Source organism: Staphylococcus sp. EZ-P03, assembly GCF_003344575.1.
Taxonomy (GTDB): Bacteria; Bacillota; Bacilli; order Staphylococcales; family Staphylococcaceae; genus Staphylococcus; species Staphylococcus simulans_B.
In genome coordinates this window covers 173,014-230,684 of sequence record NZ_QPMO01000009.1, presented here as the reverse complement: position 1 = coordinate 230,684, position 57,671 = coordinate 173,014, and the positions used below count along the sequence as shown (strand labels likewise).

47 protein-coding genes, 1 pseudogene and 1 riboswitch (2 of these 49 only partly in view) are annotated in these 57,671 nt (G+C 37.0%); of the genes and pseudogenes, 38 read left to right on the top strand and 10 right to left on the bottom strand.

The genetic code is table 11. The features are described from left to right. Window positions 1-531 (bottom strand): annotated as a pseudogene (locus DVJ99_RS05285) (amino acid permease) (it extends 928 nt beyond the left edge of the window). Window positions 532-793: 262 nt separating this feature from the next. Further along, on the bottom strand, window positions 794-943 hold the full coding sequence (rpmG, locus tag DVJ99_RS05280; protein WP_001265708.1) for a 50S ribosomal protein L33: 150 nt from the start codon (window positions 941-943) through the stop codon (window positions 794-796). 258 nt (window positions 944-1,201) lie between these two features. Between rpmG and rpsN the strand changes: the two genes are divergently transcribed. The 9 genes from rpsN (at window position 1,202) to DVJ99_RS05235 (ending at window position 10,272) form a co-directional block, all read left to right on the top strand. Further along, a complete protein-coding gene (gene rpsN, locus DVJ99_RS05275) occupies window positions 1,202-1,471 on the top strand; it encodes a 30S ribosomal protein S14 (protein WP_105992886.1) in 270 nt (89 codons plus the stop codon). 174 nt (window positions 1,472-1,645) lie between these two features. Next, window positions 1,646-2,239 (top strand): immunodominant staphylococcal antigen IsaB family protein, encoded by a 594-nt coding sequence (gene isaB, locus DVJ99_RS05270; RefSeq protein ID WP_114603431.1) that lies wholly within the window; start codon window positions 1,646-1,648, stop codon window positions 2,237-2,239. A gap of 215 nt (window positions 2,240-2,454) precedes the next feature. Continuing rightward, complete coding sequence (gene guaC / locus DVJ99_RS05265; protein WP_114603430.1) at window positions 2,455-3,432, top strand: GMP reductase; 978 nt, start codon at window positions 2,455-2,457, stop codon at window positions 3,430-3,432. A 98-nt stretch (window positions 3,433-3,530) separates the two neighbouring features. Further along, a complete protein-coding gene (locus DVJ99_RS05260) occupies window positions 3,531-4,466 on the top strand; it encodes a CAP domain-containing protein (RefSeq protein ID WP_205527047.1) in 936 nt (311 codons plus the stop codon). 198 nt (window positions 4,467-4,664) lie between these two features. Continuing rightward, entirely contained in the window at window positions 4,665-5,645 is a 981-nt protein-coding gene (locus DVJ99_RS05255) for a LacI family DNA-binding transcriptional regulator (protein ID WP_114603428.1), read from the top strand. 71 nt (window positions 5,646-5,716) lie between these two features. Next, on the top strand, window positions 5,717-7,195 hold the full coding sequence (locus DVJ99_RS05250) for a sucrose-6-phosphate hydrolase (protein ID WP_114603427.1): 1,479 nt from the start codon (window positions 5,717-5,719) through the stop codon (window positions 7,193-7,195). Further along, window positions 7,192-8,151, top strand: coding sequence for a carbohydrate kinase family protein (locus DVJ99_RS05245; RefSeq protein WP_114603426.1), 960 nt, complete (start codon window positions 7,192-7,194; stop codon window positions 8,149-8,151). The genes DVJ99_RS05250 and DVJ99_RS05245 overlap by 4 nt, the downstream gene beginning before the upstream one ends. Beyond that, window positions 8,151-9,563, top strand: a complete 1,413-nt coding sequence (locus DVJ99_RS05240; RefSeq protein WP_114603425.1) for a sucrose-specific PTS transporter subunit IIBC — start codon at window positions 8,151-8,153, stop codon at window positions 9,561-9,563. Before DVJ99_RS05245 ends, DVJ99_RS05240 begins: the two co-directional genes overlap by 1 nt. 187 nt (window positions 9,564-9,750) lie before the next feature. Then, a complete protein-coding gene (locus DVJ99_RS05235; protein ID WP_162912138.1) occupies window positions 9,751-10,272 on the top strand; it encodes an NAD(P)H-dependent oxidoreductase in 522 nt (173 codons plus the stop codon). Window positions 10,273-10,320: 48 nt separating this feature from the next. Here DVJ99_RS05235 and DVJ99_RS05230 read toward each other — a convergent pair whose 3' ends face one another. Both DVJ99_RS05230 and lexA read right to left on the bottom strand, forming a co-directional pair. Further along, the gene (locus tag DVJ99_RS05230; protein ID WP_105992881.1) at window positions 10,321-11,004 is read right to left on the bottom strand and encodes a phosphoribosylaminoimidazolesuccinocarboxamide synthase; all 684 of its coding nucleotides are present in this window, start codon (window positions 11,002-11,004) and stop codon (window positions 10,321-10,323) included. A gap of 320 nt (window positions 11,005-11,324) precedes the next feature. Further along, a complete protein-coding gene (gene lexA, locus DVJ99_RS05225) occupies window positions 11,325-11,948 on the bottom strand; it encodes a transcriptional repressor LexA (protein ID WP_114603423.1) in 624 nt (207 codons plus the stop codon). Between the two features lie 143 nt (window positions 11,949-12,091). Between lexA and sosA the strand changes: the two genes are divergently transcribed. The 7 genes from sosA to sbcC all read left to right on the top strand — a co-directional run bounded on the left by sosA (window position 12,092) and on the right by sbcC (window position 20,378). Beyond that, complete coding sequence (sosA, locus tag DVJ99_RS05220) at window positions 12,092-12,325, top strand: DNA damage-induced cell division inhibitor SosA (RefSeq protein ID WP_105992879.1); 234 nt, start codon at window positions 12,092-12,094, stop codon at window positions 12,323-12,325. 153 nt (window positions 12,326-12,478) lie between these two features. Beyond that, a complete protein-coding gene (locus DVJ99_RS05215; RefSeq protein ID WP_105992878.1) occupies window positions 12,479-12,721 on the top strand; it encodes a DUF896 domain-containing protein in 243 nt (80 codons plus the stop codon). 197 nt (window positions 12,722-12,918) lie between these two features. Further along, entirely contained in the window at window positions 12,919-14,907 is a 1,989-nt protein-coding gene (tkt, locus tag DVJ99_RS05210) for a transketolase (RefSeq protein WP_114603422.1), read from the top strand. A 185-nt stretch (window positions 14,908-15,092) separates the two neighbouring features. Continuing rightward, window positions 15,093-15,323, top strand: coding sequence for a YneF family protein (locus DVJ99_RS05205; RefSeq protein ID WP_023015255.1), 231 nt, complete (start codon window positions 15,093-15,095; stop codon window positions 15,321-15,323). A 180-nt stretch (window positions 15,324-15,503) separates the two neighbouring features. Beyond that, window positions 15,504-15,971: a CcdC family protein gene (locus DVJ99_RS05200; protein WP_114603421.1), complete on the top strand. Its 468-nt coding sequence runs from the start codon at window positions 15,504-15,506 to the stop codon at window positions 15,969-15,971. 247 nt (window positions 15,972-16,218) lie between these two features. Beyond that, entirely contained in the window at window positions 16,219-17,346 is a 1,128-nt protein-coding gene (gene sbcD, locus DVJ99_RS05195; RefSeq protein ID WP_114603420.1) for an exonuclease subunit SbcD, read from the top strand. Then, window positions 17,343-20,378, top strand: coding sequence for an exonuclease subunit SbcC (gene sbcC / locus DVJ99_RS05190; RefSeq protein WP_114603419.1), 3,036 nt, complete (start codon window positions 17,343-17,345; stop codon window positions 20,376-20,378). The genes sbcD and sbcC overlap by 4 nt, the downstream gene beginning before the upstream one ends. Window positions 20,379-20,459: 81 nt before the next feature. Here the strand turns inward: sbcC and mscL are convergent, their stop codons facing one another. Further along, a complete protein-coding gene (gene mscL, locus DVJ99_RS05185) occupies window positions 20,460-20,831 on the bottom strand; it encodes a large conductance mechanosensitive channel protein MscL (protein ID WP_105992873.1) in 372 nt (123 codons plus the stop codon). Window positions 20,832-21,208: 377 nt separating this feature from the next. On the opposite strand from mscL, the gene DVJ99_RS05180 reads away from it, so the two are divergent. The 3 genes from DVJ99_RS05180 to menI all read left to right on the top strand — a co-directional run bounded on the left by DVJ99_RS05180 (window position 21,209) and on the right by menI (window position 26,391). Next, on the top strand, window positions 21,209-22,843 hold the full coding sequence (locus DVJ99_RS05180) for a BCCT family transporter (protein WP_114603418.1): 1,635 nt from the start codon (window positions 21,209-21,211) through the stop codon (window positions 22,841-22,843). 261 nt (window positions 22,844-23,104) lie between these two features. After that, window positions 23,105-25,810 (top strand): aconitate hydratase AcnA, encoded by a 2,706-nt coding sequence (gene acnA, locus DVJ99_RS05175; RefSeq protein WP_114603417.1) that lies wholly within the window; start codon window positions 23,105-23,107, stop codon window positions 25,808-25,810. Window positions 25,811-25,929: 119 nt separating this feature from the next. After that, window positions 25,930-26,391 (top strand): 1,4-dihydroxy-2-naphthoyl-CoA hydrolase MenI, encoded by a 462-nt coding sequence (gene menI / locus DVJ99_RS05170; protein ID WP_114603416.1) that lies wholly within the window; start codon window positions 25,930-25,932, stop codon window positions 26,389-26,391. 56 nt (window positions 26,392-26,447) lie between these two features. On the opposite strand, the gene DVJ99_RS05165 is transcribed toward menI, so the two are convergent. Further along, entirely contained in the window at window positions 26,448-26,759 is a 312-nt protein-coding gene (locus tag DVJ99_RS05165) for a HesB/YadR/YfhF family protein (RefSeq protein ID WP_114603415.1), read from the bottom strand. Window positions 26,760-26,965: 206 nt separating this feature from the next. Beyond that, window positions 26,966-27,574: a glycerol-3-phosphate 1-O-acyltransferase PlsY gene (gene plsY, locus DVJ99_RS05160; protein ID WP_105992868.1), complete on the bottom strand. Its 609-nt coding sequence runs from the start codon at window positions 27,572-27,574 to the stop codon at window positions 26,966-26,968. 291 nt (window positions 27,575-27,865) lie between these two features. Between plsY and parE the strand changes: the two genes are divergently transcribed. From parE to DVJ99_RS05110, 10 genes are all read left to right on the top strand, one after another. Then, complete coding sequence (gene parE / locus DVJ99_RS05155; RefSeq protein ID WP_105992867.1) at window positions 27,866-29,866, top strand: DNA topoisomerase IV subunit B; 2,001 nt, start codon at window positions 27,866-27,868, stop codon at window positions 29,864-29,866. Beyond that, window positions 29,863-32,286 (top strand): DNA topoisomerase IV subunit A, encoded by a 2,424-nt coding sequence (gene parC / locus DVJ99_RS05150; RefSeq protein ID WP_114603414.1) that lies wholly within the window; start codon window positions 29,863-29,865, stop codon window positions 32,284-32,286. Before parE ends, parC begins: the two co-directional genes overlap by 4 nt. A 286-nt stretch (window positions 32,287-32,572) precedes the next feature. Then, a complete protein-coding gene (gene alsT / locus DVJ99_RS05145) occupies window positions 32,573-34,036 on the top strand; it encodes a glutamine transporter AlsT (RefSeq protein ID WP_114603413.1) in 1,464 nt (487 codons plus the stop codon). A 210-nt stretch (window positions 34,037-34,246) separates the two neighbouring features. After that, entirely contained in the window at window positions 34,247-35,107 is an 861-nt protein-coding gene (gene glcT, locus DVJ99_RS05140) for a glucose PTS transporter transcription antiterminator GlcT (RefSeq protein ID WP_114603412.1), read from the top strand. Between the two features lie 131 nt (window positions 35,108-35,238). Further along, window positions 35,239-37,266 carry a glucose-specific PTS transporter subunit IIBC gene (ptsG, locus tag DVJ99_RS05135; protein WP_114603411.1) on the top strand — a complete coding sequence of 676 codons (2,028 nt, stop codon included), beginning with the start codon at window positions 35,239-35,241 and terminating at the stop codon, window positions 37,264-37,266. Between the two features lie 118 nt (window positions 37,267-37,384). Then, complete coding sequence (gene ptsG / locus DVJ99_RS05130; RefSeq protein ID WP_114603410.1) at window positions 37,385-39,463, top strand: glucose-specific PTS transporter subunit IIBC; 2,079 nt, start codon at window positions 37,385-37,387, stop codon at window positions 39,461-39,463. Between the two features lie 163 nt (window positions 39,464-39,626). Continuing rightward, window positions 39,627-40,853, top strand: a complete 1,227-nt coding sequence (locus DVJ99_RS05125; RefSeq protein ID WP_114603409.1) for an AI-2E family transporter — start codon at window positions 39,627-39,629, stop codon at window positions 40,851-40,853. A 146-nt stretch (window positions 40,854-40,999) separates the two neighbouring features. Further along, a complete protein-coding gene (gene mprF, locus DVJ99_RS05120) occupies window positions 41,000-43,525 on the top strand; it encodes a bifunctional lysylphosphatidylglycerol flippase/synthetase MprF (protein ID WP_114603408.1) in 2,526 nt (841 codons plus the stop codon). Window positions 43,526-43,695: 170 nt separating this feature from the next. Next, window positions 43,696-43,793, top strand: a riboswitch (SAM riboswitch). 59 nt (window positions 43,794-43,852) lie between these two features. Then, a complete protein-coding gene (locus DVJ99_RS05115) occupies window positions 43,853-45,133 on the top strand; it encodes an O-acetylhomoserine aminocarboxypropyltransferase/cysteine synthase family protein (protein ID WP_105992859.1) in 1,281 nt (426 codons plus the stop codon). 1 nt (window position 45,134) lies between these two features. Continuing rightward, window positions 45,135-46,037 carry a homoserine O-acetyltransferase/O-succinyltransferase family protein gene (locus DVJ99_RS05110; RefSeq protein WP_105992858.1) on the top strand — a complete coding sequence of 301 codons (903 nt, stop codon included), beginning with the start codon at window positions 45,135-45,137 and terminating at the stop codon, window positions 46,035-46,037. A gap of 95 nt (window positions 46,038-46,132) precedes the next feature. On the opposite strand, the gene msrA is transcribed toward DVJ99_RS05110, so the two are convergent. Further along, window positions 46,133-46,648: a peptide-methionine (S)-S-oxide reductase MsrA gene (gene msrA, locus DVJ99_RS05105; protein WP_114603407.1), complete on the bottom strand. Its 516-nt coding sequence runs from the start codon at window positions 46,646-46,648 to the stop codon at window positions 46,133-46,135. Window positions 46,649-46,789: 141 nt separating this feature from the next. Here msrA and DVJ99_RS05100 point away from each other — a divergent pair, with 141 nt between their 5' ends. Then, window positions 46,790-47,803, top strand: a complete 1,014-nt coding sequence (locus DVJ99_RS05100) for an LCP family protein (protein WP_114603406.1) — start codon at window positions 46,790-46,792, stop codon at window positions 47,801-47,803. Between the two features lie 132 nt (window positions 47,804-47,935). Here the strand turns inward: DVJ99_RS05100 and DVJ99_RS05095 are convergent, their stop codons facing one another. Beyond that, window positions 47,936-48,121 carry a 2-hydroxymuconate tautomerase gene (locus DVJ99_RS05095; RefSeq protein WP_105992851.1) on the bottom strand — a complete coding sequence of 62 codons (186 nt, stop codon included), beginning with the start codon at window positions 48,119-48,121 and terminating at the stop codon, window positions 47,936-47,938. 154 nt (window positions 48,122-48,275) lie between these two features. Between DVJ99_RS05095 and DVJ99_RS05090 the strand changes: the two genes are divergently transcribed. After that, entirely contained in the window at window positions 48,276-49,538 is a 1,263-nt protein-coding gene (locus tag DVJ99_RS05090; RefSeq protein ID WP_114603405.1) for a Y-family DNA polymerase, read from the top strand. 50 nt (window positions 49,539-49,588) lie between these two features. Here the strand turns inward: DVJ99_RS05090 and DVJ99_RS05085 are convergent, their stop codons facing one another. Beyond that, window positions 49,589-50,686, bottom strand: coding sequence for a prephenate dehydrogenase (locus DVJ99_RS05085; protein ID WP_114603404.1), 1,098 nt, complete (start codon window positions 50,684-50,686; stop codon window positions 49,589-49,591). Between the two features lie 139 nt (window positions 50,687-50,825). Between DVJ99_RS05085 and DVJ99_RS05080 the strand changes: the two genes are divergently transcribed. The 7 genes from DVJ99_RS05080 to trpB form a co-directional block, all read left to right on the top strand. Beyond that, a complete protein-coding gene (locus DVJ99_RS05080) occupies window positions 50,826-51,866 on the top strand; it encodes a M42 family metallopeptidase (protein WP_114603403.1) in 1,041 nt (346 codons plus the stop codon). A gap of 547 nt (window positions 51,867-52,413) precedes the next feature. Then, entirely contained in the window at window positions 52,414-53,823 is a 1,410-nt protein-coding gene (locus DVJ99_RS05075) for an anthranilate synthase component I (RefSeq protein WP_114603402.1), read from the top strand. Next, window positions 53,820-54,422, top strand: coding sequence for an anthranilate synthase component II (locus DVJ99_RS05070; RefSeq protein WP_114603401.1), 603 nt, complete (start codon window positions 53,820-53,822; stop codon window positions 54,420-54,422). The genes DVJ99_RS05075 and DVJ99_RS05070 overlap by 4 nt, the downstream gene beginning before the upstream one ends. Next, entirely contained in the window at window positions 54,388-55,404 is a 1,017-nt protein-coding gene (gene trpD / locus DVJ99_RS05065) for an anthranilate phosphoribosyltransferase (protein WP_114603400.1), read from the top strand. Before DVJ99_RS05070 ends, trpD begins: the two co-directional genes overlap by 35 nt. Further along, window positions 55,388-56,167 (top strand): indole-3-glycerol phosphate synthase TrpC, encoded by a 780-nt coding sequence (gene trpC / locus DVJ99_RS05060; protein ID WP_114603399.1) that lies wholly within the window; start codon window positions 55,388-55,390, stop codon window positions 56,165-56,167. The genes trpD and trpC overlap by 17 nt, the downstream gene beginning before the upstream one ends. 1 nt (window position 56,168) lies before the next feature. Next, a complete protein-coding gene (locus DVJ99_RS05055) occupies window positions 56,169-56,804 on the top strand; it encodes a phosphoribosylanthranilate isomerase (protein ID WP_114603398.1) in 636 nt (211 codons plus the stop codon). Next, a protein-coding gene (trpB, locus tag DVJ99_RS05050) for a tryptophan synthase subunit beta (RefSeq protein WP_114603397.1) crosses the window boundary here: on the top strand, window positions 56,794-57,671 show its 5' portion. It continues 352 nt past the right edge of the window; the window shows 878 of its 1,230 coding nt (coding positions 1-878); its start codon is at window positions 56,794-56,796; its stop codon lies beyond the right edge, outside the window. The genes DVJ99_RS05055 and trpB overlap by 11 nt, the downstream gene beginning before the upstream one ends.

Below are 57,671 nucleotides of genomic sequence, written 5' to 3'. Positions count from 1 at the left end.
AGAATACCGAAAATAGTTAATATACCTACAACGATGAAAACGATAATCGTAACGACTTTAATCGCTGCCAACCAGAATTCCGCTTCACCGAAGGCTCTTACCGTAAAGATATTCAATAATAGTAAGAATGTAATAAATATTAAACTCCAAGTAAGTGGAGAGAAGAACTTGAATGTGTCCCAATAGTATAATACGTTTGATGCGATAATGACATCTACGCTTGTAACAAGTGTCCACATGATCCAGTATAACCAACCGACTGTAAAGCCAAGGGAAGGGTCAACGAATCGTGTTGAATAGGAACTGAAGGAACCTGATACAGGGTAAAAGGTTGCCAAGTTCTCCGACTGATGACATTAAGAAATATAACATAACACCAATGATTAAATACGCTGCAATCGCACCGCCAGGTCCTGCTTGGGAAATGACGCCGCCCATTGCGATAAAGAGACCTGTACCGATTGCACCCCCGATTGCAATCATTGATATATGGCGAGAACTGAGTCCTCGATTCATTTTGTTTTCATCCATATGCGTTACCTCTAATCTTTAAATTAAAATATATGTACTCTATTCTAATAGTTTTCTGACAACTAATCAATGGAATTTAGCACTTTAAAGCGAATATTTTTAAAAAATTCAGAAAATATGCACTCATTATTAGAAATAGGGTAAATACTTAGCTTTTGTACCATAGACAAATATAAATGTGAGGTGTATATTGGAAACATTCAATAAAAAAAGTGAACGTTACCTTAAAAATAGGCAAGTTCACTATCGTAGTTTCAATACATTATTTAGTTTCGCGGTGTAATGTATATTTGTTCAATCTTGGGCAGTATTTTTTCATTTCGATACGTTCAGGATTGTTACGTTTGTTTTTAGTAGTAATATAATTACGATCGCCGCATTCTGTGCAAGCTAAAGTTACGTTTACGCGCAATGTAGACACCCTTTCTATTAAGTTATTAGCAATACTTACGCACTTAAATTTACCATAATCATGCATTTCGTGCAAGATTGTTTAAAAATAAGCAACATAAGCTCAATGTATTCTATTTTATAGAAAAACTTCCGATTAGTAAATAACTTTGCCTAAAAAATGAGCAAAAAGTATTGATAAAGCTCCAATTTGTGTTATGATATAAATCGTAATAATTACGATTATGAACTATTACTATAAAGAAAGGCAGGAACTTTAATGGCAAAAAAATCTAAAGTTGTTAAAGAACAAAAACGAGAAGAACTCGTTGCTAAATATTACGCTAAACGTCAAGAGTTAAAAGCTAAAGGTGACTACGAAGCATTAAGAAAATTACCAAGAGATTCATCACCAACTCGTTTAACTCGCAGATGTAAAGTTACTGGAAGACCACGTGGTGTAATGAGAAAATTCGAAATGTCACGTATTGCTTTCAGAGACCACGCACATAAAGGTCAAATTCCAGGCGTAAGAAAAGCAAGCTGGTAATTCGATAATTTAACGACGATAACATTTAAGGTACACATTTCTTCATTGAAATGTGTTCTTTTTTTTGCAATTTTTCAATGATATGTTTTGCGGAATTTTATAATTATGTATATACTAAAAGTGTACATTTACATTGTTTTTGGGACACGACTATATTATAAGGAGTGATGTATTATGCTTAGAACAAGTAAGTTAAGTATTGCAACGCTTGTTATATCGACACTTGTCTTAGGAACTTCGGCAACACATGTCACGACGAATAATACAGATGCAAAAGCAGCAGAGCAAACTCAAAAATGGGGACATGGTGAAGGCGGTTCGGGTACTTTAGATGCTAATCGTAAAGCTGATACGACTCAATTGAGCAGTGTGACACCTTGGTACAATTATAATGGCTATACAACTTATGATGCTTCATTTACGCAAGATTATAATTTTGTTCGTGCTTTAAAATACGACAATGTCACAATTGATGGTTACAAAGTAAACCCTAATGCTGTGAATAATTTTGCTTATTCTAAACGTGTATATGATACTTCAGTACAGCTTAATACGAATAATCAAGTGGTACAGCTCACATTTTTTACTAAACCCAACAGTGTAACCAAAGCAGTGTTTAAACAAGCACATCAATCCAATACGATTCTAAATGAAGGAAAATTAGGTAATGGCGATGGAACATATGTTAAATATGCGACACAAGCAGGGTCTTATACCGCATTCTTTGACCACAATGGTTATTTAAATGAAATTACAATCAGTAGTTAATTGCATGGTCGAAAATATACTTGGAAAACCATTAAACTAACGATATTTTATGAATAATTTTAAGGGGTGCCTTCATATATTATGAGGTGCCTCTTTTCTATATAATATTTACATTTTTATTTTACAATGTTCTTAATGGCAAATTTATTTGTGAAGTAGTATGATGTATGTTGGACTTTTGATAATAAGCAAACAATAAGGGCAAGGTGTTATATATGAAAATATTTGACTACGAAGACGTACAATTGATTCCTAATAAATGTATTGTAAAAAGCCGTTCAGAATGTGATACAAGCATACAATTCGGACCGCGTAAATTTAAAATGCCGGTTGTTCCAGCAAATATGCAGACAGTTATGAATGAAAAATTGGCTGAATGGTTTGCGGAGAATGATTACTTTTATATCATGCACCGTTTTGATGAAGCAGCACGTATTCCTTTTATTAAAAAGATGCAAGATCAAGGATTATTTGCTTCTATCTCTGTAGGTGTGAAAGATAATGAATATGAATTTGTAAAAGAAATTGCAAAAGAAGGTTTAAAACCTGAATATATTACAATTGACATTGCACATGGTCATTCCGATCAAGTCATAAAAATGATTAAGCACTTAAAATCATACTTACCTGAATCATTTGTCATTGCTGGTAATGTAGGCACACCTGAAGGTGTTAGAGAATTAGAAAATGCAGGTGCAGATGCGACTAAAGTGGGTATCGGACCTGGTCGTGTATGTATCACTAAAATCAAAACAGGATTTGGTACAGGCGGCTGGCAATTAGCTGCTATCAATCATTGCAGTAAGGCAGCACGCAAACCGATTATTGCTGACGGCGGTATCCGTACACACGGCGATATCGCTAAATCTATTCGTTTTGGTGCATCAATGGTTATGATTGGATCATTATTTGCAGCGCATGAAGAATCACCAGGTGAAACTGTTGAGCTTGACGGCAAGTTATATAAAGAATATTTCGGCAGTGCTTCAGAATATCAAAAAGGCGAACGCAAAAATGTTGAAGGCAAAAAGATGTTTGTAGAACATAAAGGAACATTAGCAGATACGTTGAAAGAAATGCAGCAAGACTTGCAAAGTTCTATTTCATACGCCGGAGGCAATGATTTAGGTTCATTAAGAAAAGTAGATTATGTTATTGTTAGAAATTCTATTTTTAACGGTGACAGAGACTAAGATATTGCCTGGAGGTGTAGGCGATTAAAAGAGTATTTGGTTTTTCATTTGTTTTCTTGCTTTTGGCATTATGTATTCCTATAAAAGAAACATCTTTTATGATAGATTTGCAAAATCAAACTAAAGCTAAGATTCAAGCATTAGCCGCAAGCGAAAGTATTTCTAAAGAGCCGTTGAAAGTTCCTGATAAGCAAGAATTTGCATTCAGGAACATACAAATGAATATGACACAATCAGAAGTTGAACAACAACTTGGAAAACCTGAACGTGTGACTTCAAATGAATATGGTTTGAAATGGTACGCTTACCACGATGATTATCAATCATTTGTCATGGTGAGTTATATCGACGGCAAAGTTAACGGTATCTACAGCAACCAGAATGTAATCTCTTCTAAGTCGAAGATTAAATACGGATCACCTAAAACTGCTGTCAGAAGCCGTTTAGGCGATCCGATTACATCTATGACCAAAGGTAATTATAAATATCAAATCGAAAGCGATGAGTACGATACGTTCGATAAAGATGGTATTTATACGACAGTCTTTTATGATAAGCATGAAAATAATCAAGTAACAGGTATTATGCAAATCAGCAAAGAAATGGAAAATCGACTCACTAAACAATATGGTGCGCCATCCACTTCTTTAACATACGGCTTTGAAATGCAAAACTTTGATTTAGTAAATGCAGAACGAGTTCAAAAAGGATTGTCAGTTCTGAAATACAGTGATGCTATTTCGAATACTGCGAGAAAACATAGTAAAGATATGGCAGACCATCATTACTTTGATCATACAAACCCTAAAGGAGAGTCTCCCTTTGATCGTATGAAAAAAGACGGCATTGATTATAACAGTGCAGGTGAAAACTTAGCGTACGGACATCAGAACAGTATCTTTGCACACGAAGGATTAATGAACTCAGAAGGACATAGAAAAAATATTTTACAGTCAGGATTTAAAAACTTAGGTGTGGGTGTCGACTTTAATGAAGACAGACAACCATTTTGGACTGAAAATTATACAAGTTAGCAAAAGTAAATGAAGACAGAATTTCTGTTAATACACAGAGGTTCTGTCTTTTTTATATAAGAATGGCAAAGGGGGTATACTCTGAAACTATTGATTAGCTGTTTGTGTGATGATTATAATAAGCACAAGCAGAACGTTAAGATAAGTATTATAATAGATAATAATTGAGTTTGAAATGGAACAGTATGGAGGTTGGTCATGAACATTTCAGATATTGCCGCGATGGCGAAAGTGTCGAAAAGCACCGTTTCCCGCTATTTAAACGGGGGATCTGTCAGTCAGAAAACAAAAGATAAAATAGATAAAATTGTACAGACTACTGGCTATTCTCCTAATCAGTTTGCACAATCGTTAAAAGCAAAACGAACTTTTATGATCGGTGCAATTATCCCAAGACTTGATTCATATGCAGCAAACCAAATTCTTGAAGGGGCAGATACTTATTTGCGCGAAGTGAAATATCAGACGCTTATTGTTAATACGAGTCAAAGTATTGAACAAGAAATAGAAGCGCTATATACATTAAGTAAAAATAAAGTAGATGGTATTTTATTAATTGCGACACAAATTACTAAACAGCATATTGAAGCAATTCAAAACATAAAAGCACCTGTAGTATTGATAGGACAATCTGATGCGCATGTGCCTTCAGTTATACAAAATGATTTTGAAGCAGGTCGCATGATGGGAGAAATTTTCGGTAAGCAGAATTTTAAGCACATTGCTTATGTAGGTGTAGATGAATATGATAAGGCAGTAGGAATCGAAAGAAAAAAAGGTGTGTTAACAGGTCTTCAACACTACAATCAAATTCCTGATGTTCATTACACTACCTTTGATTTACAACAAGCGGTTAAAGCAGCGGACCAGCTAGTAACACAATATGATGCACTGATTTGCGCTACAGATAATATTGCATTAGGTACGCTGAAAGCGGCATACCAGCAGAATATTCAAGTCCCAAAACAACTCTCTATAGCAGGATTCGGCGGTTACAATACAACAGCAATTGTCACGCCTTCACTTGCGACAATCAGTTTTCCCTATAAACATACGGGTGAAAAAGCAGCGCAGAATTTAATACGCATTATCAATGGAGATACGATTGAGCAGTTGGAAGTAATGGATTTTGAATTTATAAAAAATAACAGTATTGACTTCTCTGAGAGCAATGAGTAAAATGTTTATGAGAGCGTTTTACTTATACAACATTTTGGAACCGGTTCCAATAAAACGGAAGGAGTGATTATGTGGAATGGACGAGAGAAGCCAGATATCGAGGTTTATCTTCAATTTCAAATGAAGCATTTGAACATATGTCTGAACAAGTGAAACATTCGCCATGGCGACAAAGTTATCATGTTCAACCTGTTTCAGGATTATTGAACGATCCGAACGGTTTTATCTATTATAAAGGTCAATATCATTTATTTTATCAGTGGTATCCATTAGGTCCTGTCCATGGCTTGAAATATTGGTATCATGTTGCTTCTGATGATTTAATTCATTTTAAAAATATAGGTCCTGCTGTTTATCCTGATACAACTTATGATTCTCATGGTGCTTACAGCGGTTCTAGTATCGAAATTGATAACCAATTGTTTTTATTTTATACAGGGAATCACAGAACTAAAGATTGGAAGCGTGTCCCATATCAAATGTATGCGACACTTAATGATGACTTTCAGGTGATGGATAAGCAGCCAATCGTCGAAGGACCGCCGTGTGGTTATACAGACCATTTTCGAGATCCGAAGGTATGGAAAGAACAAGAACGTTATTATTTTGTGATTGGTGCACAAACAACACAAAAAGCAGGGCGTGCGTTAATTTATCAGAGCGATGCAGATTTTAACTTTAATTTGCTCGGTGAAATACAAACTGGATTATCAGATTTCGGATATATGTGGGAATGTCCAGACTTGTTTAAATTGGATAATAAAGATGTATTGATTTTCTGTCCGCAAGGGTTAGAAGCTGATGGTATGAATTATCGAAATATTTATCAATCTGGTTATTTAGTTGGAGATTTTAATATTGAGACATTAGAAATGAGTCATAACGGTTTTATAGAGTTAGATCATGGCTTTGATTTTTATGCGCCTCAAACTACACTATCTAAAGAAGGCGAACGTGTATTAATCGGCTGGATGGGCTTACCAGATATTACATACCCTACAGATGTTTATAATTGGGCACATTGTCTGACTTTACCGAGAGTGTTGAAAGTTAAAGAGGATAAAATAATACAGATGGTACACTCAGATGTTGAAAAACTGCGCAGAAAAAGCAACGAAACAAAGCTTGAGATTAACGACAAACTAACAACTGTAGATTTGATTCAGCCCAGTCGGACGGAAGTAAATATTTCAATCAATGCATTTAAAGCAGATACATTGAAGATTGCATTTTCTAATTATGATGAAGAAGTTGTGGAAATTACGTATGACAAAAATTCGGCTGTATTAGAATTAAACAGACGTCTAAGCGGAGAACTACCCAGCAATCAAGATGATCAGACGAGAAGTATTTGTTTAGATCAGCCGTTAAAAGAATTAAAGATTTTTATAGATGTATCAAGTATGGAAATCTTTATCAATGAGGGGACACATGTGATGACGACGCGATTATTCCCAACAACGCCTTATCAGCAATGCAAATTTTCAGCGCACTCAGGTACAGTGGGATTAAAGATGAAACAATATGAATTGAAAAGAGGGAAATCATGAATAAATTATATGCAGTAGGAGAAGCATTAATCGATGTTATCCCTAGTGAACGTGACGCAAAACTAAAAGAAGTTGCTCATTTTTCACCGCAAGTCGGCGGGGCACCAACAAACGTTGCCAGCTGTACAGCCAAATTAGGCGGTAATGCTGCGATAATAACACAAGTCGGTGATGATGCCTTCGGTGAGAAAATTGAAGAAAAACTGACGGATGTCGGGGTTGATACACAATTCTTAAAGCATACATCAAAAGCCAATACTGCTTTGGCATTTGTCAGCTTAACTGCAGAAGGCGAAAGAGACTTTGCGTTTTATCGAAAGCCTTCAGCTGATATGTTGCTTAATGCTGACCAATTAACAGATTTATTATTTGATGAGACAGATATTTTGCATTTTTGTTCAGTTGATTTAGTGGATTGTCCGATGAAAGAGACACATCGTGTATTAATAGACCGTATGCTAGAAGCAAAAGGAACTGTTGTCTTTGATCCCAATTTGCGTTTCCCGCTTTGGAATGATTTAGAGGCGCTGCATCATACCGTATTAGAATTTATACCTAAAGCACATATCGTTAAAATTTCAGATGAAGAATTAGAATTTATTACGCGTATCAAAGACAAAGAAAAGGCAATTGCATCTTTGTTTAAAGGCAATGTTGAAGCGGTGATTTACACTGAAGGCAAAGCAGGTGCAGCACTTTATACTAAAGATGGTTTAACTGAACAACAGCCAGGCTTTAAAGTTGAAGTTGTAGATACAACAGGAGCTGGTGATGCTTTTATAGGTGCAATCAACTATCAAATATTGACCCAAGGCAAAAGAAAGCTGTTTGAAGGGAGTCAAGAGTTCTTAAGATTTGCGAATGCGGTTGGTGCATTAACAACAACTGCATACGGCGCAATTGAGAGTTTACCCACGATAGCACAAACGATTAAGTTTATGAGAGGTGAAAAGTAATGAGTGATAAAAAAATAGCAGAAGCGGTTATTCAAGCAGTAGGTGGAGAGGAAAATATCCAATCACTAGCCCATTGTGCGACAAGACTGAGAATTATGGTAAAAGATAAAGAAAAGGTGGATCAAGCACAAGTAGAAGCAGTTGAAAAAGCAAAGGGTGCTTTCTACAACTCTGGTCAATTTCAAATTATTTTTGGAACCGGTACCGTCAACAAGATATATAATGAAATTACAAAATTAGGTGTAGACGGCAGCTCAAAATCAGAGGTTAAAGAAGCTGGAGCAAAACAAGGCAATGCTTTCCAACGTGCAATTCGTGTGTTTGGTGATGTGTTCGTACCGATTATCCCTGTATTAGTTGCGACAGGACTGTTTATGGGATTACGCGGTGTTGTGATGAACGATCAGATTTTAAGCTGGATGGGCTTGACTGCTAAAGATGTACCGCAGAACTTTATCTTATTTACGCAAGTATTGACAGATACGGCCTTTGCATTTCTGCCTGCTTTAGTTGCATGGAGTGCTTTTAAAGTCTTTGGCGGCAGCCCGGTTTTGGGTATTGTTTTAGGTCTCATGCTTGTGAACCCTGCGTTACCAAATGCTTATCAAGTAGGCGATGGTTCAGCAGAAGCTATTAAATTCTTCGGTTTCATTCCAATCGTCGGTTATCAAGGTTCTGTATTGCCAGCATTCTTTGTTGGTTTGATTGGTGCTAAATTCGAGAAAGCTTTAAGAAAGCGTATTCCAGATGCTATTGATTTAATTGTGACACCTTTCTTAGTATTGCTTGTGATGATTACTTTAGGATTATTTGTAATTGGTCCTGTGTTCCATTCTATTGAAACAATTATTTTGTCTGGAACTGAATGGGTACTTGCGTTACCATTCGGCATTGCAGGCTTATTAATCGGTTTCTTCCAACAAATTATTGTAGTTACAGGTGTACATCACATTTTCAACTTCATGGAAATTCAACTATTAGAAAAATTCCATTACAACGAATTTAACCCGATTATTTCAGCCGCTATGACAGCACAAGCTGCAGCAGCAGTGGCAGTAGGACTTAAAACGAAAAAAGCAAAATTAAAAGCTTTAGCACTACCTTCTGCATTTTCGGCTTTGTTAGGAATTACGGAACCAGCTATCTTTGGTGTAAACTTACGTTACTTTAAACCATTTGTTTGTGGTTTGATCGGAGGTGCTGTTGGTGGTTTCTTCGCAGCGCTATTCCATCTGAAAGCATCAGGTATGGCAATTACTGTACTGCCAGGTATCTTATTATTCTTAAAAGATATAGGCCAATTACCACTTTATTTATTAGTGCTAGTTATTTCGTTTGCGACAGCCTTTGTTTTAACTTGGTTCTTTGGATATAGTGATAAGTTAGCTGAAGAGATAAAAGAGGCAAAATAATGGATGAACTGTTAATCACAAATTGTAACTGTGGTTAACAGTTTTTTTATGGAAAAATTATTGTTGATCTCATGTTGTGTCAGTATTATTAATAATGAATAAGCTGATAAGGTAGTGTATATTGTAATTATAGTCGATGAAATAGTCATGTTTTATGTATTATAACTTAATTCAAAGGGGCGTTATTATGCATACATTAGTAATCATTACACATCCGGATATGAAGCACTCAGTAGTGAATCGTATGTGGAAAGATGCTGTGGTTAGTGAACAGATTGATATGGTTGAATTATATGGACTGTATCCTGACAGCAAAATTGATGTGTCGCGCGAACAAGAAAGGTTATTGAATTATGATACAATTGTGTTCCAATTTCCTCTCTATTGGTATAGTAGTCCGCCATTATTAAAACAGTATCTGGATGAAGTGTTCTTATATAATTTTGCGTATGGTCCAGAAGGAACGAAACTTCATAATAAAAAGTTTGCGATTGCGACGACAGTAGGCAGTTTAGAAGAAGATTATTCTAAAGAAGGTTCGAATGGATTTGCATTAGAAACATTGTTATCGCCATTCATTGCGACTTTTAATTATATAGGGGCTAAATATAAGGGATACTTTGCGCAGTATGGCACTGTAAATCATGCGAGTTATGATGATTTGCTCGAGGGGACCAAACAGTATATCGCATTCATAAAGTCTATTTAATAAATAAAATGCCGGAACTGAAATTTTCAATTCCGGCATTTTTTTAAATTAAAATAGGTAGTTTCCGAATTCTAACGGTTCAATGTATTTACCGTCTTTATCAAAGACACGCATGTTGCCTCCAGAAATTTCATCAATAAGCAATACTTCGCCAGTTGCTTCATCGCGACCGAACTCTAATTTAATATCGTATAACTCTAAACCTTTTTGTGCGAGTTCATCTTTAATGATGTCAGAAATTTTAACTGTTAAATCAGCAATTTCATCATATTCGCCGGGTTTTAAAATATTTAGGGCTTCAAGAGCTGCTTTGTTGATAAGAGGATCTTGTCGTTCGTCATCTTTTAAAGTCATTTCAACATAACCGTTAAGTGGTGCACCGTCTTCAATATAGTCGCCATATCTGCGGATGAAAGAACCGACAGCACGATATCTGCAAATGACTTCTAATCCATTACCGAACACTGATACTTTTTTAACGCGCATTTGGCGTTCATCAAGGTCAGAATCAATATAATGAGTTGGAATACCTGCAGCGTTAATTTTTTCGAAGAAATAGCTTGTCATTTTCAATCCAGCTTTTCCTGAACCTTCGACAGTCAATCCTACTTGGTTTTCACCTGGATCAAACACTCCGTCTTTACCAGTCATATCATCTTTGAAGAATAAAACAACTTCACCATCTTTGTCTTGATATACATCTTTCGTTTTACCTTTGTATAGTAAGTCCATTTTCATTTCACTCCTAAAGTTATACTTATATTCATTATAAGAGAATTCTCGATTTATATAAATATCAAACTATGAAACCAGCAAGAAAATATAGATGAGATTAATTGCTTACTTTTCTTTTTGGCCTCTTTTAGCAGTATACAAAGCTTAATATGTTAAAGAAAGTAAAAACATAATATAGAATAGCAAAAAAGCACGCCTTAATGTCTATAAGTTGAGGACACTAAGGCATGCTTATATTTAAAAAAGATTAGATTTATTCATTTAATCACGAACAATAATTAAGAAGAGATGATATGCCTATGAACAGAAGCGACAGCTTATAGTTCTCTAAATAGGCCGACAACTTTGCCTAATACTGTTACATGTTCAAGGTAAATCGGATCCATTGTGCTGTTTTCAGGTTGCAGTCTATAACGGTGTTTTTCTTTATAGAATCGTTTTACTGTTGCTTCATCATCTTCAGTCATAGCAACAATAATGTCGCCGTTTTCTGCAATTGTCTGGCTTCTGACAATTACTTTATCTCCATCTAAAATACCTGCTTCAATCATACTGTCACCGACAACATTCAAAATAAATATGTCGCTGTTGTGCGTTGAAGTAAAGTGTTCTGGTAATGGGAAGTACTCTTCAACATTTTCAACTGCTGTAATTGGAATGCCGGCAGTAACTTTACCGATGACAGGAACATGAATAGTACCTTCGATTTCTGCAGAATCTTCTATTTGATCGCTTACAATTTCAATTGCTCTTGGTTTTGTAGGGTCGCGTCGGATATAACCTTTGCTTTCCAAACGTGATAAGTGGCCATGAACTGTAGAGCTTGATGCTAATCCTACAGCTTCACCGATTTCTCTGACACTAGGCGGATAACCTTTTGTTTGAACTACTGATTTAATATATTCATAAATTTCGCTTTGACGCTTCGTAAGTTCAGTCATATATATGCACATCCTCTTCTAATTTGTTCTTATTATAGCATGTTAAAAATATCTTTACAAACATTTGTTCGTAAAAGTGTTGACACCGAACAGTCGTTCTGATATTGTGTTTATACAAACAAATGTTCTAGGGGTGTTCAATTATGATTAAGAAATATCAAACGAGTTTTTTACTATACACAGCAGTATTGTTAATGTCTTTCATGTTGGTTTCAGCGTTTTTAATCGGAGCAGAGCAGTCAGGGAATCAGGAACAAGTGTACGAAATGACGGATCATACACTTTCAGCTAAAACAGAACAAAAAGCCGAACAAGAACAGCAATATATAGAAAAAGACGAACAGAACAGCAAACCTATTGTTGCAGCTGTTCGATAAATAAATAGTAATTCATAAAATTGTCATATCATTTTCTTGTTATTCATTGTGTAAAAGCGACGCATTCGGGAAAAGTTAAACAAGCATATTCATTTTGTTTTAAACAATTATTTGCTAATATGAATAATCATCAGACTAATGGAGGTCAAGAATATGGCAGATCAACATAAAGAAACTATTAATAGAATTAATGAACTTTCTAAAAAGAAAAAAGCTGAAGGCTTAACTAAAGAAGAAGCAAAAGAAAGAGCAGAATTGCATCAAAAATATTTGGAAACTTTCCGTGAAGGTTTCAAACAGCAAATTGAAAATACAAAAGTGTTAGATCCAGAAGGAAACGATGTAACACCTGAAAAATTAAAACAAGTACAACGTGAGCAAAATAAAAGAAAATAATTTAAATTATATTAAACTATGAATAAGAGCTTTTAGAACAAAATACCTATGTTCTGAGAGCTCATTTTTTGTTATATTTGAAGATTTTTCATCATATTTTATTTGATAGCGATTTCATAAGAACAATCAATGTGAAAAGCCGAGAATATAATGTATAATGGCATAAAATCATGCTGTATAGAAAGGAAGTTATATTGATGTTCGATAAAAGAGACGACCTTGCAATTAATACAATCAGAGCATTAAGTATTGATGCAATTGAAAAAGCAAATTCTGGTCACCCTGGATTACCTATGGGTGCTGCACCAATGGCGTACACATTATGGACACGTCATTTGAATTTCAATCCTAATTCAAATGAATATTTCAACAGAGACAGATTTATTTTATCTGCAGGACATGGTTCAGCATTGCTTTACAGCTTGCTGCATGTATCTGGAAGCTTAGAATTAGAGGAATTAAAACAATTCAGACAATGGGATTCTAAAACACCAGGACACCCAGAGTTCAGACATACACAAGGTGTTGAAGTAACAACAGGTCCATTAGGACAAGGTTTAGCAATGTCAGTTGGTATGGCAATGGCTGAAAACCACTTAGCCGGCAAATTCAATAAACCGGACGCAGAAGTCGTTAACCATTACACTTATGTGTTAGCTTCTGATGGTGACTTAATGGAAGGTATTTCACATGAAGCGGCTTCATTAGCAGGCCACTTGCAATTAGATAAATTAATCGTACTTTACGATTCAAATGATATCTCATTAGACGGCGACTTAGATAAAGCTTTCTCAGAAGACATCAAAAAACGTTTTGAAGCATATGGTTGGAACCATATCTTAGTTAAAGACGGCAATGACTTAGACGAAATCAATAACGCAATTGAAAAAGCTAAAGAACAAAACGGACCAACAATGATTGAAGTGAAAACAGTGATTGGTTACGGTTCACCTAACAAATCAGGTACACATGGCGTACATGGTGCACCGCTTGGTGAAGATGAACGTACTTTAACTTTAGAAAACTATAAACTTGATCCTGAAAAACGTTTCTACGTTCCAGATGAAGTTTATGACGTATTCAACGAAACAATGTTGAAACGTGCAAATGAAAATGAAGATGCTTGGAAAGCATTAGTTGAAAAATATTCAAAAGAATATCCTGAGTTAGCTCAAGAATTCAAAGACGCAATTGCTGGTAAATTACCAGATAATTACGAAGCAGAATTACCTGAATTTGAAGTAGGTTCAGAAAGTGCAACACGTGCTGATTCTGGTGAAGTTATTCAAGCATTAAGCAAATCTGTACCTTCATTCTTCGGCGGTTCAGCAGACTTAGCTGGTTCAAACAAATCTAACGTTAAAGATGCATCAGATTATGATCGCAATACACCAGAAGGTAAAAACATCTGGTTCGGTGTAAGAGAATTTGCGATGGCTGCTGCTGTTAACGGTATGGCTGCACACGGCGGTGTTAATCCTTACGGTGCAACATTCTTCGTATTCAGCGACTATTTAAAACCAGCATTAAGACTTTCAGCTATCATGGGTCTTAACTCAACATTCATCTTTACTCACGACTCTATTGCTGTAGGTGAAGATGGTCCAACACACGAACCGGTTGAACAATTACCAGGTTTACGTGCAATCCCTAACATGAACGTTATCCGTCCAGCAGACGGCAACGAAACTCGCGTTGCTTGGGAAGTTGCTTTAGAAAGCGAACAAACACCGACTTCATTAGTATTAACACGTCAAAACCTTCCAGTATTAGATGTTTCAAAAGAAACAGTCGAAGAAGGTGTACGTAAAGGTGCATATGTTGTTTACGAATCTGATGAAAACCCAGAATACCTTGTATTAGCTTCTGGTTCAGAAGTAAGCTTAGCAGTAGAAGCTGCTAAAACATTTGCGGATAACGGCAATTCAATTCGTGTCGTATCTATGCCGAACTGGCACGCATTCGAACAACAACCTAAATCTTACCAAGATGAAGTAATTCCTCCAACAATCACAAAACGTTTAGCAGTGGAAATGGCTTCTTCATTAGGTTGGCACAAATATGTCGGTTTACAAGGCGAAGTACTTGGAATCGATCGTTTCGGCGCAAGTGCACCAGGCGGTTTAGTTGTTGAAAAATACGGCTTCACTAAAGAAAACGTATTAAAATTATTAAACAATCTATAAAATTTTATAGTGCAATAAACGAAAGAGCTATTCCGGTAATTAAAACAGTTATTAATAATCATGTTTTAATGGAGCTTGGAATAGCTCTTTTTCTTGTGAATAGAGTCAGTCATAGTTAAAATACAACTTGAAATGATAAAGTTATTTTAGTAAAATGCTAAAGGATAAAGAAAGTGGGTGAGACAATGGCAACTTGGATAGCAATTCTATTAATCATTGCTGCACTAATCATCGGTTTAGTAGGTGGTTTCTTCTTAGCGAGAAAGTATATGATGGATTATCTTAAAAAGAACCCTCCGATTAACGAAGAGATGTTACGTATGATGATGATGCAAATGGGCCAAAAACCATCTCAAAAGAAAATCAATCAAATGATGACGATGATGAACAAAAACATGGATCAAAAAATGAAATAAAAGTATCTGTAATAAGAAAGCTGTGTGGGTTGAACATACGGCTTTCTTTTGTTTTATAGTAAAGCAAATACTGGAAGGATTTACATATTTTAATCATTTTGTATGGCATTTCGTATGTGCAATGATATACTATAAAATGATTTCTATGAATATACTTAATGACGAAAAGAAGGTGTCACTGTGTTATATCTTATATTTTCCATCGGTATAGCATTTTTAATGGGCGCTGCCGTAATCATAGTGAGAATGAAGGCGCAAAAGTTTCCAGTCAATGAGAAGAAACTCATTTTACCGCCAATATTTATGTCTACGGGTGCTTTAATGTTTGTTGTGCCTTATTTTAGATTAACAGGTATGGAAATCCTTGAATCTATGATTGTAGGGGTTTTGTTTTCAACCGTACTGATTTGGACTTCTCGCTTTGAGGTGAAGGGCTCAAATATATATATGAAACGTTCAAAAGCGTTTCCGATTATTTTAATTACATTATTAATCATCAGAACTGTTATGAAGATTGTCATCAGCAGTCAGATTCATCCAGGTCAACTTGCCGGCATGTTCTTCTTGCTTGCCTTTTCAATGATTGTACCTTGGAGAATCGCGATGTTATTGAAATATAAAAAGTTGAAAAGAGAAATTGCAGGATAAAAGTGATAAACGATGTTTTTCAATAAAATTGAAAGGCGTCGTTTACTTTTTTTGGGGTAAAACAAAAAGAAGGAAAGGTGATTATAATGAAGTTAAAACATGTCTTAGGTATTATCGGAGCAATTATTGCAGGGATGATATATACATTCTCTCTTTTTCAAAAACTTTATAAAAAATAAACATTGTGCGCCTTTTCTCTATAATGAGAAAGGCGTTTCATATTATACTTTATGCAAGAGGTGATTCAATGAAAATAATACATACGGCCGATTGGCATTTAGGCAAAATATTAAACGGACAGTCCTTTTTAGAAGATCAACGTTATATTCTGAATCAATTTATTGAAGCGATGAAAAAAGAAGAACCAGATGCCATTGTGATTGCGGGTGATTTGTACGACAATTCCACGCCTAATAAGGAAACAGTGAAATTATTAGAAGCAACTATAGCAGAGTTAAACCTGAAAATGTGCCTGCCTATAGTGATTATCAGCGGAAATCATGATGGCAGAACACGTTTGAATTACGGTTCGAATTGGTTTGAACACAGCAATCTATATATCCGTACCAGTCTTGAATCTATGTACGAGCCGATAACAATCAACGGTGTTAATTTTTATACCTTGCCTTATGCGACGATAGGAGAGCTGCAGCATTTCTTTAAAGATGAAGACATTCAAACTTATGAACAAGGCATTGAATGCTGCTTAAGACGTATGTCTGAACAGCTGAATAAAGAACAAACGAATATTTTAGTCGGGCATCTCACAGTAGCAGGCGGAATTACTTCTGATTCTGAACGTCATTTATCAATTGGTACTGTAGAACAAGTTCCGCAAAACTTTATGAAGCAATTCGATTCTGTTATGTTAGGGCATTTGCATCATCCTTTCAGTATTCAATCTGACTTTGTCTTTTACAGCGGGTCATTATTGCAATACTCCTTCTCTGAAACGAATCAATCTAAAGGCTATCGTGTTGTAAATATAGACGACACCGGGAATATTAAAAGTACTTTTGTGCCGCTTCAACCATTACGTCAATTAGAAGTCATTCAAGGCACTTATGAAGATGCGATTCAAGAAAGACTAGAAGTAAAAAATAACAACAACTATATTCACTTCAACTTAACCAACTTATCGCATATCAATGACCCGATGCTGAATTTAAAACAAATTTACCCAAATGTCTTGTCATTAACCAATGAATCGCAAACATTTACTAGTACGTACGAACAAAAAGAAATCAAGAAAATGACAGATCAAGAAATCATTGAAGACTTTTATTCTAATATGACTCAAAATAAATTAAGCGAAGTACAAGTGAATAAAATCAATGCATTGTTAGATCGTATGATAGGAGGCGGCGAAGCATGAGACCATTAAAACTGCATTTGAAAAACTTCGGACCTTTCTTAGACGAAACGATTGATTTTACCGAGCTTGAGGGCAATGAGCTGTTTTTAATCAGCGGTAAAACAGGATCAGGCAAATCAATGATTTTCGATGCTATTGTGTTTGCGTTATTCGATGAAGGTTCACTTGAAACCAGAAAAAGCAAAGACTTCAGAAGCCATTTTGCGGATGGAGATGCACCGATGGTAGTAGAGTTTACCTTCCAACTAAAGGACAGAATTTTTAAAGTAATACGCCAACCTTCATTTATCAAAGAAGGGAACAAAACAGAAACCGGCGGCGATGCAAGAATTTTTGAATGGGTCAACGATGACTTTGAATTAATTGAAAGCCGTGTGAAACAAGGCAAGACGTACCTTAAAGAATTATTAGGGGTGAATGCGAGTCAATTCAGACAGCTTTTCATTTTACCGCAAGGTGAATTTAAAAAATTCCTCTTCTCAAAAAGTTCGGAGAAGCAAACCATTTTACGTACGCTCTTTAATACTGTGCGTTTTGAACAGCTGCAAAAACAATTGTATGAAGAAATCAAAGAAGAAAAACATCAAATCGAATTGCGTTATCAAACGATTGACCAGCTTTGGAATGATGTAGAAGATTTCGATGACGCACTACTGCAAGAACTGAAAACAACACCAAGTATGCAGACAGATAAGCTTTTAACTTTGATGCCTCAATTTAAAGAAAAAGCGCAAACATTGTTAGAAACATTGAAAAAACAAAAAGAAGAAAAAGAACAGCAGTTCAATAAAGTTGAAAGTACTTATCGAAAAGCACAAGAACTCGATCAAGATATCGAAGCATTAAAAAAGGTTCAAGCAGAATATCATAAACTCAATGAAGATGCACAGCGTATTACACAATTAGAACAATTAGTGAAACAACTTAGAGAGGTAAGACCGCTGCATCAAATTTTGAAATCATTAGATACTGCGCAACAAAAGCATAATAAACTCATTCAAAATGCTGAAGACTTAAACGCAAAAATCAAAGAAAATGATAATGCACTTCAAAGCGAACAAGAAAAATTGGATAACTTAAAAAAGCAAGAAGCATCGTATGAAAAAGAAAAAGGGTTTATCAGTGAAACACAATATTTCTATCGCAACTTAAAACAATTCACAGCAGCATATCAAGAAATTGAAGAAGTAAAAGAAAAGGTTGAAGATCATCAAAAAAATCTTGAAACAAAAGAAACAGAACTTGAGTCGATTCGTAAAGAAAGCAAAGATGAAAAGCCGGATTACGATCAAGTCAATCAATTAACTAAAGTGCTGTTTGAACTGCAAAATGATATCAAAGAGACTAAACAGTACCAAACAGAAGTTGAGCAGTATGAAGCCAGAAAGCAAAAGAAACAGCAATTGGAAAAATCATTAACATCTAATCATCAAAAGCTTGAAAATTTAGAAGCGGAGATTAATCAATTCAATACACATCATTTAGAATTAGACAATCAAGAAGCAATGATAAAAAAGCTGCAATCTATGTTAGAACCTGGAGATAAATGTCCGATTTGCGGAAATGAAATCGAATCGTTATCAGACCATGTAGATTATGAGCAGTTACGTGCGCATCGCGAGCAATTAAATCAGCTTCAACAGCAAAGAGATGAAATCAAGTCTGAAGCAGCGGAATTAAAAACGAAAGCTGCGATTGAGCAGCAGGAAATCGAGAAGTTTGAACAACAAGACAGTGCAAAAGAAATCAAATCGATTCCTGAATTAGAGGAAAAATATCAAGCAGCTGAGACTAAAAAAACAGAGCAAGAAAAACGCAATAAAGCGATTGAAGCATTAATTCAAAGACAGACTAAAATCAATGAAGAAGTGCAATCACTGAAATTAGCACTGAAAGATAAACGTTCAGAACTTAGTCGATTAGAAGAGTTGATTCAAACATTCGAAACACAAACACAATATAAAACAACGCATGCATTCAAATTAGATTACGAAGAGAAAGAACAAAAAGTCAAAGCGTATGAAACTGCACTTGAAACACATACACAAAAATTGCGTGAGTTGCGTCAACAAGCAGAATTACTTCAGCATTCTCAGACAAATGTTCAAGAACAAATCAAAGAGAATGATACACATATGACAGAGCTGCAAGCTCAATCAAAAGCAGAAATGAAAACGCTGGGAATAGCGTCGCCTGAAGCGGTCAAAGTAGTATTAGAACAAATGGATCAAAAAGATGAGATTGAGGAGGAAGTCGAGGCATTCCGTAAAAAGCAAATTCAACTTTCAAGTCACATCGAAACGTTGCAAAAAAGAGTGAATCAGCAAGAAAAACCAGATTTAGAAACAATAGAAGCACAAGTCAGTGAAGCGAAAACTCAATTAAATGAATATGTTCGTCTGGTTAACAACCATGAATTCAAAATGGAAACGAATGTAAAACAATTTAAAGAATTGAAACAAGAAATCACAACGCTTCAACAAGAATTAGAAGAACAAGAAGAAATCTTCCGTCTGTCTGAAATACTATCTGGTAAAAATGATCAAAAATTGACGTTAGAGAACTATGTATTGATTCATTATTTGAATTTAATTATTCAAAATGCGAACCTGCGCTTTTATCAAATGACCAATAATCGCTATAAACTTGTCAGAAGCGAAGCTGTCGGGAAAGGATACAGCGGCTTAGACATCGAAGTCTTTGATATGCATTCGAATAAGGCGCGTCCAATCGGAACACTGTCCGGCGGAGAATCTTTCCAAGCTGCATTAGCATTGGCATTAGGGTTAAGTGAAGTAGTTCAGCAAGAATCAGGCGGTATTACGTTAGAATCTATCTTTATCGACGAAGGTTTCGGCACGCTTGATCAAGAAACATTAGAAACAGCACTCGATACATTGCTGAATATTAAAATATCAGGACGTATGGTCGGAATTATTTCTCATGTCAGCGAGCTTAAACAACGTATTCCGATTATCTTAGAAGTTCAATCAAACAATTATCAAAGTACAACTGAATTCAAGTTTCAATAAAAAAAGCAATGCTGCAAAAAATCTTGCGGCATTGCTTTTTCATGCTTCGATGTTGAACGGCTAAAACGTTGCAATAGCTTTTTATTTTTCGGATGAACCGTTTTGTTTTTGAAGCAAGTCTCTGATTTCTGTCAGTAAAATAGTGTTTTCTTCTGGCTCTTCCTCAACTTCTTCTTTCTTGATCATTGTATTTGCGACTTTTACAAATAAGAATAATGCAAAGGCTACGATAATGAAGTCGATGATAGATTGAATGAATAAACCGTATTTAATACCGAATGCTGACCAGTTTTTCGCAAAATCAACTGTACCGAAAATCAAACCGATTAAAGGCATGATAATGTATGTAACTAATGACGTTACAATTTTGTTGAATGCAGCACCCATTACTACAGCAACAGCTAAGTCTAATACATTCCCCTTGAATGCGAACTCTTTAAATTCTTTAAACATTTAGTTTCCTCCTAAATTTGCTAGGTTTAGTATACCGTAAGTAGTTGGCATATCAAACCGTTTTTTTCGAAAAGTCTTCACAAGTGTTTAAAAATACAACGAATGATACTAATAAATCTAATATTTTCCTTTTAAAATCAGCTTTTTGGGTATATTAAAGTAATGTATTGTCTTACCAAACAATAGTTGTGAATTTTCAACAACTTATTTTTGGTATAAATTATTTTATTGAGATTGTATAATCATTTTTTGTACATTTGATTATGCTTCATAGTTTTGTTATGCTAGTATTTGGTTTTTCGCGAATATGATATTTTGTTATAAAATATCTGTTGTATTTTTTGACAATAAAATATATAGAAAGGGAGTAATTGATTATGAATTCTTCTCAACACAGTAAGAATGGTAAGAAATTATCCCCGGTATTTATATACGGTTCGATATTAGTTCTGATCGTAGTACTTGCCGGTGCAATCTTTCCTAGCCAGTTTCAGGCTGGAACAAATACAATCAAACTGTGGATTACTGATAAATTGGGTTGGTATTACTTAATTTTAACTACAATCATTGTATTCTTCTGTATTTTCCTTATCTTTAGCCCAATCGGAAAACTGAAGTTAGGGAAACCGAACGACAAACCGGAATTCAATACGATTTCTTGGTTTGCGATGCTATTTAGTGCTGGTATGGGTATCGGACTTGTTTTCTATGGTGCCGCAGAACCAATGGGACACTTTGCAGCACCGCCAGAAGCGGATCCTAAATCAGCAGAAGCTTATACAGAAGCATTACGATCTACTTTCTTCCACTGGGGCTTCCATGCCTGGGCAGTATATGGTGTTGTAGCATTAGCACTAGCATACGCTCAATTCAGAAAGGGAGAACCAGGTTTATTATCTAAGACTTTACGTCCTATTTTAGGCGATAGAGTAGACGGACCTATCGGTACAATCATTGACGTATTAGCAGTATTCGCTACTGTAGTCGGTGTAGCTGTATCACTAGGTATGGGTGCACTTCAAATCAATGGTGGTTTACATTACTTATTCGGTATTCCAAACAATGTTTGGGTACAAGGTATTATCATTTTGATTGTAACAGTTCTGTTCATCGCATCAGCATGGTCTGGTCTGAGCAGAGGTATCCAATATTTAAGTAACTTGAACATTGGTTTAGGTACAATCCTAATGATAGTTGCGTTAATTATCGGTCCTACAGTATTAATTTTAGATATGTTTACAAGCTCAACAGGCAGCTTGTTAAATTCATTCTTATCTAACAGTTTTGATACTGCAGCATTAAATTCAGACAAACGTGAGTGGATGTCAGGCTGGACATTATACTATTGGGGCTGGTGGTTAAGCTGGAGTCCATTCGTAGGTGTGTTCATCGCACGTGTTTCTAAAGGACGTTCAATTCGTGAATTCATCTCTGGTGTACTTCTAGTACCAGCTATCGTAAGTTTCATCTGGTTCAGTGTGTTCGGTGTACTAGGTATTGAAACTGGTAAAAAACATCAAGAAATTTTCGATATGTCAGCTGAGACACAACTCTTCGCAGTGTTCAATCACTTACCGTTAGGTTTTGTGCTATCGATTGTTGCGTTATTATTAATCGCTTCATTCTTTATCACATCTGCCGACTCAGCAACATTCGTATTAGGTATGCAGACATCATTCGGTTCACTTGAACCATCTTCATATATCAAGGTTTCATGGGGGGTTGCACAATCATTAATCGCATTCATCTTGCTATTCTCAGGCGGGGATACTGGATTAGACTCACTTCAAAGTGCGGCGATTATCAGTGCATTGCCATTCTCCATTATCGTCATCATGATGATGGTAGCCTTTTACAAAGATGCGAACCGAGAACGTAAATTCTTAGGCTTAACATTAACGCCGAATAAACACAGATTAGAAGAATATGTTAAATATTCTCAACAAGATTATGAAGAAGATATTTTAGAAAAACGCAAATCACGCAGAGAAATACAAAACTCAGACTCATAATTAAATTACGAAACGCTGTCTTTCATCATGAAGGGCAGCGTTTTTGTATACATAACAGAAAACAGCGGATTAAATGAAAATAATTCTCAATCAATAAAAGATACTTATTACACGAACCTTATGTGATAAGTAATTCTTATACATACTGATTATAAAACAAAAACGGTGAACTTCTGATTTTTAATGAATATCAGTTGTATTCGCTATCATTCCCATATACAATCTAATTAAAGGCATAATATTGAATCAGGGGGGATTTACATGTCTTCTAACATTAAAGAGCAAGCAAAAAAATCGTTTACTTTAAACGACAAAACGTATACTTATTACGATTTGCAGACATTAGAAGAACAAGGTTTAACTAAAATCAACAAATTGCCATACTCAATTCGAGTATTGCTAGAATCAGTATTAAGACAAGAAGATGGCTTCGTAATCACTGATGATCACATTGAACAATTAGCAAAATTCGGTAATGGCGGCGATGGTGAAGTACCTTTCAAACCATCACGTGTTATTTTGCAAGACTTCACTGGTGTTCCAGCAGTTGTAGACTTAGCATCATTACGTAAAGCAATGGATGATGTGGGGGGAGATATCAACAAAATCAACCCAGAAGTACCTGTAGACTTAGTTATTGACCACTCAGTACAAGTTGACAGTTACGCAAATCCAGATGCATTGCGTCAAAACATGAAATTAGAATTCCACCGCAACTTCGAACGTTACCAATTCTTAAACTGGGCAACAAAAGCATTCGATAACTATAATGCAGTTCCGCCAGCAACTGGTATCGTTCACCAAGTTAACTTAGAGTATTTAGCAAACGTTGTACATGCTAGAGACGTAGACGGCGAAACAGTAGCATTCCCAGATACATTAGTAGGTACTGACTCTCATACAACTATGATTAACGGTTTAGGTGTATTAGGTTGGGGTGTCGGCGGTATTGAAGCTGAAGCAGGTATGCTTGGACAACCTTCATACTTCCCAATTCCAGACGTTATCGGTGTGCGCTTAGAGAACCAATTACCTCAAGGTGCAACAGCTACTGACTTAGCTTTACGCGTAACTGAAGAATTACGTAAAAAAGGCGTTGTCGGCAAATTCGTAGAATTCTATGGTCCAGGTGTACAGCACTTGCCATTAGCTGACCGTGCAACAATCGCAAACATGGCGCCTGAATATGGTGCAACATGCGGTTTCTTCCCGGTTGACGAAGAATCATTAAAATATTTACGCTTAACAGGCCGTTCTGAAGAACAAATCGAACTTGTTGAAGAATACTTAAAACAAAACCACATGTTCTTCGACGTTGAAAAAGAAGATCCTTCTTACACAGATGTTCTTGAATTAGACTTATCTACTGTAGAACCTTCTTTATCAGGTCCTAAACGTCCTCAAGACTTAATTAAATTAGGCGACATGAAAGAAGAATTCGAAAAAGCAGTAACAGCTCCGGCTGGCAACCAAGGTTTCGGATTCGATGAATCTGAATTCGATAAAGAAGCTACTATCGAATTTGAAGACGGCAGAACTGCTAAAATGACTACAGGCGACATCGCAATTGCGGCGATTACATCTTGTACAAACACATCTAACCCATACGTTATGTTAGGTGCTGGTTTAGTTGCGAAAAAAGCAGTAGAAAAAGGATTAAAAGTTCCTGAATTCGTGAAAACATCATTAGCGCCAGGTTCAAAAGTTGTAACTGGCTACTTAGCTGATTCAGGCTTGCAAGAGTACTTAGATGCATTAGGCTTCAACTTAGTAGGTTATGGTTGTACGACATGTATCGGTAACTCAGGTCCGTTATTACCAGAAATCGAAAAAGCAATTTCAGGAGAAGACTTGCTTGTAACTTCAGTATTATCTGGTAACCGTAACTTCGAAGGTCGTATCCACCCATTAGTTAAAGGTAACTACTTAGCATCTCCGCCATTAGTTGTGGCATATGCTTTAGCAGGTACTGTAGATATCGACTTGCAAAATGACCCATTAGGTCAAGATAAAGACGGCAATGACGTTTACTTAAACGACATCTGGCCATCAATCAAAGAAGTTGCAGATACTGTTGAAAGCACTGTAACACCTAAATTATTCCGTGAAGAATATTCAGATGTTTACACAAATAACGAAATGTGGAATGAAATTGAAACTACGGATCAACCATTATATGACTTTGATCCTAAATCAACTTATATCCAAAACCCAACATTCTTCCAAGGCTTATCTAAAGAACCAGGTAAGATTGAACCGCTTAAAGATTTACGCGTAATGGGTAAATTCGGCGACTCAGTAACAACTGACCACATTTCACCAGCAGGTGCAATCGGTAAAGATACACCAGCAGGTCAATACTTGCAAGAAAACGGAGTACCAATCAGAGAGTTCAACTCTTACGGTTCTCGTCGTGGTAACCACGAAGTAATGGTAAGAGGTACATTCGCAAACATCCGTATTAAAAACCAATTAGCGCCAGGTACTGAAGGCGGCTTCACAACATACTGGCCAACAGGCGAAGTAATGTCAATTTACGATGCAGCTATGAAGTACAAAGAAGACGGTACAGGTTTAGTTGTATTAGCAGGCAACGACTACGGTATGGGCTCATCTCGTGACTGGGCAGCAAAAGGTACAAACTTATTAGGTGTTAAAACTGTTATTGCTCAAAGCTATGAACGTATCCACCGTTCTAACTTAGTTATGATGGGTGTATTACCGCTTCAATTCCAAGACGGCGATTCAGCTGACAGCCTTGGATTAGATGGTACTGAAGAAATTTCAGTAGACATCGACGAATCAGTAAAACCACATGACAAAGTTAAAGTTGCAGCTAAAAAATCAAACGGGGAAACAATCGAATTCGATGTTATCGCACGTTTCGATTCACAAGTTGAGTTAGACTACTACCGTCATGGCGGTATCTTACAACTTGTATTACGTAACAAATTAGCAACTGCATAAGGGAAATCTACCCTTATCTCAATAGATAATAAGAGGCTGAGATGGTTTGAAACTGTCTTAGTCTCTTTATTTTGTGCTATGATATTATATGGAATGAGTAAAGAAAGTGTGGCGTTAAAATGATATACAGTATCACTGAGATAGAAGCAAGATACCAAGAAACAGACAAAATGGGATTCATTTACCATGGAAACTATGCGACGTGGTTTGAGGTTGCACGTACAGACTATATCAGCAAGTTAGGTTTTAGTTATGCGGATATGGAAGACAGAGGTATCATTTCTCCTGTAACACATTTGGATATGAAGTTTATCAAACCTGTAACTTATCCGGAGAAAGTAAAGATTAAAACTTGGGTGGAACGTTATTCGCGCTTACGCTCATTGTATAAGTATGAAATATACAATGAAAAAGGCGAAATTACGACAACAGGTACTACAGAATTAATCTGTATGACAGAAGATACGCATACACCGATTCGACTAGATCGTCATTTCCCTGATTGGCATGAAGTGTATCAAGAAGTAGAAAGACGCAATAAAGCCGGCGAACAGTTTGAAGTTGTCGACGGTCTTCAATAATTGAATGCAAAGATTAAAAAACTGGGACATGCTCTACATGCCCCAGTTTATCTATGCTATTCTTGTTCAATATTTTGTTTGATAACAATTTCATCTTGCGCATCTACATCTATTGTTAATGCGATATCTTGATAATACCATAAGTCATTTTCAGTAATAATGATATTGACACCGTCGAAATTGTTTTCATATGCAATTTCTTCAGGTTGGTTTGCAAGCGAATCAATATTAAATGCAGGGCTGAAACCTTGCTTGATTTGCGGTGCGCCGCCATAGCGAACGATAAAATGGATAGCTTTGCCTTCTTGAGGTAAATCGAATTCATCTTTGAACCACGCGATTGCTTTATCTGTCAGGTTAAATTCCATGGTAAAACTCCTCTCATTATCAACAAAATATTAGTTTGCAATAATTTTAGTGCAATAACTAATTATACATTAGAGTATAACCGGTATGAGATGTATATTAACAGTAATAATGCTTCAACAATCAAAAAATGTGAAGATGTATTTAATAAGGCAGTCACAAATGGCAAAAAATAAAAACCGGAACAAAAATGTCCCGGTTCAACTTGTTACATCCATTTGATTTTAGGCTCTTCACCTTTAAAAATTCTGACGATATTGGTACGATGTCTGACAATCAATAAGACTGCAACGATAATGCTGCCGCCTAATAAAATATAATCTTGGATAATTAATGATCCGATTACACAGCAGATTGCAGCGATGATACTCGATAATGAAACGTATTTCGTCAATTTTAAAGTAATAAAGAAAATAGCTGCTAAGACTAATAATAAGATAGGTGCGACACCTAAGACGACACCTGCACTTGTCGCAACGGCTTTACCGCCTTGAAATTTAAGAAATACAGGGAATACATGTCCGACAATGGCAAATACACCGACAACAAGACCATGCATAAAGAATTCAGTTACAGCGCCTGTTGTGTGTATCGGGAACCAAAGCGGAAAGAATACAACAATAAAGCCTTTAAATATATCTAAGAAGGTAACCGCAAAACCGGCCGGCTTTCCTAACACACGAAAGCTGTTTGTCGCACCGGTATTTCCGCTGCCATACTGTCTGATATCTTTTTTGAAAAATAATTTTCCTATAATAACACCGCTCGGGAATGAACCGACTAGGTATGCGAGCAGCAACATTAGTACAATCATCATTGACCTGACACTTCCTTTGTTGATGATAACGTTATTTTACCACACTCCATATGATTGAAGTGTATTGTACGGTTATTTTTGCAATACAAATATAAATTTCAGTGTTGAAGCGATAATGTCCGCTTTTCATAGTAACAAAAACTTTTATTGAAGGAAATATTTTTTAGTAACGTTGTAAAATGTTATCATATTCAAATCAATTTCTGGCTTGCAATTTGGCTGATTTTAAGTAAGAATGTTTATTGTAATGTTTTATAAACGAACGTACGTTTGTAGGAGGCGAAGAATCGATTGGCAACAAATAAACGACAAAATTATTCGGACGATTCTATTCAAGTACTTGAAGGATTAGAAGCAGTTCGTAAAAGACCGGGAATGTATATTGGGTCAACCGATAAACGTGGTTTGCACCACTTAGTATATGAAATCGTAGATAACTCAGTCGATGAGGTATTGAACGGTTACGGTAATGAAATTAAAGTTACCATTAATAAAGATGATAGTATCACAATAGAAGATAATGGACGCGGTATGCCGACAGGTATTCATAAATCCGGAAAACCTACAGTTGAAGTAATCTTTACTATTCTTCATGCCGGAGGCAAATTCGGACAAGGCGGCTATAAAACATCAGGCGGTCTGCATGGTGTAGGTGCCTCTGTAGTGAACGCATTAAGTGAATGGCTTGTTGTTGAAATCTACAGAGACGGCTATATTTATGAGCAGCGCTTTGCGAACGGCGGATTGCCGGCAACAGGACTTGAAAAGAAAGGGAAGACACGTAAGAAAGGTACCAAAGTTACTTTCAAACCGGATCCTGAAATCTTCAAGTCTACGACTGCGTTCAATTTCGATACTTTAAGCGAGCGATTGCAAGAATCAGCCTTCCTTTTAAAAGATTTGAAAATTACTTTAACAGACTTGCGCTCTGGGAAAGAACGAGAAGAAGTCTATCATTATGAAGAAGGTATTAAAGAATTTGTAAGTTACGTCAATGAAGGCAAAGAAGTGCTGCATGACGTTACAACATTTTCTGGTGAAGCAAACGGTATTGAAGTGGATGTAGCTTTCCAATACAATGACCAATATTCTGAAAGTATCTTAAGCTTTGTGAATAACGTACGTACCAAAGACGGCGGAACACATGAAGTCGGATTCAAAACAGCAATGACGCGTGTGTTCAATGATTATGCACGTCGAATTGGTGAATTGAAAGCGAAAGATAAAAATTTAGACGGTAATGATATCAGAGAAGGTTTAACAGCGATTATTTCAGTACGTATCCCAGAAGAACTTCTGCAATTCGAAGGACAAACGAAATCTAAGTTAGGTACTGCAGAAGCAAGAAGTGCTGTAGATTCTGTTATCGCTGAGAAATTGCCTTACTATTTAGAAGAAAAAGGTCAACTATCGAAATCATTAGTTAAAAAAGCAGTTAAAGCGCAACAAGCCAGAGAAGCAGCGCGCAAAGCACGTGAAGATGCACGTTCAGGCAAGAAGAATAAACGCAAAGATACATTGCTTTCTGGTAAATTGACACCTGCACAAAGCAAGAATACTGAGAAGAAAGAACTCTATCTTGTAGAGGGCGACTCAGCAGGCGGTTCTGCTAAACTCGGCCGTGACCGCAAATATCAAGCTATCTTGCCTTTACGCGGGAAAGTTATCAATACAGAAAAAGCACGTTTGGATGATATCTTCAAAAACGAAGAAATCAATACGATTATCCACACAATCGGTGCAGGGGTAGGAACTGAATTCAAACTTGAAGACAGCAACTACAACCGTGTGATCATTATGACCGATGCGGATACTGATGGTGCGCATATCCAAGTCCTATTACTGACATTCTTCTTCAAATACATGAAGCCGCTTGTACAAGCAGGACGTGTCTTTATTGCTTTGCCGCCTTTATATAAACTTGAAAAAGGCAAAGGCAAATCGAAAAAGGTTGAATATGCGTGGACAGATGAAGAACTTGAAAAACTTCAAAAACAATTAGGCAAAGGTTTCAGTCTGCAGCGTTATAAAGGTTTAGGTGAAATGAACCCTGATCAGTTATGGGAGACAACAATGAATCCTGAGACAAGAACTTTAATTCGTGTTCAAGTCGAAGATGAAGTGCGTTCTTCTAAACGTGTAACGACATTAATGGGTGATAAAGTTGCACCGCGTCGTGAATGGATTGAACGCCACGTTGAATTCGGTATGCAAGAAGATCAAAGTATCTTGGAAAACGATGAAATCCAAATCTTAGATCAAGAAGAATATGATGAGGAGGAAGCAAATTGAGCGAAATCATCCAAGACCTTTCGTTAGAAGATGTCATAGGCGACCGCTTCGGCCGCTATAGTAAATACATCATTCAAGAACGTGCATTGCCTGATGTTAGAGACGGCTTGAAACCTGTACAGCGCCGTATTCTTTATGCAATGTATTCCAGCGGCAACACATACGACAAAAACTTCCGTAAAAGTGCTAAAACTGTCGGTGATGTAATCGGACAATTCCACCCTCACGGCGATATATCTGTATATGATGCGATGGTACGTCTGAGCCAAGATTGGAAATTGCGTCATGTCTTAATTGAAATGCACGGCAACAACGGTAGTATCGATAATGACCCGCCGGCAGCAATGCGTTATACAGAAGCAAAATTAAGCCAGTTATCTGAAGAATTGCTACGCGATATCAATAAAGAAACCGTATCATTTGTACCGAACTACGATGATACAACAACCGAACCGATGGTATTGCCTGCACGTTTCCCTAATTTATTAGTGAACGGTTCAACAGGTATCTCTGCAGGCTATGCGACAGATATTCCGCCGCATAACTTAGGAGAAGTGATTCAAGCCACATTGAAATTCATTGATAATCCGGATATTACAGTGCGCCAATTGATGAAATACATCAAAGGTCCTGATTTTCCGACAGGCGGTATTATCCAAGGTGTTGACGGCATTAGAAAAGCTTACGAATCAGGCAAAGGCAGAATCGTAGTGCGTTCAACAGTGGATACTGAAACACTGAGAAACGGCCGCCAAGAACTTGTGGTTACTGAAATTCCTTATGAAGTGAATAAAAGTTCATTAGTTAAGAAAATCGATGAATTGCGTGCAGATAAAAAAGTCGATGGTATTGTCGAAGTACGCGATGAAACAGACCGTACTGGTTTGCGTATTGCGATTGAATTGAAAAAAGATGTCAACAGCGAAGCTATTTTAAACTTCTTATATAAAAATACAGACTTGCAGATTTCATATAACTTCAATATGGTTGCTATCAGTGAAGGTCGCCCTAAGCTGATGGGTATCAGAGCAATCATCGACAGTTATCTGAACCATCAAATCGAAGTCGTAACAAAACGTACACGCTATGACTTGTTCCATGCTGAAAAACGTATGCATATTGTTGAAGGTTTGATGAAAGCTTTATCTGTCCTTGATGAAGTGATTGCGATTATCAGAGGATCTAAAAATAAACGCGATGCAAAAGATAATTTAGTCGCTGAATTTGATTTCACTGAAGAACAAGCAGAAGCAATTGTAACTTTGCAATTATATCGATTAACAAACACAGATATTGTTGCGCTAGAAGGCGAACACAGCGAACTTGAAGAACAAATCAAAGGATTGCGTAATATTTTGGATAACCATGATGCATTGCTGAATGTGATCAAAGATGAATTAAAAGAGATTCGTCAGCGTTTTAAATCAGAACGTCTTTCTCGTATCGAAGCGGAAATCTCAGAAATCAAAATTTCTAAAGAAGTGATTGTACCGAGTGAGGAAACTATCTTGAGTTTATCTAAAGATGGTTATATCAAACGTACTTCCATTCGAAGCTTTAATGCGAACAAAGTAGAAGAAGTCGGACTCAAAGACGGCGATTCGATGCTGCGCTATATCGAAACCAATACCCAGCATATTGCGCTGGTCTTTACGAACCAAGGCCGTTATCTTTACTTGCCGGTGCATAAGCTGTCTGATATCAAATGGAAAGACTTAGGTCAGCACATTTCGCAGCTTGTACCGCTTGAAAATGATGAGCATGTCATAGATGTGTTTACAGAACCGGACTTTAAGCAAGAAGCGGATTATATTATTGCGACACGAAACGGTATGATCAAAAAGAGCGAGTTAGGCTTATTCAAGACAACACGTTTCAATAAACCGCTCATAGCAATGAAGCTAAAAGACAACGATGAAGTGATTAATGTCATGCGTATCGAACAACCGCAGAATGTGACGATTATTACACATACAGGTATGTCATTAACTTATTCTACAGATGAGTTATCAAGTACTGGCTTGCGTGCTGCAGGCGTGAAATCTATCAATCTTAAAGATGATGATTATGTTGTGATGACACAATTGATTCAACCGAAAGATACGATTATCATGGCGACACAACGCGGTGCAGTCAAACGCATCGGCTATCAAGTATTAACTGAAGCCAAACGTGCACAACGCGGTATCAAGTTATTAAAAGAACTGAAAAGCAAACCGCATCGCATCGTAGGTGCTGATGTTGTCACAAATCAAATGTCAGAGTTTACATTGTATTCTAAGACACAAACTTATACAGACAAAGTTAATGCGATTCATCTGACAGAACAATATACGAATGGTTCATTCGTTGTGGATATAGATGAATTCGGTGAAGTACAAGCGATGACTATCGCACAATACGCAATCGAAGAAGCATAAAATAAAAGTTATCAAAGCTGTGCTGCAGAAGTGTTTTGAACACTTTTTCTGCCGCAGCTTTTTTTATGATTGCTAAGTGTTTTCAAAAAAATATAGTCAGACAATTGTTAAGATGATAAAATATAAGGTAGAGTGAATGAATAACAAGTGGTTGCGGATTCTTTTTGAATTTGAACCTCTTGGTATTTTTTTTATTTAAACTGAGTGGAGATGAATGTATCATGCATTATATTCCATTCATATGTATCTGACTACATAAATATTAAACAAGATATGAGGTAATTAAATGAAAGATTTTGATAGTTTAGTGCCTGGCTGGTTTAAAACATTTATCGGTGTTGGGAATGACTTGATATGGTCTCAATACCTGATTGGTTTATTATTAACAGCAGGCCTGTTTTTTACAATCAGTTCGAGGTTTGTGCAATTTACGTCATTTAGAGAGATGCTTCGCGCATTAGTTGAGAAACCAGAAACTTTAGAAAACGGCGAAAAAGGGATTTCTCCTTTCCAAGCCTTTGCAATCAGTGCAGGTTCTCGTGTAGGAACAGGGAACATTGCAGGGGTTGCGACGGCAATTGTACTAGGCGGACCAGGCGCAGTCTTTTGGATGTGGGTCATTGCATCTATCGGTGCAGCCAGTGCATTTGTAGAATCAGTGTTAGCACAAGTATACAAAGTTCCAGATGAAGAAGGCGGATACCGCGGAGGCCCTGCTTATTATATGACAAAAGGGCTTAACCAAAAATGGTTAGGTGTAGTCTTTGCGATTTTAATTACAGTCACATTCGCATTTGTGTTTAATACAGTACAAGCGAATACTATTGCGGAATCATTAAATACACAATATAACATCAGTCCTGTGATTACAGGAATTGTCTTAGCTGTAATTACTGGTATTATTATTTTCGGCGGTGTGAGAAGTATAGCGACTTTATCTTCTTTAATCGTTCCGATTATGGCGATTATCTACATTGGTGTCGTACTTGTTATTTTAGTGATGAACTATGATCAAATCATTCCGATGATTATGACAATCTTCAAGAGTGCATTCGGTGTTGAACAAGCAACAGGCGGTGCAGTAGGTGCAGCAATCTTGCAAGGGATTAAACGTGGTTTATTCTCAAACGAAGCAGGTATGGGTTCTGCGCCGAACGCAGCCGCAACAGCTGCAGTACCGCACCCTGTAAAACAAGGCTTATTGCAATCTTTAGGTGTATTCTTTGATACAATTTTAGTTTGCACAGCTACAGCTATCGTTATTTTATTATACGGCGGTTTGAAATTCGGTGAAGGTGCACCTCAAGGTGTAGCAGTAACACAATCAGCATTGAACGAACACTTAGGCAGTGCCGGCGGTATTTTCTTATCGATTGCGATTACATTATTCGCATTCTCTTCTGTTATCGGCAACTATTACTATGGACAATCTAATATCGAATTCTTATCATACAACAAAACGATTCTATTCATCTTCAGATGTCTTGTTGTAGTATTAGTTTTCTTTGGTGCAGTGATTAAAACAGAAACAGTTTGGAGTACAGCCGATGTATTCATGGGCTTAATGGCCATTGTCAATATTGTTTCGATTATCGCACTTTCCAATATTGCACTTGCTGTAATGAAGGATTATCAAATTCAGCGTAAAGCTGGTAAGAAACCTATCTTCAAACCAGAGAATCTTGAAATCAATTTATTCGGTATTGAATGTTGGGGCGATCCGGCAAAACAATTAACGCGTAAAAAATAATACAAATCATTCAATTCCCTTATCCCATATGATGAAGTATTGGCGATAAGGGGATTTTTTTGATAAATAATGAATGAAAACGCATGATTTTCAAAAAGGTTAACAAGTTGATTAAACGTTGTGGTAAAATAGTCTCTAATTCAGCACAAATCCTAATAGAAAAAGGCTATAATAAGAGAGACACAGTATTGAGGAGAAAAGGTGGTCATCATGAGCAGCTACGTGATAGAGAAAACACTGAATAATAACGTGATTATTTGTAGAGATGAAACTCACCAAAATGAAGTGGTGCTTATTGGTAAAGGCATCGGATTTAATAAGAAAAAAGGAATGTGTCTGTCAGATTCAGCAACGATAGAAAAAGTTTATAAGCTGGAGCATAAAACGGAACAAGAACATTATAAAGCATTGGTTGAAATGGCAGACGATGATTTATTGCAATCGATTATTGAAGCGATTGATATTATCACTAAAGCAGATCGCACTATAGATGATAATGATTTGGTCATTGCGCTTACAGACCATATTTTATTTGCGTATAAAAGAATCAAGCAGCAGCAATTTATTAAAAATCCTTTCTTGATTGAAACTAAACAATTGTATCCAGAATCTTATCAGATTGCGGTGCAAGTGATTGAACACTTGAATGAGTTATTGGATATAGATTTTCCAGAAGATGAAATCGGCTTTATTGCATTGCACATTGCGAGCAGCAAAGATGATTTAACGTTAAAAGAAGTGCGTTTAACGAATGAAATCATTAATAAGAGTGTACAGATTATGGAACATGATTTAGGGTACAAAGTAGATACGCAATCGATACAGTACCAGCGCTTTATCCGTCATATTCAATTCTTAATCAGACGGCTTCAAAAAGGGGAAACTATCCAAGTTAAAGAAGACTTCGGAAACATGTTGAAAGCGCATTATCCTGTGTGCTATAATATAGCTGTTAAAATCATTAAGATGATGCAGCAGCATCTTGAAGTTCCGGTATATGAAGCGGAGCTTTCGTATCTGACGTTGCATGTCTATCATTTTGCAAATAATAATCAGAATCATAACGTGTAACTAATTCGATTAGGCATGAGTCATAAAAGTTGGATACTTTCCAGCTTTTGTTACTCATGCCTTTTTTATTTGCTGTTGTGTTGATGCATGATCTTTACAATTCAATTTTATAATTTTGGGAGGAAACTTTTATGTGGAAAAAGTTTTTCGGTCAATTGCAGCGTATTGGTAAAGCTTTAATGCTTCCTGTAGCAATCTTGCCTGCTGCAGGTTTGCTGTTAGCATTAGGGAATGCCTTTCAAGGCGATGCATTACAAAGCTTACTGCCTTTCATTAAAGCAGAAGGCGTACAAAATGTCGCTAAAATGATGGAAGGTGCCGGCGGGATTATCTTTGATAACTTAGCCATTATCTTTGCGCTCGGTGTAGCCATAGGGTTAGCCGGCGGAGATGGTGTAGCAGCCATCGCAGCATTTGTAGGATTCATTGTTTTAAATAAAACAATGGGTATGTTTTTAAATGTAACACCTGAATTAGCAACAAAAGCTGATAAAGGTTTTGCGACAGTATTAGGAATTCCGACACTGCAAACGGGTGTGTTCGGGGGTATCATCATTGGGGCACTCGCCGCCTGGTGTTACAACAAGTTCTATAATATTTCGCTGCCGAGTTACTTAGGATTCTTTGCAGGGAAACGTTTCGTGCCGATTATGATGGCAACATGTTCATTCATTTTAGCGTTCCCGATGGCGATTATTTGGCCATATGTACAAGGCGGATTAAACAGCTTCAGTGAAGGCTTGCTTGCTTCAAATACTGGATTAGCTGTCTTCTTATTCGGTTTCATCAAGCGTTTATTAATTCCATTTGGTCTGCACCATATTTTCCATGCGCCATTCTGGTTTGAATTCGGTGCATACAAAAATGCGGCAGGTCAGATTATTCACGGTGACCAACGTATCTTTATCGAACAAATTCGTGATAACGTACCGTTAACTGCAGGTAAATTCATGCAAGGGGAATTCCCTGTTATGATGTTTGGTTTACCAGCAGCAGCACTTGCGATTTATCAAACAGCGAAGAAAGAGAATAAAAAAGTCATTGCAGGTTTAATGTTATCTGGTGCATTGACTTCATTCTTAACAGGTATCACTGAACCATTAGAATTCTCATTCTTATTCGTAGCACCTTTATTATTCTTTATTCATGCAGTATTAGATGGTTTATCATTCCTAGTGCTATACATCCTCGATGTGCATTTAGGTTATACATTCTCTGGCGGATTCATCGACTTCTTCTTACTCGGTATCTTGCCGAACAAAACACAATGGTGGCTAGTTATTCCGGTCGGTTTAATCTATGCGGCAATCTACTATGTGATCTTCCGCTTCTTAATCCAAAAATTAAACCTTAAAACACCAGGCCGCGAAGACAAAGAAATGCAGTCATCTACAGTATCAACGAATGAATTGCCTTTCAAAGTATTAGAAGCGATGGGCGGAGAACCAAACATCAAACACTTAGATGCTTGTATTACACGTTTGCGTGTTGAAGTCAATGACAAAGCAAAAGTCGATGTACAAGGCTTAAAAGACTTAGGTGCATCAGGTGTGCTTGAAGTCGGCAACAACATGCAAGCAATCTTCGGACCGAAATCTGATCAAATCAAACACAATATGCAGCAAATTATGGATGGTAAAATCACTTCTCCTGAAGAAACAACAGTTTCAGAAGAAGGCGACACTACAACAACAAAAATTGCTGAATCCGGCGATACAGTAATTTATGCACCGATTACAGGTGAATTAAAGCCGATTACTGAAGTACCAGACAAAGTCTTCTCTGAAAAAATGATGGGTGACGGTATTGCCATCTTACCTGAAACTGGTGAAGTCTTTGCACCATTTGACGGTGTTGTCAAAATGGTCTTCCCGACAAAACATGCATTAGGTCTGGAATCAAAAGACGGTACAGAATTATTGATCCACTTTGGTTTGGAAACTGTAAAATTAGAAGGCAAAGGTTTCGATATTTTAGTAAAAGAAAATGAAGAAATCGTATTGGGCCAACCTTTAATGAAAGTGGATTTAGATTATATTAAAGCAAATGCAGAAAGTACAATTACACCAATCGTCGTAACAAACTTGAACAATAAAACATTAGATGTTGTAGAGTATGGTAAAATTAACCACGGCGATAAAGCAGTTTTAATCAAATAATAAACAACAACGAACCAGCATCCAAGAGAAAAACAACATAGCGTTATAGTTATAAGCGTGAACAAGGAAGCAGGAAACTGTTGCTTGTTCGCGCTTTTTTTACATCAAGGAGGTCATCATGAAACAATTATTCAAAAAGTTTTTCGGACAATTGCAGCGTATAGGCAAAGCCTTAATGCTGCCGGTCGCAATTTTACCTGCAGCCGGGATTTTGCTCGCATTCGGTAATGCGATGCATAATGAACAAATTCTGCATTATGCACCATGGATGGGGAGCCATTATATTCAATTAATCAGTCAAATCATGGAAGTCTCAGGACAAGTCATTTTTGATAACTTGCCGCTGCTCTTTGCGATGGGGACAGCACTTGGCTTAGCAGGCGGCGATGGTGTGGCAGGTATTGCGGCATTGGTCGGTTATTTAATTATGAATGCTACGATGGGTAAAGTCGTGGGTGTCACAATTGACGATATTTATTCATATGCTGAAGGGGCAAAAACATTAGGCCAATCAGCTAAAGATCCTGCCCATGCTTTGATTTTAGGTATTCCGACACTGCAAACGGGTGTATTCGGCGGGATTATTATCGGTGCACTTGCTGCATGGTGTTATAACCGCTTCTACAATATTCAGCTTCCTCAATTTTTAGGATTCTTTGCTGGGAAGCGTTTCGTACCGATTATTACTTCGCTCGTCGCAATTGTAACAGGGATTGTATTAAGCTTTGTTTGGCCGCCGGTTCAAGACGGCTTGAATGCTTTATCGAATTTCTTATTAGGCAAGAACTTAGCATTAACGACATTTATCTTCGGTATTATTGAACGCTCATTGATTCCATTTGGGCTGCATCATATTTTCTATGCACCGTTTTGGTTTGAGTTTGGACATTATACGAATGAAGCGGGCAATTTGATTCGCGGAGACCAACGTATTTGGATGGCGCAATATCAAGATGGCGTGCATTTTACTGCAGGTGCCTTTACTACAGGTAAATATCCGTTCATGATGTTCGGATTGCCGGCTGCTGCGTTTGCAATTTACCGCCAAGCAAAACCAAGCCGCAAGAAAGTTGTCGGCGGACTTATGTTATCAGCAGGTTTGACAGCATTCTTAACTGGTATTACAGAACCATTAGAATTCTCATTCTTATTTGTTGCTCCGATTTTATATGTAGCACATGTTATTTTAGCAGGTTCTTCGTTCTTAATTATGCATTTGCTAGGTGTTAAAATCGGTATGACATTCTCTGGAGGATTCATTGATTATATCTTATACGGACTACTCTCATGGGATCGTTCGAATGCACTGCTCGTTATTCCGGTAGGCCTTTGTTATGCAGTAGTTTATTACTTCTTATTCACATTCTTGATTAAGAAATTAAACTTAAAAACTCCAGGACGTGAAGAAGAAGAAGTGGAAACAGAAAATGTTTCTGTCAGCGAATTGCCGTTTAAAGTGTTAGAAGCGATGGGCGGCAAAGCCAATATCAAACATTTAGATGCTTGTATTACGCGTTTGCGTGTAGAGGTTAATGACAAAGCTGAAGTGGATGTTGCAGAACTGAAAAAACTCGGCGCATCCGGTGTACTTGAAGTCGGCAATAATATGCAGGCGATCTTCGGACCGAAATCTGATCAAATCAAACACGAAATGAAACAGATTATGGAAGGCAATGTAACCGCACCAAAACCAGAAGCAGTCACAGAAGATGAAAATCAAGCAGCAAAAGCTGTTTCAGCAAACAGCGGTGCTTTAGTATATGCGCCGATGACCGGTAAAGTATTGGAATTATCAGAAGTTCCGGATAAAGTGTTTGCGGATAAAATGATGGGTGACGGTATTGCGATTTTACCTGAATCCGGTGAAGTCTTTGCGCCGTTTGACGGTGAAGTTAAAATGGTCTTTCCGACAAAACATGCTATCGGATTAGAATCAAAAGACGGTATCGAGTTATTGATTCACTTTGGTATTGATACTGTGAAATTAGAAGGCAAAGGCTTTGAAATTTTGGTGAACCAAAACGATAAAATCGTAATGGGCCAACCTTTAATGAAAGTAGATTTGGATTATATTAAAGCCAACGCAAAAAGCACAATCACACCTATCATTGCGACAAATCTGAATCAGCAAAATATTAAAGTCTTGCATCTTGGTCAAATAGAACACGGCACTGCTGTTGTAGAAATTAAATCATAATTGTATTTTGAAACTGATAAATCATAAATTCTATGTTTATCAGTTTCTTTTTAGCTTGCTTTGGGTAATGAGTTACATTGAAGCAATGCTGCAATAAAAAGTATCTTTTTTTAGTAAATAGCGATAAAATATGGTTAATTAACTACAAGGATTGGTGAATTATATGGCAAATAACGATAAACCCCATCGCTTTTCATTAAGCGAAACAAGGTTTATGAAATTTATGGGAGGCAAGAATCTGTTATTTGGCCTAATCATGCTGATATTGATTGGTGTGGCAATTTTTATTTTTGATAAGGTCTCATACATATTCCAGCCTTTTATAATTATCTTCAACACAATTGCAGCACCTGTCATTTTAGGACTGATTTTGTTTTATTTATTAGATCCTGTCATTCGATTTATGGAACGTTATAACATCCCAAGACTTTGGGGGATTATTATTCTGTTTTGTTTTGTGGCTGCAGTGATAGCACTTGTTGTGAATTTATTAATTCCGGTCATCAGCGACCAAATCAAAAGCTTTGCGCACAATTTCCCAAGATATACAGATAAGTTCAATGAGCTGGTTACGCAAGTTTCAAGCTGGTCTAACTTGCCTGGCGTATCGAACTTCTATACGCAGATACAAGATCAATTAGATAAAATTGCGAAAAAAGTACCGGGTATGGTTTCAAGTTTCTTTGATGATTTCGGAACGAAAATTATGTCGATTATCGATACAGTTGTCAACATCGGTGTCGTTATCGTTACAACACCATTCGTGTTATTCTTCTTCTTAAAAGACGGCCACCGTTTCAAAGAAAATGCGACAAAAGCAATTCCGCCGAAATACCGTAAAGATTTTCATGAAATCATTGAAAGTATGAGCATGCAAGTTGGTTCTTATATCCAAGGACAAATGATAGTGTCATTTTGTATCGGGGTCTTGCTCTTTATCGGCTACTCGATTATCGGTTTGGATTACAGTTTAGTTTTAGCATGTATTGCAGCTGTAACGAGTGTCGTACCGTATTTAGGACCTACGATTGCGATTTCTCCTGCCATTATTATGGCATTGATTACATCGCCGATTATGCTGATCAAACTGATTGTCGTATGGACAGCAGTGCAATTTATCGAAGGACACTTTATCTCTCCGAACGTTATGGGTAAAACATTGAAAATCCACCCATTAACCATTATCTTCGTGTTGTTATGTGCAGGTAATCTTTTAGGTATTGTAGGGGTTATCTTAGCTATTCCGGGTTATGCGGTCATCAAAGTATTGGTTATGCATTTATTCGGTATGTACAAACGCAGATACAACCGCTACTACGGTCAAGATTCTGGTCCGTATGAAGTGGCAGACGAAGAATGGGCAGATAATCCGAACAATGAAATCAAATAAGTACAAGGTTAAGGCATGACACTTTTGTTAGGTGTGATGCCTTAATTTTTTGTCACATGCACAAGGATATGTGGTAATATTTTCATATATTATAAAAGATTTCATGACTGATTGTGCAATCAGAATAAATAGAATCGAGTGGAAATATGTCGAAAAGAATGAAAAGCAGATTAATCACAGGTGCTAAAGCAGTGTTTGCGGCAGTACTTTTTATCATAGTTGTGATGACGTTATATCGAGAACTCTCAACCATTAACTTTAAGAAATTGTTTATGCTCTTTGAAAAATTAAACCGTGTGGAACTGACAAGCTTGCTTGTGGTAGGCGGACTATCCATTTTACTGTTGAGTTTTTATGATGTGGTAATGGTGCGTACGTTGAAACTGAAAATGCCGATGATGAAAGTGATGCGTGTCAGCTATATTATCAATGCTTTGAATTCGATTATCGGGTTCGGAGGGTTTATCGGTGCGGGTGTGCGTGTATCGGTATATAAACAATACACGAAAGACACGAAAACTTTGCTGCACTATATTTCATTAGTGCTGCTGTCGATGCTGACAGGCTTAAGTTTATTATCTATTTTAGTTGTGACACATGTCTTTAATGCCAAGCATTTGCTGGATGATTATCCGGTGGTACATGTCTTGTTATATGTAGTGGCGTGCTTCTTGCCAGTGTTTGTATTTGTGACGATTAAAAAGCCTGTACAGCAATCACATCGTTTTACAGGTGTCTATTTGACGATTGTTTCAAGTATTGAATGGCTTGCTGCGAGTATGGTTTTGTATTTTGCATTGCGTATCGTTGATTTGAATGTGGAATTTACTTCATTTGTCGGCATCTTTATTATTGCAGCAATTGCGGGTTTGATCAGTTTCATTCCTGGGGGCTTTGGCGCATTTGATGTCGTGATATTGGTCGGTTTGAAACATTTGAATCTGCCGGAAGAAAAGATTGTTTTAGCCTTGATGCTGTATCGTTTTGCTTATTACATTGTACCGGTTGTCATTGCGTTGATTTTATCAATGTTTGAATTCGGGACTTCAGCCAAACGCTACCTTGAACAATCGAAATATTATACGCCTGCAAAAGAAGTGACATCGTTCTTGTTTTCTTATCAAAAGATGATCACGCAAAAGATTCCGTCACTGTCTTTAGCAGTACTCGTTATGTTTACAAGTATGATGTTCTTATTAAACAATGTCAGTATCATTTATGACGGACTTTATGACCCGAATCACATGTTTTATTATATTGTGGTAACGATTCATACTAGTGCATGTTTGATTTTAATGCTGAATGTACGCGGTATTTTCAAACAAAGCCGGCGTGCGATTTTATTTGCGATGATTTCTGTTATTTTAATTTTTATCATTACGGTTTATACCAATACGTCGTTTTTATTAATTACATGGCTGATCATTGTCTTTGGTTTATTGGTTTATGCGTTCTTAAAAGCACAAGTGCTCAAACGTCCGATTCGTTTGCGCCACTTGATGTCGATGCTGATTATTTCGGTTGTGATGTTAACGTTGAATCATTTTGTCATTGCTTTTGTATTAGAAGCAGTCGATGCGTACCGCATTGAGGTCGACAATTCGATGTTGCGCTATTATTTATGGCTGACGATTTTAGCAGTGATTGTTATTGTGACATTTATCGTATGGCTGTTTGAACAAGCATATAAAAAAGTGAAACCTGATAATGATATTGCACAATGCGAAGCGATTATCGAACAATACGGCGGCAACTATTTAAGTCATTTGCTGCATAGCGGAGACAAACAAGTGTTTATGGATGAATCAGAAGAGGCTTTTATTATGTATCGTCTGAAAGCCAATTGTTTAGTTGTGCTCGGTGATCCGATTGGTAATAAAAATCGCTTTAACGCCTTGTTAGAAGCGTTGTATCATTACGCCCGATATGTTGGGTATGAAATTATTTTCTATCAAGCTACAGACCGTTATATGCCGCTGTATCATGATTTTGGGAACCAGTTCTTTAAACTTGGGGAAGAAGCGGTTATCGATTTAAGCACGTTTACAACTTCAGGCAAAAAACGCAGAGGTTTTCGTGCTACGTTAAATAAAGTCGAAGAACAAAACATCAGTTTTGAAATTATCGAACCGCCGTTTAATCAAGATTTGCTGAAAGCGTTAGAACAAGTCAGTGATGCGTGGCTGGACGGCAAAAATGAAATGCATTTTTCAGTCGGGCGTTTTACACATGATTATTTAGAGAAGGCACCGGTCGGTATTTTAAGAGAGGCGGACGGACGCATTATTGCTTTTTGCAGCTTAATGCCGATTCATAATGATGAAGCTATTTCTGTCGATTTGATCCGTTGGCTGCCGGAAGTAGATTTACCGCTGATGGATGCGTTGTATCTGCATATGCTATTGTGGAGTAAAGAACAGGGGTATCAAGCTTTTAATATGGGTATGGCGACTTTATCTAATGTGGGTCAAAATGAATACTCGTATTGGAATGAGCGTTTAGCAGGAAAAGTATTTGATAACTTTAATACTTTGTATCGCTTCAGTGGTTTAAGACGATATAAAGAGAAATTCAAACCGAACTGGGAACCGCGCTTTTTAGTATATTCGCGTCATAGTTCGTTATGGCAAGGAATGTACAAAGTTCTGTGGGTAATTCGCTCCAAACATTAAAATTATAACTGTATTCAAGGCTGAGGCAGCGTATTCGTTGTCTCAGCTTTTTTTACAGGCATGTAAATTTTGTTGACGAAATATTATTTCTAAAGCCAAAATTCAGAAAAATAAGAATAGTCTATTGACATTACGCTGTATTAGTTCTATACTACTGAATAAATTAATAAAACTTATCCAGAATGGTGGAGGGACTGGCCCAACGATACCAGGCAACCTATTTAAGTTAGGTGCTAATTCCAGCAGGTGAAGACCTGAAAGATAAGCCCAGCGAGTCTATCTTTTTCAGGTAGGCTCATTTTTTATATACTCAAGGAGGAAATGAACATGACAAATGATTTTAAATTCGAAACGTTGCAATTACACGCAGGACAAGAGGTAGATCAATCTTCGCATTCGAGAGCGGTACCGATTTATCAAACGACTTCATTTACATTCGACGATACACAACACGCAGCTAACTTATTTGGTTTAAAAGAACTTGGTAATATCTATTCTCGTTTAACTAACCCTACTGTAGCAGTATTTGAAACACGTGTTGCTGAACTTGAAGGCGGGGTTGCAGGGATTGCGGTAGCATCAGGTATGGCTGCGATTACTTATGCAATTCAAACTGTAGCAGATGCTGGCGACCACATCGTAGCAAGCTCTACTTTATACGGCGGTACACATACATTATTTGCACATACTTTACCTAAATTCGGTATCGATGTTTCTATCGTTGACAGCAAAAACTTTGATGAAGTGAAAAACGCAATCAAAGATAATACCAAAGCGATATATATTGAAACTGTAGGGAACCCTGAAGGTAACGTTGAAGACATTGAAAAATTAGCTGATATTGCACATGAAGCAGGTATCCCATTAATCGTAGATAACACATTCGCTTCTCCATACTTAATCAATCCGATTAAATACGGTGCAAACATTGTGGTGCATTCTGCAACTAAATTTATCGGCGGTCATGGTACTTCTATGGGCGGTGTTGTTGTAGACGGCGGTAACTTCGACTGGACACAAAATGACAAATTCCCTGGTTTAACTGAGCCTGATCCTTCTTACCATGATTTAGTATTCACTGAAGCTTTCGGCCCAGCTGCATTAGCTTTCAAAATCAGAACAACTTTACTTCGCGATACAGGTGCAGCGTTATCTCCATTTAATGCTTTCTTATTATTGCAAGGTTTAGAAACATTATCATTAAGAGTGGAACGTCATGTTGAAAACGCAGAAAAAGTAGCGAAATTCTTAGAAGGCCACGAAAAAGTAGAATGGGTTAAATATGCAGGCTTGCCTTCAAGCGAATATTACGACTTAAAACAAAAATACCTTCCAAAAGGCGCAAGCTCAATCTTTACATTCGGTGTTAAAGGCGGCTATGAAGCAGGTATTAAATTTATCGAATCATTAGAATTATTCTCTTTACTTGCGAATGTTGGGGATGCGAAATCATTAGTCATTCACCCAGCTTCAACAACACATGCGCAATTAAATGAAGAGGATCAATTAAAAGCAGGTATTACACCTGAAACTATCCGTGTATCTATTGGACTTGAACATATTGATGATATCATCAATGACTTAGAAAAAGGATTAGACGCGATTTAAGATGCTCTTTACTGATGGAATTCCTATTCTGCCTGTATTAAAGCAGGAACACATCGATTTTGAAGATAAACGGATAACTAATGGTTTGAATTTATTGATTGTTAACCTTATGCCTATGAAACAAGATGCTGAAAGACAGTTGTTAAGATTGCTTGGGCAGACGTGTCACGACATTAATGTCGACTTTATCTATCCGGTTACTCATCAACCTAAATCTTCTTCGAATCGACATGCTGAGCAGTATTATAAGGAATTTGATGAGATTAAAGATAATTATTATGATGGTTTTATAATGACAGGTGCACCTGTAGAACATCTTGATTTTTCTGCTGTAGATTATATAGAGGAACTCAAAGAGATTTACGATTGGTCGAATACCCATGTCAAACAGCGTTTATTTATATGCTGGGGCGCACAGTTTGCGTTGAACTACCGTTACGGTATTCATAAACGGATGTTTAATGAAAAACTGACCGGGATTTATCGTTATCAAATCTTACAGGCGCATCCTGCGTTGTTTGAAATTCCAGAATATATTATTCCGCAATCTAGGAGTTCTTATATGGATCCTGCTGAATTGATGGAAGAAGCGGACTTAGATGTTATTACTTACAGTCCGTATACGGGTGTTGATTTCATTTCAAATAAAGACCAATCGGATTTGTATATCGGCGGGCATTTTGAATATGAAAGCAATACATTGTTAAATGAGTTTATACGAGATAGTGAGAAGAATGCAGCTTCTGCCGCAAAACCTAAAAACTATTTCAGAGGAGATTCATTAGAACCGCTTCCAGCACATTGGATTCCTTATGGTCAGCAGCTCTTTCAAAACTGGACGGATATGATGGAACAGTGCCGTTTTCCAGTAGAGGAAAAAGAAGCGGATATTCTTGATAAGTAACTTGTCTTTGCAAGCTGAATAAATAAAAAAACAATGCGCGAGCACATCCTAAGGATGCATAGCTTGCGCATTGTTTTTATGATACATATAATCTGTTATTGTTCTCTTTGACGTTTAATTGCTTCACGCTGTGCAGCTTCTTCTGCATAACGTTCTGGGTTCTTTTTATAAAAGTCTTGGTGATATGCTTCTGCTTCATAAAACGGCATTACCGGCAAGACTTTTGTTGCGACCGCTTTATCTTTATCAATTGTTGATTTTAATGATTCAATATATTGATTTGCGGTTTCACGCTGGTCTTCATTGGTATAGAATATAGCTGTACGGTATTGTGAACCGCGATCTTGATATTGTCCTTCAGCGTCTGTCGGATCAATCACGGAAAAGAAGATTTCTAATAATTTATGATAAGACATCAGTGCGACGTCGTATTCTATTTTAACAGTTTCTAAATGACCGGTAGTTCCGCTTTTGACTTGTTCGTACGTAGGATGGTCAACATTGCCTCCCATGTAACCTGACGTGACTGTTTCAATGCCGTCAAACGTATCAAAGGGTTTGACCATGCACCAAAAACACCCTCCGGAAAAATAAGCTGTATTGATATTCATGCAATCTATCCTTTCTATTTCTGGGACCTTAGTACCATTTGCTAGGTAAATACTTGATTTTTAAAAGGAAATTATATAACTTTAGTATGTATTAATTATATTACATAGGCTGTTAATTTTGAAGATATAAGGTTGATGAAAATGACAAAAGAAACAAACAATGACAATTACAAACGTAGCAGCGGGGAACAACCTCTGCCGAAACGTACAAAGAAAAGAATGCGTAAGTTGCCTTTTGTGATTTTAGGCATCTTGATAATTTTTATTATCTTGATTGTATATGCGGTTTCGGGATATAGAAGCGGTATTAATTACGCGAAAAAGCACAATCCGAATATGAAAGTGGAAAAATTTAACGGTCCTGTCAAAAATGATGGTAAAATTTCTATTTTATTATTAGGGGCAGACAAATCAGACGGCGGTAAATCAAGAACAGACTCTATTATGGTTGCACAATACGATTACATCCATAAGAAAATGAAAGTAGTGTCTGTGATGCGTGATACTTATGCGAAGATTCCAGGCTACAGAGATTATAAAATCAATGCGGCTTATTCACTCGGGGGACCAGAGTTATTGCGTAAAGCATTAGTCGAAAACTATGGTATTAATCCTGAGTATTATGCGGTAGTTGATTTTAAAGGCTTTGAAAAAATGATTGATGAGCTGGCACCTGATGGTATTCCGATTGATGTCGAAAAGGATATGTCGGAACTCATCGGCGTATCGCTTAAGAAAGGGCACCATAATTTAAACGGTAAAGAACTGTTAGGTTATGCACGCTTTCGTCATGATGCTGAAGGGGACTTCGGCCGTGTCAGAAGACAGCAGCAAGTGATTCAAGCTTTAAAACAAGAAATGACAAAACCAGGGGCTGTTTTCAAATTGCCGAAAGTTGCAGGTATTTTACGCGGTTACTTGAATACGGATATTCCTGACTCTGCTTTAATTCAAACGGGTGTCAACTTTGGTATTCGCGGTGATAAAGATGTTAAAACATTAACGGTTCCGATGAAAGGCACATACCAAGATATTCAAACAGCTGAAAGCGGCAGTGCACTTGAAGTGGATAAACCAGCGAATAAAAAAGCGATTCAAGAGTTTTTAAATGATAACAAAGACCATAAGAAAGATTCGGACAAACAACAGCAATAAGTTAGGTTCGGATACAAAAGATGGCAGGAATGAAGAGGATAGAGCGAGAAGGATAGAATAAGAAGGATAGAATAAAGATTAAGAGAAGCGGTTAATCCAATGAGGGTTAGCCGCTTCTCTTCGTTTCATGTATTATTGATCAGATTTTCTGACGCCGCCTACACCATAATGGTTAGGTTTCATTTCTTCTAATACAACGCTGATTGCGTTACGGTCAGCATTTGTAGTTTTTTCAACTGCATCTGTGACTTCTTTAACTAAAGCTTTAAGTTGTTCGTCTGTACGACCTTCAATTAATTTAATATTTACGATTGGCATAAGAACGCCTCCTTGTGATAGATATAACCTTATTATACCACTAAAGTTAATAGGTAATGAACGGTAAGGCGAAACAGAACATTTGTTCTTATAATTGTTGAATAAGAACAAATGTTCGTATATACTTAAAGTATCACATAACGGGGGTGATGATATGTATGATTATCATTTACTAGAGGACAGGGATATTTTATGTATAGATCAAAAGAGTTTCTTTGCGAGTGTATCTTGTATTTCAAAAGGCTTAGATCCATTAAAGACAAAATTAGCAGTAGTAGCAGATACAAAACGTCAAGGTTCAGTAGTACTTGCTGCAACACCGCCGCTGAAAGCCATCGGGATTACTACAGGTTCGCGTTTATTTGAGATTCCGCATCGCAATGATATTTATATCATCAATCCAAGTATGCGCAAGTATTTAGATGTATCTATTATGATTTCTAAAATTGCATTGCAGTATGTGCCGCCAGAAGATTTGCATCAATACAGTATCGACGAATTTTTTATGGATGTAACAGATAGTTATCATCGCTTCAGCAGTACAGTACAATCGTTTTGTATTAAGCTGATGAAAGAAATTTATGATAAGACACAAATCTATTGCACAGTCGGGATAGGGTCGAATATGCTGCTGAGTAAAATTGCGATGGATATTGAAGCTAAACATAATCCAGATCGTATTGCGGAATGGCGTTACCAAAATGTTCCTGATAAATTATGGAAAATACAACCGCTTCATAAATTTTGGGGCATCAATACGCGCACAGAGAAAAAATTGAATAAGCGCGGTATTTTTACGATTGGAGATTTAGCACATTATCCATACCAATATTTAAAAAGAGATTTTGGGATTAAGGGAATTGATCTGCATTTGCATGCACACGGAATTGATCAAAGCAAAATGCGTGAGAAGTACAAAACAACTAATCCATCGATATGCAAGAGCCAGATTTTAATGCGCGACTACAGCTATGAAGATGCCAAAGTCGTTATGCAAGAGTTGATTGAAGATGTGGCAATGCGGGTGAGATTGCGTAAAATGCGTGCAAGAACGATTCATTTTTCATTCGGTTATAAAGATGGCGGAGGTGTGCATAAGCAATTTACACTGCAAGAACCGACGAATTTAGAAAAAGAAATTTGGACCACATTAGAGAAGTGGGCTGACCAATTATGCGATCAAACGTTATTGTATCGTACACTCAGTGTTTCGTTGACGCAATTTGTACCTGAAGGTATTCAGCAATTGAATTTATTTGTGGATGAGTATGAAAGAAAACGCAATGAAGCTCTTGCGAAAACAATTGATCGCTTGCAGCAGAAATACGGAAAAGGTATTGTTTCAAAAGCTATTTCTTATACGGATGCAGGAACTAAGTATGGTCGTTTAGGCCTGATGGCAGGTCATAAAATGTAAATAAGCATCAAAAAGGCTCTGTAACAAGCTACAGAACCTTTTTGTGATTATTAAAGACTATACGTATCAAATTCATGCAACGCTTCGATTCCCAATTCGCGATCTTTAGGTGTTTTAAAGCTGATACGCAAAGCACCATAAATATCTTCGCGGACTTCTACAATATTTATGTTACTAATAGAAATATTATGTAAACTCAAAATAGAGGTTACTTTGCTGATCATACCAGGTTTGTCAGGGATGTCTACGTAAAGTTCGTAGGAACTAGCAACTGCGCCTGGTTTCTTAGCGGGCAGATGATTTCTGTAATCACGGGCATTTTCGAAAAATTGATAAATCCCTTCAGTATCATCATTTTGTATTTGTGTAACAAGGTGAGACAACTGGTTATTCCATTGTTGAATGCCGGCAAGAATAAAGTCTTTATTTTCATGCATGATATCGCTCCACATTTCAGGGCTGCTGCTGGCTATACGTGTAATATCACGAAAACCGCCTGCTGCAAGCTGTTTAATCAATGGAGAATCTTGATCGTAATTCAGGCTTAAGTTCACAAGCAGCGCCGCAGCAATATGCGGAATATGGCTGACAATACTTGTCACAAAATCGTGTTCCTCTGGTGAAGTTGCGATGATTTTTGCACGTGTAGCTTGTAGCAAATCTTGAATCACTTTTGATGCGTGATCATTTTCTTTTTCAGAATGTACCAAAATATAATACGCATTTTCAAACAGGTTCTTTTTCGCATTTAAGATACCTGATTTATGACTGCCGGCCATAGGGTGTCCGCCGATTAAATGAATCTGTTTGGCATCTAATAACGGCTTTTCAAAGGCTTGAATCGTTCCTTTGGTACTTCCGGTATCTGTGACGATGAGTCCAGGCTGAGTAGGAATATCTGTAAGTGTCTTGAGATATTTTACCGTTTGTTGGACAGGTGTGGCATAAATAATAATATCTGCTTGTTGAACAGCTGCTTCGTAATCTACTGCTTTTTCATCAATAATTCCAATCGAAAGTGCTTTATCAAGTTGACTTAGGTTAGAATCATAAGCAATAATACGTGCATCGTTTTGCGCATACTTTAAGTTTGAAGCTAAGCTTCCGCCGATTAGTCCTAAACCAACAAAAAGGATATTTTTAGTCAAAAGACTCACCTCTGTCTAAATTTTCAGAATAGAAACATTATAGAGTGTATTTTCAAATGACGCAAGGTATTAAAGGAATAGATTTTGATTTTCTATTTAGGAAAAATATAGGTACAATAAAGACAAGGAGGGGATTTTAATGGCACAAAAAATTTTTGAAACGATTAAAACATTAACTGAAATTCCAAGTCCGTCAGGCGACGCGTACAAAGCGATTGATTATGTGGGAGAGTTTGCGGAGAACTTAGGTTATCCTACATATGTGACGAATAAAGGGGCATTAATGATTACCGTACAAGGTGACAATGATGTAGAGCATCGTTGTATTACTGCCCATGTAGACACTTTAGGTGCAATGGTAAAAGAAGTGAAAGAGGATGGCCGATTAGGTATTGAATTAATCGGGGGCTATGCTTTCAACGCAATAGAAGGCGAATATTGTACTATTCATACAGACTCAGGCAAAGATTATACAGGAACGATTTGTCTTCACGAAACATCTGTACATGTCTACAAAGACAATCATACGATTCCGCGTGATAAAGAACATATGGAAGTCAGAATTGATGCTGTGACAAGAAATGATGAAGAGACACGTCAATTAGGTATTGAAGTAGGGGACTTTATCAGTTTAGATCCTAGAACGGTATTTACAGCTAATGACTTTATTAAATCACGTCATTTAGATGATAAAGCAAGTGTTGCGATGATTATGGACTTTTTAGAAAAACTGAAAGAAAACGGTAAAACATTGCCGTATACTACGCATTTCTTTATTTCTAACAACGAAGAAATAGGTTATGGTGCCAATGCTTCTATTCCAGGCAAAGTTAAAGAGTATATTGCATTTGATATGGGAGCATTAGGAGATGGCCAAACTTCTGATGAGTATACCGTTTCTATTTGTGCAAAAGATGCTTCAGGACCTTATCATAAAAAATTGAGACAGCATTTAACACAATTAGCGCAAAACAACGAGATTCCGTATAAAGTCGATATTTATCCTTATTACGGTTCAGATGCTTCAGCAGCATTGCGTTCAGGTGCAGATATCAAACACGGATTGTTTGGGGCAGGTATTGAATCTTCTCATGCATTGGAACGTACACATATTGATTCAATCAAAGCGACACAACGCTTGTTAGAGGCATATCTCTTCTCGGATATGGTTGAAGATTAAAACCAAAAATAAAGTGGCGTTTAACTTTTGTGTTGACATCGCTGAAAATGCAGTGTATGATTCAAAGTACATTGCGAACGATGTTAAAAGTAAACGTAGCTTATATGAAATGTAGCAAACAGAAAACTGATGGATGATGCAAATCAGTACAGCATATCAAGTGAATTGGGACTTTTAGCAAGCATGAACACAATTTAATTTTTATCAATAAGAACATGTCTATGTTGAACTAAGGTGGCACCACGGTAACGCGTCCTTACAGGAGTAAAGCGTTATTGTGGTGTCTTTTATTAATTTGGAAGAGACAGAGAAATACAGTGATAAGACAAAAGGTAGTAGTTAAGCAGAGTGAGCAGATTCAGAAAGTTAGTGGTAGATGCAAACTAACCTCGCTGTTTAATGAATTGGGTTTTGTTTGAAGCTGCCAATTAAATAAAAGCATGAGTGAGCAATCTTATGGATTGCTAACAAAGGTGGTACCGCGCCAAAAGCGTCCTTGTTACAACAAACAAGGGCGCTTTTTATTATGGGAGGAGCGATAAGAAAAATGGATGTAGTTTATGAAAGACTGAATGCTGATATTACCCCTGAAGCATTAGCACAATTGAAAGCACATAAAATCATCTTGGAAAGTGCAAGCCAAAATAAAACGAAAGGACGTTATTCAGTCGTGGCACTGGATATTTATGGAGAAGTGATTTTAACAGAGGATCAATTAGAGATTAAAACACCTTATGATACGACCATCACTTCCAATCATCCATACGAAAAACTGAAAGACTTTGTACAAAGATATTATTCAGAGGTAGAAGATGAACAGTTAAAAGACTTACCGTTTATTTCAGGGTTTATAGGCTATTGCAGCTTTGACTTGGTCCGACACGAGTTTCCGGTATTAAAAAGAAGTGCTGTTAAAGATAAACCAGAACAAAATGATGTACATCTGTACATGATAGAAGATGTTTACGTATTTGATCACTACAAAGAATATTTATATGTGATCTCAACGAATTTATTCTCAAAAGAAAATAAAATAGTCGTTGAAGATAAGGTTAAAAAACAAGTGGAGTCACTTCAAAACATAAAATTATATCAACCGGATACATCTTTTGTGCCGATTCAAAAAGAAATAGTTCCGAATATTCCTGATAATCAGTTTATTCAAACTATTTCGAAATTTAAACAGTTAATCACAGAAGGGGATATGTTCCAAGTTGTACCTTCAAGAATTTATCGTTACCAACATGGATTCGGCGATAAATTACATGCGCTATCTTATCAGCTGTACCGTAAATTAAAACGACAAAATCCAAGTCCATATATGTATTACTTGAATATTGATGAACCGATTATAGTAGGCAGTTCACCTGAAAGCTTTGTGAAAGTCAAAGGCAGTGAAGTTGTGACCAACCCGATTGCCGGAACTATTAAAAGAGGCAAAACACCGGAAGAAGACGAAGCTAATGCCAAACAACTGCTAAGCGATGAAAAAGAATTAAGCGAACATAGTATGTTAGTCGATTTAGGCAGAAATGATATCCATCGTGTCAGTCAAACGGGTACATCAAAAATTGAACGTCTGATGGAAATCGAAAAGTACGAACATGTGATGCACATTGTCAGTGTAGTTACAGGGCAATTGAAAGAGAAAATATCGCCAATGGATATTATCGCAAGTCTCTTACCGACGGGTACGGTATCTGGTGCTCCTAAGTTAAGAGCGATAGAAAGAATTTACGAAGCACATCCATATAAACGCGGTGTATACAGCGGAGGGGTCGGCTACATTAACTGCAATCACGATTTAGACTTTGCCTTAGCCATTCGAACAATGTTGATTGATGAAACATATGTTGATGTAGAAGCAGGATGCGGCGTTGTTTATGATTCCATCCCTGAAAAAGAACTAGAAGAAACACGTTTGAAAGCTAAAAGCTTACTGGAGGTTACACCATGATATTGATTGTAGATAATTATGATTCATTCACTTATAACTTAGTAAACATTGTGGCAGGATACACAGATGTTGTTGTGAAATATCCGGATGATCCTACTGTTTATGACTTGCATCCTGATGCGGTGATTATCTCTCCAGGACCGGGACATCCAGAAGATACAGATGATTTATCGCGTATTATCGACCATTATCATGATTTGCCGATTTTAGGTATTTGTCTCGGTGCACAGGCTTTAACGTGTTATTACAAAGGCAAAGTGATTCAAGGTGCTAGTGTATTGCATGGAAAAGTCGATACGATGCATCAAACACATGAATCTATTTTATACGAGGGTGTACCAAAAGATTTGAAAATCATGCGCTATCATTCACTAGTCAGCGACCTAGTTACATTTCCGAAAGATTTAATCATTACAGGAGAGACTACAGATTGCATTCAGTCTTATGAACATAAAACTTATCCGCATTACGGCATACAATACCACCCAGAATCGTTTGCGACTGAACAAGGCGCAACCATTATTCATAACTTTATTAAATTAGTAGAGAAAGGGGCTAGCAGCCATGACACTTATTCAAAAAATTCAACAGCACAGTAGTTTAACACAACAAGATATCCATGAATTTATTCAAACCTTAATCCATCCTGATATTGATCAAGATACAAAAGCTGAATTACTGCGTGAATATACTGCCCGCCCCTTGAATCAAACTGAAGTGACTTATTTAGTTCAAGCGATGATACAAACGATGTATCCCATTCAACCGGTTTATCCCGGTGCTATGTGTGTATGCGGTACAGGCGGCGATAAATCTAATAGTTTCAACATTTCTACAACAACCGCATTTGTGGTTGCCTCAGCAGGCGTTAAGGTATTAAAACATGGTAACCGAAGCATTACATCCGCTTCCGGCAGCACCGATTTACTCAACAAAATGGGTATCGCAGGCACACAAGTTATAGATGCTGAAGCAAAAATGGATGAAATAGGTTTAGCTTTTTTAAATGCGACTGATACTTATACAGTGATGAAACATATTCAACCTATCCGAAAAATGCTGGAAGGTCCGACAATCTTCAATATTTTAGGACCAATGATTCATCCATTCAAATTAGATTATCAAGTTGTTGGTGTATACAACCCAGATTTTGTGAAAACAATGGCACAAACACTTTATGACTTAGGCAGAAAACGCGCAATCGTATTACATGGCGCAAACGGAATGGACGAGGCGACTTTATCAGGTGAAAACTTAATTTACGAAGTTAACCGAGATAAAGGCATTACCTCTTATCATTTAAGTGCACAGGATGTGGGGTTAACACCTGCAAGCAATGACACATTAAGAGGCGGTACACCATCAGAAAATCTAGAAATTACACTCAATATTCTGAGCGGCAAAGATCATTCCAGTAAGCGCGATGTTGTGGTACTTAATGCAGGGATTGCTTTGTATACAGCAGAAAAAGCAGACTCGATTCAAGAAGGTGTCAAACTTGCACAACAACTCATAGACGAAGGAAAAGCCTTCGAACAATATAAAAAGACTGGGGGACAAGTGTATGACTATATTGGATGACATCGTAGCATATAAAAAAGAATTGCTGGCAGAAGGCTATTATGAAGATTTGTTAAGAACATTGCCTGAAACAGATGTACGTTATAAAAAGAAGTTAAGCGAACGATTATCTGAACGAAGCCATCTCTCAGTCATTGCGGAAATCAAGTCTAAAAGTCCATCTGTTAAGAAATTGCCGGAAAGAAATTTAACACAGCAAGTGAAAGACTACGAAACTTATGGTGCTCAGGCGATTTCAATTTTAACAGACGAATATTATTTCGGCGGCAGTTACGAACGTCTTAATCAACTGACACAGCAAACAACACTGCCTGTACTTTGTAAGGACTTCATGATTGAACCGATTCAAATCGATGTGGCACATCGAGCAGGTGCTTCAATGATTTTATTAATCGTCAATATCTTAGATGATCAGCAAATGCATGAACTTTATCAATATGCAAAAGCGTTGGATTTAGATGTTTTAGTAGAAGTTCACAGTAAACAAGAATTGGAAAGAGCTTACCAATTAGCACCAGAAATCATTGGTGTAAACAATAGAGATTTAACACGTTTCGTAACAGATGTAGAACATACAAATGAAATTTTGGCAGATAAAAGAGAAGGTTTCTATTATATATCTGAAAGCGGTATCCATACACAATCCGATGTAGAAAAAGTTGTCGGTTCTGGTATTGATGGTGTACTTATCGGTGAATCGCTGATGAAATGTGATGACCTTTCGCAATTTTTACCTAGTCTGCAGCTGAAAAAGGAGCAGTAAAATGTTCTTAAAGTACTGCGGATTTCAAAATCAAAAAGATGTAGAACAGGCGATAAAAAATGATATAGATGCGATCGGCTTTATTCATTATTTAAAAAGCAAACGTCATCAAAGTATTAGTGAAATTGCACAAATGACAAAAATCATACCTGATTCGATTCATAAAGCGGCAGTCGTTGTGAATCCGACAAAAGCCATTGTCTCGCGATTAATCAATGAAACCAGTATAGATACTATTCAATTTCACGGCCATGAAGATACTGCACTGTTGCGATGGTGCAGTACCCATTATCCTAACATCCAGATTTATAAGGCATTGCCGGCAGATGGAAAGTTAGCAAAAGCGATTGAAACTTATCGTCCATATACAGATTTATTTATTATTGATACCCCTTCGATTCATTACGGCGGTACAGGTCAAACGTTCGATTGGAATCAATTGAAACAATTGCCGGATGTTCCTTACTTGGTTGCTGGCGGTATGGATTTAGAAAAGATTCAAGCATTCGAACAACTTGGAATTAAAGCAACAGGATATGACATTGCAAGCGGAATTGAACAAGCTGGTCAAAAGGATGCACAAGCAATGAAAACAATATCAAATTATATTAAGGAGAGAGATAAAAATGACGCATAATACAACACAACCTATTCAAACAGAAGCAGATGCACTTGGATTTTTTGGGAATTACGGCGGCCGTTATGTTCCAGAAACATTAATGCCGGCTATTCAAGAACTTAGACAAGCTTACGAAGCAGCAAAAGAGGATCCGACTTTCCAAGAAGAGTTAGACGGTTATTTAAAAGACTATGTAGGACGTGCAACACCGTTAACTTTTGCTGAGTCTTATACAGAACAATTAGGCGGCGCAAAAATCTATTTAAAGCGTGAAGATTTAAATCATACAGGTGCACATAAAATCAACAACGCATTAGGCCAAGCGCTATTAGCCAAACGTATGGGCAAAAAGAAATTAGTTGCTGAAACAGGGGCTGGCCAACATGGTGTAGCCAGTGCAACAGTCGCAGCACTCTTCGATATGGAACTCGTTGTCTTTATGGGAGAAGAAGATATCAGAAGACAAGCTTTAAATGTATTTAGAATGGAGTTATTAGGTGCGAAAGTTGTATCCGTGACAGAAGGACAAGGTACACTTTCTGATGCGGTTAACAAGGCGCTGCAATATTGGGTCAGCCATGTGGATGATACGCACTATTTATTGGGTTCAGCATTAGGTCCTGATCCGTTCCCAACTATGGTACGTGATTTCCAAAGTGTTATCGGAAACGAAATTAAAACACAAATCTTAGAAAAAGAAGGGCGATTGCCTGATGCCGTTGTCGCATGTGTAGGCGGCGGTTCAAACGCAATAGGCACATTTTATCCATTTGTCCAAGATAAAGATGTGAAATTATATGGTGTTGAAGCTGCTGGTGCAGGAGCATCAACAAGCAAACATGCGTTAGCTATCGGTAAAGGTTCAGTCGGTGTATTGCATGGTAC

Excerpts from the sequence above, each read along its gene's own strand:
- rpsN (WP_105992886.1), top strand. The coding sequence starts at position 1,202 with ATGGCAAAAAAATCTAAAGTTGTTAAAGAACAAAAACGAGAAGAACTC.
- DVJ99_RS05230 (WP_105992881.1), bottom strand. The coding sequence starts at position 11,004 with ATGGACTTACTATACAAAGGTAAAACGAAAGATGTATATCAAGACAAA.
- sbcD (WP_114603420.1), top strand. The coding sequence starts at position 16,219 with ATGAAAATAATACATACGGCCGATTGGCATTTAGGCAAAATATTAAAC.
- DVJ99_RS05255 (WP_114603428.1), top strand. The coding sequence starts at position 4,665 with ATGAACATTTCAGATATTGCCGCGATGGCGAAAGTGTCGAAAAGCACC.
- DVJ99_RS05240 (WP_114603425.1), top strand. The coding sequence starts at position 8,151 with ATGAGTGATAAAAAAATAGCAGAAGCGGTTATTCAAGCAGTAGGTGGA.
- isaB (WP_114603431.1), top strand. The coding sequence starts at position 1,646 with ATGCTTAGAACAAGTAAGTTAAGTATTGCAACGCTTGTTATATCGACA.
- ptsG (WP_114603411.1), top strand. The coding sequence starts at position 35,239 with ATGTGGAAAAAGTTTTTCGGTCAATTGCAGCGTATTGGTAAAGCTTTA.
- ptsG (WP_114603410.1), top strand. The coding sequence starts at position 37,385 with ATGAAACAATTATTCAAAAAGTTTTTCGGACAATTGCAGCGTATAGGC.
- menI (WP_114603416.1), top strand. The coding sequence starts at position 25,930 with ATGATATACAGTATCACTGAGATAGAAGCAAGATACCAAGAAACAGAC.
- sbcC (WP_114603419.1), top strand. The coding sequence starts at position 17,343 with ATGAGACCATTAAAACTGCATTTGAAAAACTTCGGACCTTTCTTAGAC.
- acnA (WP_114603417.1), top strand. The coding sequence starts at position 23,105 with ATGTCTTCTAACATTAAAGAGCAAGCAAAAAAATCGTTTACTTTAAAC.
- alsT (WP_114603413.1), top strand. The coding sequence starts at position 32,573 with ATGAAAGATTTTGATAGTTTAGTGCCTGGCTGGTTTAAAACATTTATC.
- DVJ99_RS05245 (WP_114603426.1), top strand. The coding sequence starts at position 7,192 with ATGAATAAATTATATGCAGTAGGAGAAGCATTAATCGATGTTATCCCT.
- lexA (WP_114603423.1), bottom strand. The coding sequence starts at position 11,948 with ATGACTGAACTTACGAAGCGTCAAAGCGAAATTTATGAATATATTAAA.
- DVJ99_RS05090 (WP_114603405.1), top strand. The coding sequence starts at position 48,276 with ATGTATGATTATCATTTACTAGAGGACAGGGATATTTTATGTATAGAT.
- DVJ99_RS05110 (WP_105992858.1), top strand. The coding sequence starts at position 45,135 with ATGCTCTTTACTGATGGAATTCCTATTCTGCCTGTATTAAAGCAGGAA.
- DVJ99_RS05215 (WP_105992878.1), top strand. The coding sequence starts at position 12,479 with ATGGCAGATCAACATAAAGAAACTATTAATAGAATTAATGAACTTTCT.
- DVJ99_RS05115 (WP_105992859.1), top strand. The coding sequence starts at position 43,853 with ATGACAAATGATTTTAAATTCGAAACGTTGCAATTACACGCAGGACAA.
- DVJ99_RS05075 (WP_114603402.1), top strand. The coding sequence starts at position 52,414 with ATGGATGTAGTTTATGAAAGACTGAATGCTGATATTACCCCTGAAGCA.
- DVJ99_RS05235 (WP_162912138.1), top strand. The coding sequence starts at position 9,751 with ATGCATACATTAGTAATCATTACACATCCGGATATGAAGCACTCAGTA.
- trpC (WP_114603399.1), top strand. The coding sequence starts at position 55,388 with ATGACTATATTGGATGACATCGTAGCATATAAAAAAGAATTGCTGGCA.
- plsY (WP_105992868.1), bottom strand. The coding sequence starts at position 27,574 with ATGATGATTGTACTAATGTTGCTGCTCGCATACCTAGTCGGTTCATTC.
- DVJ99_RS05180 (WP_114603418.1), top strand. The coding sequence starts at position 21,209 with ATGAATTCTTCTCAACACAGTAAGAATGGTAAGAAATTATCCCCGGTA.
- sosA (WP_105992879.1), top strand. The coding sequence starts at position 12,092 with ATGATTAAGAAATATCAAACGAGTTTTTTACTATACACAGCAGTATTG.
- mscL (WP_105992873.1), bottom strand. The coding sequence starts at position 20,831 with ATGTTTAAAGAATTTAAAGAGTTCGCATTCAAGGGGAATGTATTAGAC.
- DVJ99_RS05205 (WP_023015255.1), top strand. The coding sequence starts at position 15,093 with ATGGCAACTTGGATAGCAATTCTATTAATCATTGCTGCACTAATCATC.
- DVJ99_RS05095 (WP_105992851.1), bottom strand. The coding sequence starts at position 48,121 with ATGCCAATCGTAAATATTAAATTAATTGAAGGTCGTACAGACGAACAA.
- trpD (WP_114603400.1), top strand. The coding sequence starts at position 54,388 with ATGACACTTATTCAAAAAATTCAACAGCACAGTAGTTTAACACAACAA.
- DVJ99_RS05055 (WP_114603398.1), top strand. The coding sequence starts at position 56,169 with ATGTTCTTAAAGTACTGCGGATTTCAAAATCAAAAAGATGTAGAACAG.
- DVJ99_RS05100 (WP_114603406.1), top strand. The coding sequence starts at position 46,790 with ATGACAAAAGAAACAAACAATGACAATTACAAACGTAGCAGCGGGGAA.
- mprF (WP_114603408.1), top strand. The coding sequence starts at position 41,000 with ATGTCGAAAAGAATGAAAAGCAGATTAATCACAGGTGCTAAAGCAGTG.
- glcT (WP_114603412.1), top strand. The coding sequence starts at position 34,247 with ATGAGCAGCTACGTGATAGAGAAAACACTGAATAATAACGTGATTATT.
- DVJ99_RS05260 (WP_205527047.1), top strand. The coding sequence starts at position 3,531 with ATGATAGATTTGCAAAATCAAACTAAAGCTAAGATTCAAGCATTAGCC.
- tkt (WP_114603422.1), top strand. The coding sequence starts at position 12,919 with ATGTTCGATAAAAGAGACGACCTTGCAATTAATACAATCAGAGCATTA.
- msrA (WP_114603407.1), bottom strand. The coding sequence starts at position 46,648 with ATGAATATCAATACAGCTTATTTTTCCGGAGGGTGTTTTTGGTGCATG.
- guaC (WP_114603430.1), top strand. The coding sequence starts at position 2,455 with ATGAAAATATTTGACTACGAAGACGTACAATTGATTCCTAATAAATGT.
- DVJ99_RS05165 (WP_114603415.1), bottom strand. The coding sequence starts at position 26,759 with ATGGAATTTAACCTGACAGATAAAGCAATCGCGTGGTTCAAAGATGAA.
- DVJ99_RS05080 (WP_114603403.1), top strand. The coding sequence starts at position 50,826 with ATGGCACAAAAAATTTTTGAAACGATTAAAACATTAACTGAAATTCCA.
- DVJ99_RS05125 (WP_114603409.1), top strand. The coding sequence starts at position 39,627 with ATGGCAAATAACGATAAACCCCATCGCTTTTCATTAAGCGAAACAAGG.
- DVJ99_RS05070 (WP_114603401.1), top strand. The coding sequence starts at position 53,820 with ATGATATTGATTGTAGATAATTATGATTCATTCACTTATAACTTAGTA.